Origin of the sequence: Streptomyces sp. NPDC058086, from assembly GCF_042885015.1 — a bacterium.
In the GTDB taxonomy this organism is placed as follows: domain Bacteria; phylum Actinomycetota; class Actinomycetes; order Streptomycetales; family Streptomycetaceae; genus Streptomyces.
In genome coordinates this window covers 1-53,950 of record NZ_JBHVST010000020.1, presented here as the reverse complement: position 1 = coordinate 53,950, position 53,950 = coordinate 1, and the positions used below count along the sequence as shown (strand labels likewise).

The 53,950-nt window shown below is 69.2% G+C and carries 46 protein-coding genes and 1 pseudogene; 22 read left to right on the top strand and 25 right to left on the bottom strand.

Annotated features, from left to right (window positions below; genetic code table 11):
- The first annotated feature begins 115 nt into the window (after window positions 1–115).
- The 9 genes from ACFVWD_RS18140 (at window position 116) to ACFVWD_RS18100 (ending at window position 7,919) form a co-directional block, all read left to right on the top strand.
- Window positions 116–1,966, top strand: a complete 1,851-nt coding sequence (locus ACFVWD_RS18140) for a lasso peptide isopeptide bond-forming cyclase (protein ID WP_389597200.1) — start codon at window positions 116–118, stop codon at window positions 1,964–1,966.
- A complete protein-coding gene (locus tag ACFVWD_RS18135; RefSeq protein WP_389597198.1) occupies window positions 1,963–2,226 on the top strand; it encodes a lasso peptide biosynthesis PqqD family chaperone in 264 nt (87 codons plus the stop codon). The genes ACFVWD_RS18140 and ACFVWD_RS18135 overlap by 4 nt, the downstream gene beginning before the upstream one ends.
- A complete protein-coding gene (locus ACFVWD_RS18130; RefSeq protein WP_389597196.1) occupies window positions 2,223–2,714 on the top strand; it encodes a lasso peptide biosynthesis B2 protein in 492 nt (163 codons plus the stop codon). The genes ACFVWD_RS18135 and ACFVWD_RS18130 overlap by 4 nt, the downstream gene beginning before the upstream one ends.
- The gene (locus tag ACFVWD_RS18125) at window positions 2,711–3,676 is read left to right on the top strand and encodes an ATP-binding cassette domain-containing protein (RefSeq protein ID WP_389597195.1); all 966 of its coding nucleotides are present in this window, start codon (window positions 2,711–2,713) and stop codon (window positions 3,674–3,676) included. Before ACFVWD_RS18130 ends, ACFVWD_RS18125 begins: the two co-directional genes overlap by 4 nt.
- Window positions 3,673–4,542, top strand: coding sequence for an ABC transporter permease (locus ACFVWD_RS18120; RefSeq protein WP_389597193.1), 870 nt, complete (start codon window positions 3,673–3,675; stop codon window positions 4,540–4,542). The genes ACFVWD_RS18125 and ACFVWD_RS18120 overlap by 4 nt, the downstream gene beginning before the upstream one ends.
- The gene (locus ACFVWD_RS18115; protein ID WP_389597192.1) at window positions 4,539–5,099 is read left to right on the top strand and encodes a MauE/DoxX family redox-associated membrane protein; all 561 of its coding nucleotides are present in this window, start codon (window positions 4,539–4,541) and stop codon (window positions 5,097–5,099) included. The genes ACFVWD_RS18120 and ACFVWD_RS18115 overlap by 4 nt, the downstream gene beginning before the upstream one ends.
- 5 nt (window positions 5,100–5,104) lie before the next feature.
- Window positions 5,105–5,836, top strand: a complete 732-nt coding sequence (locus tag ACFVWD_RS18110; protein WP_389597190.1) for a DsbA family protein — start codon at window positions 5,105–5,107, stop codon at window positions 5,834–5,836.
- A complete protein-coding gene (gene mslH, locus ACFVWD_RS18105) occupies window positions 5,833–7,155 on the top strand; it encodes a lasso peptide C-terminal Trp epimerase (RefSeq protein WP_389597188.1) in 1,323 nt (440 codons plus the stop codon). The genes ACFVWD_RS18110 and mslH overlap by 4 nt, the downstream gene beginning before the upstream one ends.
- 89 nt (window positions 7,156–7,244) lie before the next feature.
- Window positions 7,245–7,919, top strand: coding sequence for a response regulator (locus tag ACFVWD_RS18100; protein WP_389597186.1), 675 nt, complete (start codon window positions 7,245–7,247; stop codon window positions 7,917–7,919).
- 362 nt (window positions 7,920–8,281) lie between these two features.
- Here ACFVWD_RS18100 and ACFVWD_RS18095 read toward each other — a convergent pair whose 3' ends face one another.
- The 4 genes and pseudogenes from ACFVWD_RS18095 to ACFVWD_RS18080 form a co-directional block, all read right to left on the bottom strand.
- Window positions 8,282–8,473, bottom strand: coding sequence for a hypothetical protein (locus ACFVWD_RS18095; RefSeq protein ID WP_389597303.1), 192 nt, complete (start codon window positions 8,471–8,473; stop codon window positions 8,282–8,284).
- 67 nt (window positions 8,474–8,540) lie between these two features.
- Window positions 8,541–8,894: pseudogene (locus ACFVWD_RS18090) on the bottom strand (ABC transporter permease); the annotation flags it as partial.
- A 141-nt stretch (window positions 8,895–9,035) separates the two neighbouring features.
- A complete protein-coding gene (locus tag ACFVWD_RS18085) occupies window positions 9,036–11,222 on the bottom strand; it encodes a SpoIIE family protein phosphatase (protein ID WP_389597184.1) in 2,187 nt (728 codons plus the stop codon).
- Window positions 11,223–11,310: 88 nt separating this feature from the next.
- On the bottom strand, window positions 11,311–13,635 hold the full coding sequence (locus ACFVWD_RS18080; protein ID WP_389597299.1) for a SpoIIE family protein phosphatase: 2,325 nt from the start codon (window positions 13,633–13,635) through the stop codon (window positions 11,311–11,313).
- Window positions 13,636–14,577: 942 nt separating this feature from the next.
- Between ACFVWD_RS18080 and ACFVWD_RS18075 the strand changes: the two genes are divergently transcribed.
- Together ACFVWD_RS18075 and ACFVWD_RS18070 are read left to right on the top strand one after the other, a co-directional pair.
- Window positions 14,578–14,979, top strand: a complete 402-nt coding sequence (locus tag ACFVWD_RS18075; RefSeq protein WP_389597182.1) for a hypothetical protein — start codon at window positions 14,578–14,580, stop codon at window positions 14,977–14,979.
- A 429-nt stretch (window positions 14,980–15,408) separates the two neighbouring features.
- Complete coding sequence (locus ACFVWD_RS18070; protein WP_389597180.1) at window positions 15,409–16,755, top strand: chaplin family protein; 1,347 nt, start codon at window positions 15,409–15,411, stop codon at window positions 16,753–16,755.
- Between the two features lie 182 nt (window positions 16,756–16,937).
- Here the strand turns inward: ACFVWD_RS18070 and ACFVWD_RS18065 are convergent, their stop codons facing one another.
- The 6 genes from ACFVWD_RS18065 to ACFVWD_RS18040 all read right to left on the bottom strand — a co-directional run bounded on the left by ACFVWD_RS18065 (window position 16,938) and on the right by ACFVWD_RS18040 (window position 23,863).
- Window positions 16,938–19,250 carry a hypothetical protein gene (locus tag ACFVWD_RS18065; protein WP_389597178.1) on the bottom strand — a complete coding sequence of 771 codons (2,313 nt, stop codon included), beginning with the start codon at window positions 19,248–19,250 and terminating at the stop codon, window positions 16,938–16,940.
- A 61-nt stretch (window positions 19,251–19,311) separates the two neighbouring features.
- Entirely contained in the window at window positions 19,312–20,091 is a 780-nt protein-coding gene (locus ACFVWD_RS18060; RefSeq protein WP_389597176.1) for a polysaccharide deacetylase family protein, read from the bottom strand.
- A gap of 105 nt (window positions 20,092–20,196) precedes the next feature.
- Window positions 20,197–21,315, bottom strand: a complete 1,119-nt coding sequence (locus tag ACFVWD_RS18055; protein ID WP_389597174.1) for an acyltransferase family protein — start codon at window positions 21,313–21,315, stop codon at window positions 20,197–20,199.
- Window positions 21,316–21,525: 210 nt separating this feature from the next.
- On the bottom strand, window positions 21,526–22,512 hold the full coding sequence (locus tag ACFVWD_RS18050) for a transporter (RefSeq protein WP_389597172.1): 987 nt from the start codon (window positions 22,510–22,512) through the stop codon (window positions 21,526–21,528).
- Window positions 22,509–23,420 carry an ATP-binding cassette domain-containing protein gene (locus ACFVWD_RS18045; RefSeq protein ID WP_389597170.1) on the bottom strand — a complete coding sequence of 304 codons (912 nt, stop codon included), beginning with the start codon at window positions 23,418–23,420 and terminating at the stop codon, window positions 22,509–22,511. Before ACFVWD_RS18045 ends, ACFVWD_RS18050 begins: the two co-directional genes overlap by 4 nt.
- Window positions 23,417–23,863 carry a GntR family transcriptional regulator gene (locus ACFVWD_RS18040; RefSeq protein ID WP_389597168.1) on the bottom strand — a complete coding sequence of 149 codons (447 nt, stop codon included), beginning with the start codon at window positions 23,861–23,863 and terminating at the stop codon, window positions 23,417–23,419. Before ACFVWD_RS18040 ends, ACFVWD_RS18045 begins: the two co-directional genes overlap by 4 nt.
- Before the next feature lie 1,208 nt (window positions 23,864–25,071).
- Here ACFVWD_RS18040 and ACFVWD_RS18035 point away from each other — a divergent pair.
- Both ACFVWD_RS18035 and ACFVWD_RS18030 read left to right on the top strand, forming a co-directional pair.
- Window positions 25,072–26,727 carry a trypsin-like serine peptidase gene (locus tag ACFVWD_RS18035; protein WP_389597167.1) on the top strand — a complete coding sequence of 552 codons (1,656 nt, stop codon included), beginning with the start codon at window positions 25,072–25,074 and terminating at the stop codon, window positions 26,725–26,727.
- A gap of 187 nt (window positions 26,728–26,914) precedes the next feature.
- Window positions 26,915–27,526 (top strand): DUF4232 domain-containing protein, encoded by a 612-nt coding sequence (locus ACFVWD_RS18030; protein ID WP_389597165.1) that lies wholly within the window; start codon window positions 26,915–26,917, stop codon window positions 27,524–27,526.
- Window positions 27,527–27,588: 62 nt separating this feature from the next.
- On the opposite strand, the gene ACFVWD_RS18025 is transcribed toward ACFVWD_RS18030, so the two are convergent.
- The 4 genes from ACFVWD_RS18025 to ACFVWD_RS18010 all read right to left on the bottom strand — a co-directional run bounded on the left by ACFVWD_RS18025 (window position 27,589) and on the right by ACFVWD_RS18010 (window position 30,268).
- Window positions 27,589–28,305: a hypothetical protein gene (locus ACFVWD_RS18025; RefSeq protein WP_389597163.1), complete on the bottom strand. Its 717-nt coding sequence runs from the start codon at window positions 28,303–28,305 to the stop codon at window positions 27,589–27,591.
- Complete coding sequence (locus tag ACFVWD_RS18020) at window positions 28,295–28,651, bottom strand: DUF6114 domain-containing protein (RefSeq protein ID WP_389597162.1); 357 nt, start codon at window positions 28,649–28,651, stop codon at window positions 28,295–28,297. Before ACFVWD_RS18020 ends, ACFVWD_RS18025 begins: the two co-directional genes overlap by 11 nt.
- A gap of 203 nt (window positions 28,652–28,854) precedes the next feature.
- On the bottom strand, window positions 28,855–29,478 hold the full coding sequence (locus tag ACFVWD_RS18015; RefSeq protein ID WP_389597160.1) for a DUF6230 family protein: 624 nt from the start codon (window positions 29,476–29,478) through the stop codon (window positions 28,855–28,857).
- Window positions 29,479–29,821: 343 nt separating this feature from the next.
- Window positions 29,822–30,268, bottom strand: coding sequence for a hypothetical protein (locus tag ACFVWD_RS18010; protein ID WP_389597158.1), 447 nt, complete (start codon window positions 30,266–30,268; stop codon window positions 29,822–29,824).
- A 53-nt stretch (window positions 30,269–30,321) separates the two neighbouring features.
- Between ACFVWD_RS18010 and ACFVWD_RS18005 the strand changes: the two genes are divergently transcribed.
- Complete coding sequence (locus ACFVWD_RS18005; protein ID WP_389597156.1) at window positions 30,322–30,669, top strand: hypothetical protein; 348 nt, start codon at window positions 30,322–30,324, stop codon at window positions 30,667–30,669.
- A 179-nt stretch (window positions 30,670–30,848) separates the two neighbouring features.
- On the opposite strand, the gene ACFVWD_RS18000 is transcribed toward ACFVWD_RS18005, so the two are convergent.
- From ACFVWD_RS18000 to ACFVWD_RS17980, 5 genes are all read right to left on the bottom strand, one after another.
- The gene (locus tag ACFVWD_RS18000; protein WP_389597155.1) at window positions 30,849–32,345 is read right to left on the bottom strand and encodes an FAD-binding oxidoreductase; all 1,497 of its coding nucleotides are present in this window, start codon (window positions 32,343–32,345) and stop codon (window positions 30,849–30,851) included.
- Between the two features lie 262 nt (window positions 32,346–32,607).
- On the bottom strand, window positions 32,608–33,996 hold the full coding sequence (locus ACFVWD_RS17995; protein WP_389597153.1) for a S8 family serine peptidase: 1,389 nt from the start codon (window positions 33,994–33,996) through the stop codon (window positions 32,608–32,610).
- A gap of 199 nt (window positions 33,997–34,195) precedes the next feature.
- Window positions 34,196–34,993: a hypothetical protein gene (locus ACFVWD_RS17990; protein WP_389597152.1), complete on the bottom strand. Its 798-nt coding sequence runs from the start codon at window positions 34,991–34,993 to the stop codon at window positions 34,196–34,198.
- Window positions 34,994–35,054: 61 nt separating this feature from the next.
- Window positions 35,055–36,230, bottom strand: a complete 1,176-nt coding sequence (locus ACFVWD_RS17985) for an acyltransferase family protein (RefSeq protein ID WP_389597151.1) — start codon at window positions 36,228–36,230, stop codon at window positions 35,055–35,057.
- A 512-nt stretch (window positions 36,231–36,742) separates the two neighbouring features.
- On the bottom strand, window positions 36,743–37,477 hold the full coding sequence (locus ACFVWD_RS17980) for a rhomboid family intramembrane serine protease (RefSeq protein WP_389597149.1): 735 nt from the start codon (window positions 37,475–37,477) through the stop codon (window positions 36,743–36,745).
- 210 nt (window positions 37,478–37,687) lie between these two features.
- Between ACFVWD_RS17980 and ACFVWD_RS17975 the strand changes: the two genes are divergently transcribed.
- The gene (locus tag ACFVWD_RS17975) at window positions 37,688–38,371 is read left to right on the top strand and encodes a GntR family transcriptional regulator (RefSeq protein WP_389597147.1); all 684 of its coding nucleotides are present in this window, start codon (window positions 37,688–37,690) and stop codon (window positions 38,369–38,371) included.
- A gap of 94 nt (window positions 38,372–38,465) precedes the next feature.
- On the opposite strand, the gene ACFVWD_RS17970 is transcribed toward ACFVWD_RS17975, so the two are convergent.
- The 3 genes from ACFVWD_RS17970 to ACFVWD_RS17960 form a co-directional block, all read right to left on the bottom strand.
- Window positions 38,466–39,308 (bottom strand): calcium-binding protein, encoded by an 843-nt coding sequence (locus ACFVWD_RS17970; protein WP_389597145.1) that lies wholly within the window; start codon window positions 39,306–39,308, stop codon window positions 38,466–38,468.
- Between the two features lie 161 nt (window positions 39,309–39,469).
- Entirely contained in the window at window positions 39,470–39,694 is a 225-nt protein-coding gene (locus ACFVWD_RS17965; RefSeq protein WP_389597143.1) for a hypothetical protein, read from the bottom strand.
- Window positions 39,695–39,775: 81 nt separating this feature from the next.
- On the bottom strand, window positions 39,776–40,708 hold the full coding sequence (locus ACFVWD_RS17960; protein WP_389597141.1) for an SMP-30/gluconolactonase/LRE family protein: 933 nt from the start codon (window positions 40,706–40,708) through the stop codon (window positions 39,776–39,778).
- A 111-nt stretch (window positions 40,709–40,819) separates the two neighbouring features.
- On the opposite strand from ACFVWD_RS17960, the gene ACFVWD_RS17955 reads away from it, so the two are divergent.
- Complete coding sequence (locus ACFVWD_RS17955) at window positions 40,820–41,326, top strand: glutathione peroxidase (protein ID WP_389597139.1); 507 nt, start codon at window positions 40,820–40,822, stop codon at window positions 41,324–41,326.
- 87 nt (window positions 41,327–41,413) lie between these two features.
- Window positions 41,414–42,280: a MerR family transcriptional regulator gene (locus ACFVWD_RS17950; protein WP_389597137.1), complete on the top strand. Its 867-nt coding sequence runs from the start codon at window positions 41,414–41,416 to the stop codon at window positions 42,278–42,280.
- Window positions 42,281–42,454: 174 nt separating this feature from the next.
- Here the strand turns inward: ACFVWD_RS17950 and ACFVWD_RS17945 are convergent, their stop codons facing one another.
- Window positions 42,455–44,392, bottom strand: a complete 1,938-nt coding sequence (locus tag ACFVWD_RS17945; protein ID WP_389597135.1) for an MFS transporter — start codon at window positions 44,390–44,392, stop codon at window positions 42,455–42,457.
- Window positions 44,393–44,700: 308 nt separating this feature from the next.
- A complete protein-coding gene (locus ACFVWD_RS17940; protein WP_389597134.1) occupies window positions 44,701–47,376 on the bottom strand; it encodes a D-alanyl-D-alanine carboxypeptidase in 2,676 nt (891 codons plus the stop codon).
- 230 nt (window positions 47,377–47,606) lie between these two features.
- Here ACFVWD_RS17940 and ACFVWD_RS17935 point away from each other — a divergent pair, with 230 nt between their 5' ends.
- From ACFVWD_RS17935 to ACFVWD_RS17925, 3 genes are all read left to right on the top strand, one after another.
- Window positions 47,607–48,362, top strand: coding sequence for a GPP34 family phosphoprotein (locus tag ACFVWD_RS17935; RefSeq protein WP_101404483.1), 756 nt, complete (start codon window positions 47,607–47,609; stop codon window positions 48,360–48,362).
- Window positions 48,363–48,778: 416 nt separating this feature from the next.
- Complete coding sequence (locus ACFVWD_RS17930) at window positions 48,779–49,636, top strand: Scr1 family TA system antitoxin-like transcriptional regulator (RefSeq protein WP_099941944.1); 858 nt, start codon at window positions 48,779–48,781, stop codon at window positions 49,634–49,636.
- Window positions 49,637–49,884: 248 nt separating this feature from the next.
- Window positions 49,885–50,094, top strand: a complete 210-nt coding sequence (locus tag ACFVWD_RS17925; RefSeq protein ID WP_190170721.1) for a DUF397 domain-containing protein — start codon at window positions 49,885–49,887, stop codon at window positions 50,092–50,094.
- A 144-nt stretch (window positions 50,095–50,238) separates the two neighbouring features.
- On the opposite strand, the gene ACFVWD_RS17920 is transcribed toward ACFVWD_RS17925, so the two are convergent.
- Window positions 50,239–51,078, bottom strand: coding sequence for a hypothetical protein (locus ACFVWD_RS17920; RefSeq protein ID WP_389597132.1), 840 nt, complete (start codon window positions 51,076–51,078; stop codon window positions 50,239–50,241).
- A gap of 119 nt (window positions 51,079–51,197) precedes the next feature.
- Here ACFVWD_RS17920 and ACFVWD_RS17915 point away from each other — a divergent pair, with 119 nt between their 5' ends.
- Both ACFVWD_RS17915 and ACFVWD_RS17910 read left to right on the top strand, forming a co-directional pair.
- Window positions 51,198–51,983 carry an SDR family oxidoreductase gene (locus ACFVWD_RS17915; RefSeq protein WP_168509250.1) on the top strand — a complete coding sequence of 262 codons (786 nt, stop codon included), beginning with the start codon at window positions 51,198–51,200 and terminating at the stop codon, window positions 51,981–51,983.
- 358 nt (window positions 51,984–52,341) lie between these two features.
- Window positions 52,342–53,922, top strand: coding sequence for a sodium:solute symporter family protein (locus tag ACFVWD_RS17910; RefSeq protein WP_389597130.1), 1,581 nt, complete (start codon window positions 52,342–52,344; stop codon window positions 53,920–53,922).
- The last annotated feature ends 28 nt before the right edge of the window (window positions 53,923–53,950 follow it).

Below are 53,950 nucleotides of genomic sequence, written 5' to 3'. Positions count from 1 at the left end.
CACTGCGCGGGCTGCGTTCACGCCATGTTCTTATTCGGGTCCCCCCGCCGGGGGGGGGTGCCACCCCCCCCCCCCCCACCACCCGGGGTTACGAGGAGACGGGGAACGAGGCGACATGGAATTCGTGGTTCTTCCGGACTGTCCGGCCGGTGCCGCGTCGGCCGGCCGGCTGCGGGCGGCACGGCGCATCGACCATGCGTCGGGGCGGCCCTGGATCGTCGGCGACTGGCCCGCGGCCGAGGCCGTCGTCGTCGAGGCGGGCCCACGGCGGATGGCCGTGCTGGGACACACCCGGCTCGACGAGACCCCCGCGAGGGCCGCGCTCGGCCGGCTGCGCTCGCTGCACGACGTGGACGCGCTCGCGTCCCGGCTGCAGGGAGCCTTCCACCTGGCGGTATCACTGGACGGCAGGACCAGGGTCCAGGGTTCGGTCGTCGGCGTACGACAGATCTTCACGGCCGTCGTCGACGGGGTGACCGTCGCCGCGAGCGGGGTGGATCCCCTGCTCCGGCTGACCGGCGCCGACCTCGACGAGACCGTGCTCGCCGCCCGCCTGCTGGCGCCGGGCGGACCACCCTGGCCGCTCGCCCAGCGCCCCGTCCGCCGGGGCATCGAGGCGCTCACCACCGGCCACTGGCTGGAACTGGACACGGACGGCCGGGCCCGGCAGACCCGCTGGTGGGAACTCCCGGAGCCGTCCCTCACCCTCGCGGAGGGAGCGACCGCCGTCCGCTCTGCGCTGGACGACGCGATCACCACCCGGGTCGCCGCGGGCGGCACCCTCAGCGCCGACCTGTCCGGCGGCCTGGACTCCACCTCACTGTGCTTCCTCGCCCACGCGGCGGGGGCCGACCTGGTCACCTACCACGTGATGCCGATCGACAGCGCCAACGCGGACACGAGGTGGGCCCACCGGGCCGCGGAGTGCCTGCCTGCGGCCCGGCACCACACGCTGTCCGCCGACCGCGCCGAGAACCTGTTCGACGTCGGCTACACCGCCGACCTCGTGGGTGCGGCCCCGGAAGGTCCCTCGACCTGGGCCTCCGGACTCGCCCACATCCAGGACCTGGCCAAGCGGGCCACGGCGGAGGGCGCCACGCTGCATCTGACCGGCTTCGGCGGTGACGAGCTGTTCGGCCGGATGCCCGCCTGCGCCTGGTCCCTGGCCCGGGCCACACCGGTCGGCGGGCTACGGCTGGTCAACCGCTACCGGCTGGCCAATCGCTGGCCGTGGCGGGCGACCGTACGCTCGCTCCTCGACCGGTCGACGTTCGCGCAGAACCTCGGTCGGGTCGCCGCCCGCATCGACGCCCCGCCCCCGCCCGTCGACGAGCCCGACTTCGGCTGGGTGTTCGCGCCCCGCATGCCGGCCTGGGCGACCGCCGACGCCGTGGCCGCGGTCCGCGCCCTGCTCACCGACGCCGCCGAGGGGTCCGGGCCCCTGGACGCCGACCGGGCCCGGCACCAGGCACTCGCCTCACTGGTCTTCGAGGGAACCACCGTCCGCCAGGTCAACACCGTCCTCGGGGACACCGGCATCACCTGGGACGCGCCCTTCCTCGACGACCGGGTGGTGGAGGCGGCCCTGGCCACCCGGATCGACCAGCGCCTGCTCGGCGGGCGGTTCAAGCCGCTGCTCACCTCGGCCGCACGGGGTCTCGTCCCCGCGGACATCCTGGGCCGCCGTGACAAGGGCGAGTTCAGCGCGGAGGCGTTCCGGGGCCTGGCCCGCAACCGGGCCCGGATCCTGGAGCTGTGCGAGGACTCCCAGCTCGCCCGGCTCGGCCTCATCGACCCGGCGGCCTTCCGGTCCGCGGTACTGAACCCGGGGCCGATGTCCCATCATCTCCAGCCGATCGACACCACGGTGGCGTGCGAGAGCTGGCTGCGGACGCATCCAGGGACGCGTCCTGAGATGTGCCCCCCGCCACCCACCCAGGACACGCACACGGGAGAACTCCGATGAAGCTGACCCTCGCCCGCGACGTCACCCTCACCGTCGTCGACACCGGGGCCGTGCTGCTCGACGGGCGTCGCGGCCGCTACTGGCAGCTGAACCACTCCGGCGCGGGTGTCCTGCGCCAACTGCTCGACGGAGAGGCGCCCGACTCGGCCGCCGCCGGCCTGTGCGCCGCGGCCCCGGTCAGCGACGACCAGGCGCGGCAGGACGTCCAGGCCCTCATCGACGCGCTCAGCGCGGCCAAACTGGTGGAGGTGGCCTCGTGACCACCCCCGCCGTGGCCGAACAGTCCCCGCGGCTGCCCTGGTACCGGCAGCTCGCCCCCCGGTGCGCCGCCGGGGCGGCACGTCTCCTGGTCCGGTTGCCCCCGGCCCGGCTGCACCGCGTGCTGGGCGTGGTCAGCAAGGGGTCCAGCCCCGCCGGATACGCCGAGGTGGCGTACGCCCGCCGGTCTGTCGTCTCGGTCAGCACCCGCTGCGCGGGCCTCGGTTGCCTCCAGCGTTCCGTGGCCACCGTCCTGCTGTGCCGGGCACACGGCAGGTGGGCCGACTGGTGCACGGGATTCAGAACCGAACCGTTCGGCGCGCACGCCTGGGTGGAGGCCGACGGGCGGCCGGTGGACGAGCCCGGCGAACTCAGCGTGTTCCGCACGGTCCTGGCGGTCCGTCGCCCGGACGAGCGCACGCGCCCTTCCGGCAAGGACCCGCACCCCACTGACGGCAACCTCCGCCCCTCCGAAGGGAGCCACCCATGACGGCGATCCGGGCCGAGGGCCTCTACGCGTATTACGGCACCGCACCGGCCGTGAACGGGCTCGACCTGACCGTGCCCACGGGCAGCATGTACGGCTTTCTCGGACCGAACGGGGCGGGCAAGACCACCACCATCAACATGCTGACCACCCTGCTGCGACCCACCGCGGGCCGTGCGGAGGTGGCAGGCTTCGACGTCGCCGCCCGGCCCGCCGAGGTCCGCCGCCGTATCGGCATCGTGTTCCAGGAGTCGACCCTCGACCTGGACCTCACCGCCGCCGAGAACCTCCGCTTCCAGGCCGACCTGTGCGGCCTGTCCCGCCGCGCGTCCCGCGACGCGATCGCCTCGATGCTCGACCTGATGGACCTCTCCGAGCGCCGCAGGGTGCCCGTACGGCAGTTCTCCACCGGACTGCGCCGCCGCCTGGAGATCGCCCGTGGCCTGCTCGCCGAGCCCAGCGTGCTGTTCCTCGACGAGCCGACGACCGGCCTGGACGCCCAGACCCGCGCCGCCGTCTGGGACCACCTGGAGCGGCTGCGGCGGGAGCGGGGCATCACGGTCTTCGTCACCACCCATCAACTGGACGAGGCCGAGCACTGCGACCGGATCGCAATCATCGACCGGGGCAAGGTGATCACGGAGGGCACACCCGCGGACCTCAAGTCCGTCATCGGGGCCGACCTCGTCGTCCTGCGTACCGACGACGACCGGCGCGCCGCCGACGCCCTCAGCGACCGGTTCGGCCTCCCGGCGGAGCCTACTCCGGACGGTCTGCTGCTCCGGGTCGAGCGCGCGGCAGCCCTGGTGCCCCGCCTGTGCACCGACCTCGGCGTGACCGTACGCGAGGTCGCCATCGCCCCGCCCACGCTCGACGACGTCTTCCTGCACCACACCGGTCTCGCCATCCGGGAGAGCACGACCGGCCCGCGCACGCTCGGCAACCTCGGGGAAGGACTGCGATGAGCCGGACCGACACCGCACCTGCCGCACTCGGCGACATCACCGCCGCACCGCCACCGACCGACCGGTCCCGCCACCCGGCACGCCCTGTCCTGCTGCTCTGGCGGCGGGAGATGACCCGGCTGCGGCACAACCCCGTGCGCCTGGCCATGGGACTCGTGACACCCCTGCTGTTCCTCGTCGTCCTCGGCACCGGCCTCGACGCGGCGTCGTCCAGCCTCGGCAAGGCCCAACTGAACGACTACCGGGCCTATCTGTTCCCCGGCACGCTGGTCATGTCCGTGCAGGCGCCGGCGATCGCGGTGGGCATCTCACTGGTGTGGGACCGCAGGCTGGGGGTGCTGCGCCAGATGCTCGTGGCGCCGTTCCCGCGCGCGTCCATCGTGTTCGGGCTGGCCCTCGGCGGCGCCACCACGGGCGCGGTCTACGGCCTCATGGTGCTGTCCGTCGGCGGGATCGCGAGCATCCGCTACACGCCGATGCTGCTGGTCGTCCTCCTCGAACTCCTGCTGGTCTCCCTCATGTTCACCGCGCTCGGGCTGCTCGCCGCCGTCACCATCCGGCAGGTCGACACCTTCCAGGTCGTGGTGAACCTGAGCCTGATGCCGCTGATGTTCTTCTCCGGCGCGATGTTTCCGCCGGGCGGCCTGCCCGGCTGGCTCGACACCGCCGTCAAGCTCAACCCGCTGACGTACGGCGTCGACGCGGTCCGCCGAACCCTGCCAGGACCGAGCGTGCTCACCTCGGAGCAGACCCGGCTGATGCTCGGCGACTGGCACCCACCCGTGGCCGCCGAACTGGGTGTGCTGGCCGCCCTCACCGCGGTCGCGCTGGGCCTCGCGGGCTATCGGTTCTCCCGTACGTCATGAGCCGGGGAGGACAGGGCACGGTGGACGCGGGCACGACGGACGCGGGCACGGCGGATGTCACGACGACGGCCAACACCCGGGCCACGGACGGTAACTGGGCGGGTGCGGCGCGGCTCGCGGCCCGGCTGCTCCTGGCGGCGGTCCTGGCCTACGCCGGTCTGGTGAAGATCGGGGACCTCACGGAGGCCGGACGGACGGTCGCGCTCTACCGGATCGTGCCCGACGACTCCGCCCAACTCGTCGGTGGTGTCCTGCCGTTCGTCGAGGTGGCGCTCGCGCTGCTGCTCGCGGCCGGGCTGGCCACCAGGGCGGCGGCGGTGGGCGCGGCCGTACTGCTGGTCGCGTATGCGGCGGCCATCGCCTCGGTGTGGGCACGGGGCATGTCCATCGACTGCGGCTGTTTCGGCGGCGGAGGCACGCTCAATGGTGGCGCCGCACGCGGCTACGCGCTCGACATCGCGCGCGATCTGTTGCTGCTCGGCGCGGCCATCCTTCTGATCCGGAACCCGCGCACCCGATACGCGCTCGACAGCTGGGTCCTGGACCCGAAGGAGTGAGCAGCATGACGGACACACGCACAACGGACGCCATGGTGCACGAGATGGTGCGCCAACGGCACCGGCGGCGGCGCGCGTTGGTGGTGTCGCTGGTGGCCGTCCTGGTGGTCGTCGCCGCCGCGCTGGTCGGCGCGGGCCTGGTCCGGGCGACCACCACGGCCCCCGACAAGGCACCGAGCCGCGTACCGGCCGAAGTCGCCGCCGACAAGTCGGGCGTGGCCGCCTCCACCGGCGCCGTACGCGTCGACGTGTACCTCGACTACCTCTGCCCCGAGTGCCGTCGTACCGAACGGGCTCTGACCTCAGCCCTGGACGATCTGAGGTCGCACGGCGGGGTGAGCGTCGTCTACCACCCGGTCGCCTTCCTCGACGACCGCAGCAAACCCGCGGGGTACTCGACACAGGCGGCCTCGGCGGCGGCCTGCGCGGCGGACGCGGGGAGGTTCGAGCAGTACTCCACGGTCCTGTTCGCGAAGCAGCCCGCCGAACAGGGCCCCGGGCTCAGCGAGGCCCAGCTGATCGCGGCGGGCCGGGACGCGGGCATCACCGGGGCGTCCTTCGAACGCTGCGTCGAGGACGCCCCGTACCTGCCCTGGGTGCGGTACGTCTCCGATGTCGCCGCCTCCCGCAAGGTGGCGCTGACACCGACCGTCACCGTGGAGGGCAGCCGCGTCGACGTCACCGGCTCCGATCCGGGCGGCGCGCTGACCCGCGCGGTCACGGCGGCCCGGCGGTGACCCGACTGACCGTGGCCCTCTCCGGCGACTGCATGGCGACACGGGGAGCGCTGATCGCCTCCGACCCGGCCGCCGGACGGCTCCAGGAACTCCTCCACGGCGCCGACTTCGCCGTCACCAACCTGGAGGTGGTCCCCAGCGACGGACGCGGACACCCGGTGCACAACGCGGCCGGCGGCGGCTGTCTGATCGCGGACTCCGGCGTGCTGGACGAGATCACGGCGGCCGGGTTCACCGTGCTGGGCTGCGCCAACAACCACGCCATGGACCTGGGCACGGAGGGCGTGCTCGGCACCGTGGACCTGCTGCGGTCGAGGCGGATCCCGTACGCCGGGATCGGCGCCGACCTCACCACGGCGCGCCGGCCCGTCTACGTCGACCGGCCGGGCGGCAGCCTGGCGCTGCTCTCCTGCACCACGACGTTCCTGCCCGGCCAGGAAGCGGCCGATCCGTCGCCGGAACTGCCCGGGCGGCCGGGCCTCAGCCCGCTGCGCCACTCCGCGACCCTGCGGGTGACGGCCTCTCAGATGAACGTGCTGCGGACGATCGACGCCGAGACGGGCCTGCGCGCCCGCCGGGCCGAGGCCCGCGCCCTGCTCGGGATCGACCCAGCCCTCCTCGGGCCGGACCGGCTCACCCTGTTCGGCACCCGCTTCCTGACGGCGGACGAACCGGGCTTCACGACCGAGTGCGATCCGCGCGACCTCGACGAGATCTCCCGCTGGGTCGGTGAGGCCCGTCTCCGTGCGGACCTCGTCGTGGTGAGCGTGCACTCCCACGAGCCCGGCCCGACGCCCGAGACACCGGGCGAGTTCCTGCGTGCCTTCGCCCACCGGATGATCGATGAGGGCGCGGACGTCGTGGTCGGGCACGGCCCGCATTTCCTTCGCGGTGTCGAGCTGTATCGGAACAGGCCGATCTTCTACAGCCTCGGCAATATCGTCAGCCAGATCGAACTGACCGACCGCGTCTCCACCGAGGACTACGCCAAGGTCACCGCCGACCGGCCGCCCACCCCGGGCCGCTACTACGACCGACTGAGCGGCCACGGCACCCGGTTGTTCGCCCCGCACCGCCGCTACTGGCAGTCGCTCCTGCCGGTCCTCACCTTCGACGACGGCACCCTCGTGACGGCCCGCCTGCACCCGGTCGGCCTCGGCTTCGGCCTGCCGGTGCACCGCAGGGGCCGCCCCCACCTGGCCGACGAGGCCGAGGCCAAAGAGATCCTCACCGATGTCGCCCGGCTGTCGGAGTCGTACGGTACGACGGTCGGGGCGGGGGCCGACGGCACAGCGGAGCTGCTTCTGGACGTGGCATGAAGGGCCGTACGTGGCGGGAGAGTTGACGACAGAGCCTTGCTAAAATGTCATATGTCACCTACGAGCGGACGAGGAACCGGGGAACACGCATGGCCGAGGCGGTCCGGGTACTGATCGCGGACGACCAGGCCCTGCTGCGCGGGAGCTTCCGGGTCCTCGTCGACTCCACACCCGGCATGGAGGTCGTCGGTGAGGCGGGCGACGGCGCCGCGGCGGTCCGGCTCGCCCGGGAACTCGCCCCGGACGTCGTCCTGATGGACCTCCGGATGCCGGTTCTCGACGGCATCGCGGCCACCCGGGAGATCTGCTCCGACGAGACGCTGACCGGTGTCCGGGTGCTGGCCCTGACCATGTTCGACATGGACGAGTACGTCTACCCGGCCCTCCAGGCGGGCGCCAGCGGCTTCATGCTGAAGGACGCCTCGCCGTCCGACCTGGTCGACGGCATCCGGGTCATCGCCACGGGCGAGGGCGTACTGGCCCCGACGGTCACCCGGCGCGTCATCGCCAACTTCTCCCGGCGCGGCGAGACGCCTCGCTCCGCTCCACGACTCGTCGGTCTCACCAAGCGGGAACACGAAGTCCTCGTCCAGATCGCCAACGGCCTGTCCAACGCGGAGATCTCCGAACGCCTGGTCATCAGCATGCCGACCGTGAAGACCCATGTCGGCAGCCTCCTGGCCAAGCTGCACGCCCGGGACCGCGCACAGCTGGTCATCATCGCGTACGAGAGTGGCCTGGCCGAGCGGGGAATGCCGACGTGACCGCGGCGACCAGGACTCACGGCGCGTCGCCCCACTGCGCGGCTGCGCAGAAGTGGCCGTCGCCGCCGACGGCGGTGGCGATCAGTTCGTCGCCGTGGAAGCGCGGTGCCGCATGAGGGCCTGAACCGTGTCGGAGTTCCGCGCGATGGTCCGCGCGCCGGTGTCGGTCCTGTGGTCGTCCTCGTACACCTTCCGGCCGTCCACCACGAGTTGCTTGGCGACGGTGATGAGACCGGCGGCCTCGTTGCAGACCTCGGAACGCGATCAGCGACGTGGTGCTAGTCGTCCGGTCCCGGCCGCAGGGTCGGGGCAACCAGCCACTACGGGGCCGCAGACGACAGACGGCACATCGTGGCAGTTGCTCATTCCGGCCCTCCCGGCGGAGCGCTTCGCACCGCCCGTCCCACCTCCGTGCACAGCGCCACGAAACCAGGAGAGCTGCGCGTGCCGACGGCGACGGACTCCTGCAGACCCAGCACATAGGTGAAGTCGTCCGGCCAGTCGCGGAACATCCGCAGTTCCGTGGAGCCCGGATTGCCGAAGACCGTGGTCATGCCGGTGTCGCGCAGAAACCGTATGACCGCCTCGCAGCGCCGACCACACCGTGAGCAGGTCGGAGCGCGTCTGGGCGTCGGTGGGCGTGAACCCGATGTCGTCGTCACTGCCCGGCAGCAGCTCCGGGAACACCATCAGGATCAGGCACAGCGACAGGCTGAGCCGGAGCCCCGCGAAGATCCGGGGCAGCGCCGAGGGGAGGATCAGGAACCACAGCCGCTCGGGTGCCGTCAGCCGCAGCACGGCCGCCACCTGGAGCCGCAGCGGATCGGTGGCACGGGCGCCCTCGGCCGAGTTGATCAGCACCGGCCACACGGCGCCGAACACGATCGACGCCACCTGCATGGGCGTACCGACATCGAAGACGACGACGAACACCGGCACCAGCGCGGGCGGAGGCGTTCGGTTCGCGAACGTGATCGACGTAATCGACGTAAAGGCATGTCGGCGTGGGGGCGCGTTGACGTCGCCGCGTGGGTCGGCGAGACTCCCGCACGCCCAGCGCGCCGCAGTGCACGATCCCCACGTGCGGCGTCCGAGAGTGCCCTGCCTGAGATCGGGTCAGAGCTGCGGGTTGCGGTGCCGGCCTTCGTCGGATCCTCGGCCGGACCGAGCGGGGTCAGGCGGGCGGACCGGCGATGCGCGGGGCCGCCGAGGAGGGGGTGAGGCGGAATCGGTGGCACCGGTGGGGACGCCGATGCGGGCGGCGAGGATGGTGATGTCGTCTTCGGCGGGGCTGGGGGCGAAGCGGTCCATGAGGGTGTCGCACAACTGGTTGAGGTCGTTGTGCGCGCCGGCGAGAAGGCGGATGAGTTCGTCCAGACGCTCGTCCAGGTCGACCCCGCGGGTTTCGATGAGGCCGTCGGTGTAGAAGACGACGATGCTGCCCGGGTCCAGGACGACCTCGGTGGTGGTGAAGCGGATACCGCCGATGCCCAGGGGAGCGCCGGCGGGCAGGTCGAGCAGGCGGGCGCTGCCGTCGGGCGTCACGAGGGCGGGCGGGGGATGGCCGGCGCGGCCGAGCCAGCAGCGGTAGGCCGTGCAGTCACAGATCCCGTACAGGCAGGTGGCCAGGAGGGGGCTGTCGAGTTCCTGGAGCGCGTCGTCGAGATGGTGCAGGAGCTGATCGGGGGGCAGGTCGAGGTGAGTGAAGGCCCGCACGGTGGTGCGCATCTGCCCCATGATCGCGGCAGCTTGGATGCCGTGGCCCATCACGTCGCCGATGACCAGGGCGCCCTTACCGGGGGCGAGGGTGGCGACATCGAACCAGTCCCCTCCGACCTCGTGGACGTCGGAGGCAGGCCGGTAACAGTGAGCGATCTCGATGCCCGCCGGGGGTTTCGGGAGGCTGGGAAGCATGCTGCGCTTCAAGGTGAGCGCGACGTCGTGCTCGCGGTGATACAGGCGGGCGTTGTCGATGCAGACGGCGGCGTGGGCGGCCAGATCGCCGGCGAGCGCAAGGTCGGCGGCGTCGAAGGCAGGCCGGTCGCCACCCCGCAGGAAGGTGGCGACGCCGAGGACCAGACCGCGGGCCGTGAGGGGCACCATCATCATCGACGTCACGCCCAGGGACCGGAGCCGTTCGGGAATCGAGGAGTAGCGTGCGGCCTGGGCGACGGCACGGGCGTCGATGCGACGCAGGAGGAAGGGCCGACGGTCGATGACAGCCTGCGCGTAGGGCGCGCCGGCGGGAAAATGCAAGGTCCGGCCGACGGGGGTGAGGATGTCGGCGGCCGCGTGATCTCGGGCGGGAGCCTTGCCGAGGCGGCGCAGGACGGCGCCGCCCCACAGGCTGGTCATCGGCTCGGTGGCTTCGGTGAGGTCGGCCAGGGCGTCGACGGTGGCGATGTCGGCGAGGCGGGGCACGGCGATGTCGGCCAGCTCCTGTCCCGTTCGGGCCGCATCGAGGGTGGTGCCGATCCGCAGTGTAGCCCCGTTGAGCAGCGCCAGGCGTTGACGGCCGGCGGCGGCCTCCCGCTCGCTCTTCTCCTGGGTGGTGACATCGATGATCGAGGCGTTGATCCCCAGCGGTTCGCCTTCCGCGTCCTCCAAGCGGAAGTAGGAGCAGGACCACACGCGCTCGTGGTCGGGGCTGGCGGGCGTGCGGCCGATACGGCGGAAGTTCACCACGGGGTCACCGGTGACCAGCACCCGTCGCATCGCCGCTTCCATCTGCTCGCTGTTGACCCCGGGTAGCACCTCCGACGGTCGGTGCCCTATGTGCGCCGCGGCGGGCAGCCCGTCCATCGCCTCCAGGGCGCGATTGACCTGCTGGAACCGCAGCTCGGTGTCGAAGATCGCCAGCCCCACCGGCGAGCGGGCGAACAGCGCGTCCAACGGGCCACCCACTTCGCGGGCCTGACGCGCTTCACGGGCGTCGGCGGCCAGGAGCAGTACGTCCCACCCCTCCCCGCCCTGTGCGGCCACGGGGCACGCCCACACCTCCATCCCGATGGTGGAGCCGTTCTTGTGCCGCATCGGAAACTGCCCGGTCACGCTGCGCCCAGCGGCAACCGCGTCGTGCACGGCGCGAGCCTCCCGGCGATGGTCGGGGAGGACGAGATCGGTGAGATCACGGCCGATGACCTCACCGGTGGCGTAGCCGAGCAGCTCGGGGGCGGCCTTCGCCCACTGCCTGATCCGTCCGGAGCCGTCGGAGACGATCAAGGCGACGGGCAACAGATTCCACCATGCCGCGGCCTGTCCGACCGCAGCCGTCCGCTCCCCGGCCTGCCTGGGATCCGGCATCACGAGTGCTCCAAGCTGCTGCTTTTCCATTATGAACAAGCGAGCGGTCGGCAACGGTCATTCGCGCATTGCCGTGGGATTGCCGTACCTACGGCATGTGCAGCACCTGCTCACCCCAGATGGTCTTGCCGGTACGGGTGTAGCGGGTGCCCCAGCGCTGAGTGAACTGGGCGACCATGAACAGGCCGCGGCCGCCCTCGTCGAATACTCGGGCCCGGCGCAGATGAGGACTGACGGTGCTTCCGTCGCTGACCTCGCAAATCAGCGTCTCACCCTTGATGAGCCGCAGCCGGATCGGCCCTCCAGCGTGCCGGATCGCGTTGGTGACCAGCTCGCTCACCACCAGTTGCGTGACGAACGCGGCCTCCGCCAGTCCCCACAGGGCGAGCTGCTCCGCCGCGAGCCGGCGGGCGTCGGCGACGACCGCGGGATTGCTGGGCAGGTCCCAGCTGGCGAGGCGGTCCTCGTCGAACACGCAGGGGCGGGCCAGGAGCAGGGTGACGTCGTCGGCGTGCGGTTCGGGGCACAGGGTGTCCAGGACGGTGTCGCACAGAGCATCGAGCGAGGTGGCCGGGAGGGCGAGGGCGCCACGCAGGTCGGAGAACCCTTCGTCGACGTCGCGATCCCGGGTGGTGAGGAGACCGTCGGTGAACAGTGCCAGCAGGCCCCCTTCAGGCACGATGATGTCCGCCGCCTCGAACGGCAGACTGCCGAGTCCCAGCGGAGGGCCACAGGGCATGTCGATGACACTGCTGGTGCCGTCCGGGTGGATCAGCACGGGGGCGGGGTGGCCGGCGCGGGCCAGGGAGCAGGTGCCGGAGACCGGGTCGTAAACGGCGTACAGACAGGTGGCACCGATGTCGCCGGGGATCTCGCCGTTGGGCTCGCCACCTTGCTCACCCGCGGTGTGGGTGATGATGTCGTCGAGGTGGGTGAGGAGTTCCTCGGGTGGCAGGTCGATGTCGGCGAGGGTGCGCACGGCGGTACGCAGGCGGCCCATGGTCGCGGAGGCGTTGATGCCGTGTCCGACGACGTCGCCGACCACCAGGCCGACTCGTGCTCCGGGCAGGGGAACCACGTCGAACCAGTCGCCGCCTGCCTGGGCGCCGCCGCCCGCAGGCAGGTAACGGGCGGCCGTCTCCACAGCGGGGTGCACGGTCGACTCCCGGGGAAGCAGGGCCCGCTGTAGTGCGAGCGCGATGCCGCGCTCCCGCGTGAACCGGCGAGCGTTGTCCAGACAGATCGCGAGCCGGTCGACGAGGTCCTCGCTGATCGCCGTGCAGTCCGGGCCGAAGGCTTCTTCATGCGAGGCCGCGTACCTGACGAACAGGGCTACCCCGAGGGAAACGCCCTGCGCACGGATCGGCACAGCGATGAGCGAGTGGGGGCCGAACGTCTCCGCGAGCGACGCCTGAACGGGATCCTCGGCCAGCCAACGGATGATCTCGGGATCCTTGGTGCTGTGACGAACGGCCCGGCTCTCGGCCAGACACCGCGCGACCGGCGACGACCATGGGTGGGTGTGCACTTCCGTAGCGCTGATCACCGCGTCGAGCGCGTGCCCGGCGGCCCACTGGTATGCCGCCATGCACAAGGCAGTGCCACCCCGAGGAAGGACGGGCGCGGGCAGCTCACCCTGGAAGACAGGCTCCAGAAGGTCCACGCTGACGAAGTCGGCGAAGCGAGGGACAGCGAGTTCCGCGAATTCTCGTGCGGTTCCCACGATGTCCAGGCTCGTACCCACGCGGGTCCTGGCCTCGCTGATCAAGGCGATGCGCTCCCTGGAGTCGTACTGCTGGGAGTAGTCGGACGCCGTAACGCCCACCGCACGCACCGAGCCGTGCGCGTCCTTGAGCGGGAAGACATCCATGGCCCAGGCGTGCGCCTTGGATTCCCCGGGGAGCCTGACGATGGGCTCCGCCGCTTCCGCTTTCCCGGTCCGGGCCACCCGAAGGACCCGTCGCTCCACATCCTCGATCGCGTTGCCCTGGAGAATCTCGGTCAGGCGCCGACCGCGGGCCTCCTCCTCCGAAAAGCCCCCCACTCCGAGCATCGGCTGGTTCCCGCGCAGCAGGCGCGCGTCGAGGTCGCAGATGGCAACGGCAAGCGGCTGCTGCTCGAACATCCACTGCGGGAGCAAGGCATCACGTGGTGTGCCTGTCGCGGCCTCGGGCACGGCCGTCAGCAGGAGCAGGAAGCCGCAATCCCGATCGGTGTCCTGGAGCGGGCACAAGTGCATCTGCGCGTGCAGCGGGAGGCCGTCGCGGTGCCGCAGCGTTCCCTCGGCCGTCAGCAGGTCGTCCACCGGCCTGCCGATGATTTCAACAGGGGCGTATCCGAGCAGCTCCTGCGCACCACTGCTCCAGTGGGTGACGCAGCCGTCCCGGTCCAGCACGCCTGCCGCAGCGGACACGTCCAAGCGAGCACTGGTGAATTGGCGAGTGTTCCGCCTGCCCCAGGTGTGCATAGTGGTCTCTGATCTCTTGTCGCAGGCAGTATCCACAGTGCTCCTGGGACCATGGGATGGCAAACTTCAGGCGGCCTGCCTCGACCCACCTGCGCACCCGTCGGGCCTGCACGCGGTCCAGTAACCCCACTCCGTCCGACCCGGAACAGACCACCGCTCGCATGCCGGAGAACACCGTGGGAAAGCGGCGACGTGACCCGTGACGGGACGACTGAACCGAGATCACTCACAGTTGACGCAGGCTCGCTGACGATGACGCGTGGCGGGGCTTCGAAAGACGCGCAGGACGAAGAGATCACCAGCGGCGCTGCTACACAGACGCTCCGCGAACGGATTCAGCACACATGAGGCCGGGAAGCCCCGTGAACACGCGGAGGAACGTTTTCCCGAGCCAGACGGGTGCCCTTTTGCATACAGGTCTGACGACCGGCTCACCCGGTGGATACGACACGGGACGCCAGGGGCCTGGCGGATGTCGACCCGGGTCCGACTGTCTCGCCAACGCCGTGGAGGTACTGGCGACCCTCGCCGCGGACCGCAACGTCCCCCGAACAGAGGCCTCCCGTCGTTACTGAAGCCATTGGGCCGTTCGAAGGAGTTGAGGCAGCGAGACAGCCAAGAGTGTCACGGACTGTCAGCTGCCTTTCTTCCTGCTCTCAGCGTGATTCCAAGCCAGGACAGGACCGACACCCAGGTCCCTTCCCAGCATCAATGACCCATACAAGGGAGAGTTACGGATATATCTGCACTTTGTAACGCGAATCGTTTCCTTGGTCCGGTGTCGCAGTGGAGGGCCACAGTGTGGGCCTCGGCACCGAGCCGGGAATTACGGATTGCACGCCCGGCCCAGACCAGGGTCGGTGTGCACGAACGTGAGGTGACAGATTCATGTCTGTTTCTCGTACGACGGTCCGCCTGATCGCCACCTGTGTGGCTTCGGGTGCACTCGTCGCCGCGGCCGCCATGCCGGCCCTGGCCGCCGGAGCCGGCCACGACCGCGACAACGGGAGGGGTTACTCGCACAGTCACAGGAGCGACCACGACCACGACGGCCACTTCGGCGACCGGGACCGGGACCGGGGCTGGGGCTGGGACCGGGGCCACGACCGGGGCTGGGACCGGGGCCACGACCGCGACCGGGGCTGGGACCGAGGCCACGACCGGGACCGCGACCGGGGCCGGGGCTGGGGCTGGGACCGAGGCCACGACCGGGACCAGGACCGGGACGGGCGCCACGGCTGGTACGGCGACCGGCACCGGGATCAGGACCGCTACCTCGGCCACCGCTAGCCCGCCTTGGAGGCCGTGCTTGTGACGCGGAGGCCCACACCCTCCGCCACCCGTCGTCGTCATAGCCGGCACGGCCGCCACATCCAGCCGGAGGGCCGAAGACTGTTCCTTGCAGTCTTCGGCCCTCCGGCCACGTGTCGCACCGTGCGGTCGTTGCCGACTCAGAGAAAGCGGGCGCGGGCAGCCATCCAAGGCACCGACACCCATAAGATTCACCGGATCAAATTCTGATATACGTCCACAGGATTTGATCCGAGTGCGACCAATGCGGTGAAAAATGCAGTCTCCGCGCCCGCCGTTTGTCTTCTTTTGAGGGCGCGTGCTGGAATGTCGGCGACCCGCCTATCGGGGTGCATGGTTAATGGTCTGGGCTGCGCCATTTCTTCCCATGTCCGCTGTCGCTTGTACGTCGTGGTGATTGGAAAAGAGATGGTGGAAATTTCCGCGGTTAAGCTTTCCTGGCGCACGCGCACTGCCCCGGTGTCCCTGGTAGCACTTGCGATCGCGGGTGCTCCGCTGACCTCTCAAGCCCAGGCCCTGGTGATGCCGCTGGGTGTGAACGCCCGGCATGCACCTGGCACTCCGGGGGCCCCGCAGGCCCCGGTTACGGTGTTCGCCGAAGGCTTCGAAAACGCAGGCGAGACTCCGATCTTCCTGGAGGACTACGTCGGCGCTCCGCCGCTCAACGAGACATACACGGCCGACCCCCCGTGGCTTGACCACGGACAGTGCAACGGCATCATCCTCGATCAGACCGGTGCTGATCAGCCTGACTGCCCGGCAGTATTGAAGAACATGGCCAATGCGCTGGGACAGACAGGCGGAACGAATCCGCCGACCAACCACGTGGTCGCGGCCTACACCAACTGGTTGCCACCTGGCACCGACCGGGTGGAGTTCCGGACCGAGCGGCCGATCCCGATCGCGAAGCCGAACCGCTACATCACCTTCGCAGTGGATGCAGCCGCCGTGAATTGCGACCAAGCCGCTCCTCCGCTGCTGAAGTTCTATCTGACCGGCAACGGGGCAGACATCCCAACCTTCACCACCCCCATCAATCCCTGCGCCGATCCCAACTCCAAGCCCTATCCCGGAGGAAGCGGGTTGAGGGCCGGGACGTTCGCCGGCAACAGAGCCGTACTGTTCAACGGTGGCCAGTTGGGCATCAAGATGGTCAATGGACAAGGCGAATGGTTCGGTAATGACCATGCATTCGACAACATCCGGATCCTGGATGCGACTCCGCAACTGGACAAGGCGTTCAGTCCTGCCACCGTGGACAAAGGTGGCACGTCGGCGCTCACCATGACGGTGACGAACACCAGTGAACTGGCCGCGAAGAACGACTTCGGCTTCGCCGACAACCTGCCCGCCGGGGTGAAGGTGGCCTCGAACGCGAACGCGTCGACGACCTGCGGCAACGGCACGGTGTCCGCGACGGCGGGGGGCGCGTCCGTTGCTCTGAACGGTGGCGACCTGGCCGCCGGCGAGAAGTCCTGCACGGTCACGGTGAACGTCACAGCCGACAAGGCGGGAACCTACGTGAACCGCCCCGAAGCGATCACCACGGTTGGCCTGAATCCCCCGGACCCCGCGACCCTGACCGTCAAGAAGACGGGAGCAACAGCGGTGGGCACCGCGACGGGCTCGGGCGGCCTGCTGTCCGGCAATGTGGTGCAGGTACCAGTGGACATGCCGGTCAACGCCTGCGGCAACTCCGTGAACGTCATCGGACTGCTCAACCCGGCGACGGGCAACGTCTGCGTCAACGGCTAGCCGACCAGGTCACTCGCCGCGCCGGGACCGGGCAGGTCCCGGCGGGCACAGACCGTCCGGCCGACATCACCGGTTGACACCAACGCCGCTGAACGAGGGCAGACAACGTCGACTCTGCCCGCAGTGGCAGACAGCCATAGTTCAGCTGCGGGTGCTGGACGGCCCCGAGGGCTTCGACCTCATCAGGGGCTGCCGGGGCGGACCGTGAGGTAGGTCCACTGGCTCCACACGCCGGCGGTCTGTGCGCCCTTGGCCGGTGGCGTGTAGTGGCCGCGGATCCGGTAGTGGTCGTTGCTCGCGAAGAGCTTCAGAGCCCGGGCGTAGCCGTACCAGCCGTCGGAGTACAGGGGCACGCAACCCTGCGAGGTGACCTGATGCCAGGCCCCCGAGTAGTAGTGCTCGAGGTACACCGTTGCGCAGCCGCCGGACTGATGGGGAGTGACCTGGAGGTTGTAGCCCAGGTTGACTTCGGACTTGTAGAAGATCTGGTACGTGGTGGATCCGACGCGGGTGGTCGTCAGCGGCCACTGCATCTCCGTCCGGACCGTCGGCGTGAGGGTCGCACTGGTGGTCACCGTGCGCGGCGCGTAGTGGTAGTCACCCGCGAAGGCCGCGCTGAAGACGGTGTTGCGAGTGACCTCGTAGTACGCGACGAGGTTCCCGTGCGCGTCGACCTTGCCGCTCTTGAGCTGCGTCCGCGGCTTGCCCGCAGGCTGGTCGTACAGCGTCACGAGACGGGAATTGTTAGTGGGCCCCAGGTGCGCCGTGACCTTGACGGTCGCGCCGGAGTGGTACGACTTCGCGTCGGTCGTCAGACTTACGCTCGGAGTGGCTCGGGACAGCTGCACCTTCGCCGACGCCGTGACCGGAAGGTACGACGTGCCACCGTCGTACGTGAACGCGTAGGTGTTCGCGCCGCCGACCTGCGGGGTGTCGTGGAAGGCGAAGCTGCCGTCGGCGGCGACGGGCACGGTGCCCACCGAGTGGCCCGAGGGGTGCGCCAGGTCGGTCTTGACGACGCGCACCGCGCCCGTCGTCACATGCGCGTGCGGCCAGGTGAGTTGCCCGGTGACGGTCATCGGCGCGGCACGGTCGCCGGTGGAGGGAGCTGTCAGCGTCATGGTGGGCGCGTACTTCGCGACGGGGATGTCGAAGGTCTGACCGGCCGGGCCGTAGTGGCCGCTTCCGGAGTAGTCGACGCGGAAGCTCAGTGGGCCGGTGAGGGGAGCGGTGCCGGACACGTAGTAGGAGCCGAAGAAGTCGACCGATCCGTGTGCCGGGGTGGTTGTCGGGTCCGGTATGAGCACGCCGTCCGGATCGGCGTCGTCGTAGCGCGTGACCCGTACGGTGCCCGGAATCATGGATTCTCCGGCACCGAGGCCGAGGGGCGAATCGAAGCCCGCCTGGAACGAATAGGCCTCGCCGGGGGCGAGCGGAGTGGTGGTCGATCGTCCGTTGAGATGGACCCACGCGGTTTCCGGGTTACGAGCCGTCCGGAGCGTCGGTGTTCCCCCGGAGCCGTCCACGCCCACGGCGTAGAGCCGGCTCCCGTCCGGTGCCCAGGCAAGGCCGTGTGCGGGCAGGCGCAGTGGATACCCGTAGTCGTACTCGTGGTAGTAGCCCTCGCCCGTTTCCGGAAATGCCGCGAACCCGTAGTCGTCCTCGCCGCCGGCCACGGTGCCGTCCGGAGCTACGGCGACAGCACCGGGGCCCACCGGCATGCCGAATCGCCCGTCCGCCGCCAGATCCGAGGTGCGGTAGCGATCGTCCCTCGGGTACGACCGGGAGGAGACCGCCAGGTGCAGCCCGTCCGCCGTGACCGCGAAGTCGCTCAGGTCGGGAACGGGCAGCGCCTTCACGGCCTGCCGGGTCAGCGCGCCACCCTCGGCCCGGTACGTGACGAAGGCGGAGGTGTCGCCCGTCTGCACGGCGGCCGCGAGTACACCGGAGGGCGTCGGGGTCGTCGCCAGCGTCGGCGGTGCTGCCCAAGTGCCGGAATCCTGCCGCAAAGCGACCGTGCCGGACCCGTCGACGGATCCGATGCCGCCGGCGCCGGCGCCCACCGTGCCGTACCCGAACCAGAGAGTGCCCCCGGCGACGGCCAGCGAGTCCGGATGGGTGCCCGCGCCCGTGCCGTAACGAGTCGACTCGGTCAGCCTCTCCGTACTGATCGCCGCGATCGCGTCCTGGTCCGGGAGAGCCGCGTACAGCGCGGATCCGTCGGCGGAGAGGGCGAGACCGGTGGCACCCGGCTCGCCACTGATCATCGTCGGATTCCCGCCGTCGAGGTCGGTGACGAGAATGCCGTCGGTGCCGGCGCCGCCGCTGATGAACAGGTGTCCGTGCGGAGCGTCCACGACCATGTGCGCGAAGTGCGCGATCGGCAACGGTACGTCCGACGTCGCGTACGAGTCGACCGCGCCGGGACCGATGACGGTCGTCAGTCCCAGGAGCAGCGCTGCGGCGGTCGGCGGCGAGAAGCGCGCCAGCTTCATGAAAGGCCCCCACATAACCTTCACGATCAAGGAGCGCAACTTAGCACGGGGAAGCGGTTGTTCAAGGCCGGTAGACCATCCCCGGCTGGGGCTTGGCAGGGGCGAGCAGCTGCGACACCGTGACGATGGTGTAGCCGCGCTGCTTGAGCGCCTTGATGATTCCCGGGACGGCGGGCACGGTCCCTTTGTGCAGGTCGTGCAGCAGGATGATGCCGTCGCGGTGGGTCTGGTCGAGCACCCGCTTGGTGATCAGGGCCGAGTCGGTCGTCTCGTAGTCCTTGGCCGTGACACTCCACAGCACCTGCGCCAGTCCCAAGTCCCGGCAGATCTTGGCCACCTCGCGGTTGGTGCGGCCCTCCGGCGGACGCATCAGGATGGGCCTGGTGCCAGTGATCTTCTCGATGGCGCTCTGTGTCCGGGTCAGCTCCTGACGGGCGTCGTTCACGTCGATATCCGTCAAAACCTCGTGATACCACGTGTGATTGCCGATTTCGTGCCCCTCGTGCGAGATGCGGCGCAGGATCTCGGGGTACTTCTCGATGTGGCCCTTGCCCTGCACGAAGAACGTCGCGTGCAGATCCTCCTGCTTCAGGATGTCCAGCAGCTTGGGGGTCGTCAGGCTGGGGCCGCCGTCGAAGGTGAGGGCCACGCACTTCGCCTTGCGGCAGTCGACGTTCCCGGCCACCGATCCCGATGCCTTGCCGCGGGCGGCTCGTGGCGAGGTGTGATCGTAGGTCGTGACCGTCAGGGCCAGAATCAGCGCGACGGCCAGGGCGGCGGCCACGGCTGTTGCGACGGCGATGAGTATGCGAGACCGTCGTATTCGCACGTTCAGGGGCATGCGAGACCTTTCGCTGGAGCGAGTTGTTGCTGCAATGGGTTATTGACGACCTTCATGGCGCCCAGGTTGCTCTGAGCGCGGCGACCGCGGGACCACTCGAACCCGCTACCGCGTGCTGGTGAAGCCCGGCTTCGTAGCGAAGTCTTGCAGGTGCACGTCAAGTGTCAGGCGTTGCCTCAGGAGGCGTCCGAGCCGACGCTCCACCCACGTGTGGACAAGCGCGGCCAGACCCAGCATGCAGATGACGGACACCGCCATCGAAGGCAACGGCCCCAGCCCCGGAACTGCCTTGATCAAGCCCTTGGCCAAGGGAATTCCGATGCTTTGGTGGACTAGGTAGAAGGGGTAGGTGAGCCCCCCGGCGGTGACCAGCCAACGCCATTGCAGTCCCGCCAGCCGTCCGACACCGGCCAGTGCCAGCAGCCCGAGACAGAGTGTGACTATGGCCGCGCACACGGCCCAGGAGGGCCGGCCCTCGCCGGGGGACGTGGTGGCATGGTCGGCCACCCGGAGTTCGAGCACGGTGAGTTCGTAGCACCAGGCGAAACCCAGCAGAAGCCACAGCAGGAGGTTCCGTCCGAACCTGCGCATGAGGTAGAGCACGATCCCGGCGACGAAGAGGCCGATGTACCGGGTCAGTACGAATTCGTTGAGCAGTGGCGAGTGAAGTTCAAGGGTGATGACACCGGCCAGGAGCCAGGCTCCGCAGAAGGCCACCATCCGCCGATAGGACAGACCGGAGACGAGCAGCACGGCCATCAGTAGGTAGAAGCGAGCCTCCACCCAGAGTGTCCAGCTGACTCCGCTGACCAGTTTGACCCCCAGTGGCCCCGGAACCATCGTCAGGTTTCCCAGAACTGTACGAGTGTCGATGTGCGTGGCGGCAGGCCAATGGCCCATCCGTGCGACCAGGACAAATACGACGACCAGGAGCACCGCGCACCAGTAGGCCGGGAAGAGCCGTGCTATGCGGGAGACGGTGAACTGTGCGGGAGTCCGTCCCCAGCAGCTCATGCAGATGACGAATCCGCTGATGACGAAGAAGAACTCGACGCCGAGCCAGCCGTAGCGGCTGACCTCATGCAGGAACGGGGCGAAATCCCTGAGCTCGGTCTTTCCCCAGAAGTGCGGGGTGGGCGTTCCTAAAAAGTGATACGCAGCCACCATCACCGCTGCTACCAGGCGGAGCCCGTCTATTGCGGCCAGGCGCGTCTGAGTGTCCACATTCCGGGGGCACCTCACTTCTTGGCGGCCATCAGAATGTCGTAGCCGATCCTGTGGGTGGCGGCGGCACGGTTGTTGCGCGGTTTCTTCGGTGACTTGGCGTCGGCGGGCATGGTGAAGTGACCTCCGTACTGAGGGAATCGTTGAGGAGGGGCCCGGATCGAGGGGGACCCCTGATGAGGGAATGGCAGACGCGATGCTGCGGCGCGGTCAGACGCGGCGGCGCAGAAGCAGCACGGTGGCGGCCGTGAGCAGGAGGGCGAGGCCGCCGAGGACGGCGGTGTCGGTCCACTGGAAGGTCCAGTAGTCGCCGGCCGGGTTGGCTTCGTAGAAACGGGCGACGTACCCGTGCTGCGCCATGCACTCCCTGAGCTCGGCGCCCGAGGGGAAGGGGCAGTTCAGTACGTCGTCGTGGCGGCCGGAGGCGGTGATCAGGCCGTAGTGGCCGGTCGACCACTTCTCGCCCATCGGCGGCTTGGGAACGCTGCCGGCGCTTACGTACGTATGCGGCGAGACCAGCAGGCGCGTCCTGTGCGTCCACTCCAGCAGCAGGGTCGTCGCCCCGGTCACCAGGAAGGTCAGGCCCATCGCGGCCAGGACCCGGCGAGCCAGCAGACCCAGCAGCGTGCCGGCCGCCAGACCGAAGAGAGCGGCGGCCACGACGCGCGGGCCCGAGCCGCTCAGGGCCGTGTTGTCGTACCAGAACAGGCCGTAGCTGCGGTCGGCGGCGGGTCGCCACCACCATGCGAACACTCCCGCGAGCAGGCCGGAGACGGCCACCGTGGTCGCCGCGGCGAGGGCGATCCGGGAAGCGAACCACTGACCGCGGCCTATGCCCTGGGCAAGGACCATGCGGTGCGTGCCCAGTTCCCGGTCCCGGCCCAGCAGCGGGGCGCCCCAGAAGACGCCGATCAGGACGGGCAGGGCGATGTTCAACATCCCCAGGTACTTCAGCGGGTCGGTGTCCAGCAGCACGGGCAGGCCGGTGTCGGGGCGCGTGCAGTACAGCGGCCCGGTGCCGCAGTGGTCGAACAGCCCGCTGTGCAGGGCGTCCAGCATGCCCGAGCGGGAGTACACGGCGATCGCCGCGGCGGCGGCCAGAAGGGCCGCGCCGACGCCGACCAGCACTCGCTGCTGACGCCACGCGAGCCAGAGGGAACCGTTCCAGAGGGAACCGTTCCGGAGTGAGTCCTTCACGCCGCGGCCTCCGTCCGCTCGGCGTCGGCCGGGCGCACCGTGTCGTCGGCGTGGAGGTAGCCGATCAGGATGTCCTCCAGCCTGGGCCGCTCGACGTGCCAGTCGCCGCGCAGTGGCCCTTGCTGCCGTACCAGGGCGGTCAGCTGTCGGCCACCGGCCCGGCGGTGTATGACGGTGTGTCGTGCGGCCAGGGTGTCGGCCCGGTCGGCGTGCCCGGTCAGTACGGCGTGGTTCTCGCGCAGTGCCTCGGCGTCCTCGCTCAGCTCGATGCGCCCGTCCCGCAGCACCAGTACCCAGTCGCAGGTCTGCTCCAGTTCGGGCAGGACGTGCGAGGACAGCACGATGCTCGTGCCGCGCTCGGCGGCCTCGGCCATCAGCGCCGCCATGATCTCAGCGCGCGCCACGGGGTCGAGGTCGGCCATCGGCTCGTCGAGCAGCAGCAGTTCGGGCCGTTTGCCGAGCGCCAGGGCGAGCGCGACGCGGGTGCGCTGCCCGGGGGACAGTTCGCCGACACGGGCCGCGAGTGCGATGCCGCCCTCGCGGACGGTCCGCTCGGCGGCAGCCTGGTCCCACGAGAAGTTCAGCTTCCGCCCCATCCGCAGGGTGTCCGCCACGGTGAAGCGGGGGTAGAGCGGCTTGTCCTGGGTGAGCAGAGCGACCCGGGCACGGGCCTCGGGAGTCCCCGGGACGGCGTCCAGTACCTGTATCTCCCCGGTGCGGGGGCGCAGCAGGCCGCCGGCCAGGTGCAGCAGGGTGCTCTTGCCGGAGCCGTTGCGTCCGACGAGGGCGGCGACACGGCCCCTGGGCACGGTGAATTCGCAGTCCCTCAGGGGCCAGCCGCCTCGCGCCCGGTACCGGAATCCGAGTCCCGTGGCGCGCAGCGCGGCGGGCGCGTCAGGCCCGGTCATGCGTCCTCCTCTTCCGCTCCCGGTCGCCCGGGGTGTTGCTGTCTGTTCTGCTCGTTGTCGTAGGCGTCCAGGGTGGCGGTGACCAGGGCGAGGATGTCGGCCCGTTCGAGTCCTGCCGCCCGTGCGCGTGCCGTCCAGGCGGCGAGGTCCGCGCGCAGGGGCGAGTCGTCCTCCGCACCGGGCCGCGCGAGCGACCGGGTCACGAAGGTCCCCAGCCCGCGACGCAGTTCGACCAGACCGGCCTGCTCCATGTCGCGGTAGGCCCGCAGCACGGTGTTGGGGTTGATGGCGGTCGCCGCCACCACCTCCCTGGCCGTGGGCAGCTTGTCCCCGACCCTCAACGTGCCCATCCGAAGCGCCCGTTCGGTCTGCTCCACGATCTGCACGTAGGCCGGTACGCCGCTGCCGCGGTCGATCCGGTACTCGATCACATCGCCTTCCATGACCACAGTGTGCTCAGTACGCTTGTGTTAATGAATTAATACAAGCATGGTGGAGCCGTGGCAGGAATGTCAACCATGAGCACTGCCCGAGCGGCCCTCGTCGCCCCTGTTCCGCCGACCCTCACCGCGGCGGCCCGGCAACTCTGCCGGGCCGGCAGCCCTGACCCTTCGGCTGTGACGCGTGCGGCGGACAAGGGCCGGACCTTCCATACTCGGGTCGCGCCGCTGTAGGTGAGGGGTCTCGCGTTCCCACGTCTCAGGACACAGCCTCCAGCCCTCAAGTTATGCTCAATTCACTGGTCTTGATTCGAGAACTCATGCGAACATCGCGTGGTCTGCTGCCATCCGACCAGGTGGCGGGCATGATTCAGGGGGAATCTCCATGCTCTTTTCGCCGAAGTCGCCGGCGTACCGCCATGACCACCGCGCACTGGCAGCTGTCGGCGCGGCGCCCGTCTCATCGAACCGGGCTTTTCCGTGCGAGGCTGTGCAACGTCCGGCCCAGCTGGGACACCACTGCCAAGTCTGAGCGCACCTAACCATGTTCCTAGGTGCTACTCACCAGCGAGACCGCTGAAGACCCCGCGAAATAGGGCCCAACTCCGCGGTGGCCGGTTTCGGCACGTGCGATAAACCAGACAGCGAAATTCCCAGTTCGGTAGCGCGGCAGAGCCGCCACCAGCACCACCTCGTGACATCAAGGGAATGGCGGCCGTAGTGCTGCTCCGTGCCGTTGCGTGCGACTGACCACCTTATCCATCACGCCACCGCCGGCTTTCCGCTGAACCACTCGGGACAGTAAGCAAATTCTGGCACCCCGTGAGTCGGCGGAGAGTCGATTCTTCGTGCTCAGATTCCGTGAAACCCACAGGAGTGGAACGTTGTCGTATCGAAGACACCTGCCAGTCGTCGCCGTGCTGTGCGCGGCCGTGCTCGGTGCTGCGGCCCCGACCACATGGGCCGTGTCACCGTCACCGTCACTGCGTCCGTCCTCCGTCGCGGACCCTGCCACGCCGACCACCACGAACAAGCCTCGACCAGCCGCGTCAGCGTCCGCGGCTACGCGGAGCCCCTCTGCGGTCGTCTCTCCGCCCGCAGTCTCATCCCCGTCTGCGACCCCATCCCCGTCTGCGACCTCGTCCCCGTCTCCGGGTGCGGCTGCGGGCCAGGAGGCTCAAGAGGCTGCCAAGTACTGGACCGCACAGCGCATGGCCGACGCCCAGCCGCTGGACACCCTGCGGTCAACACCGTCCGCCCACAAACACGCAACGTCAGCGGCGGGGAACGCCTCTCAGAACGGCACCCTGTTCGGCGGAACCCGTCTCGTAGGAACGTTCTTCGGCTCCAGCAGCACAACCGGTACGAACTGGTCGTGCACCGGCAGCGTGATCGATACCCCGGCCAGGAACGTGATCCTCACCGCAGCACACTGCGGACTTGGTTACAGCAACAACTACATCTTCGTACCGAAATTCATCAAGGGCGCGGGACCCGACCAGCAGCCCTACGGCATCTTCCACATCCAGCACATCTTCATCGACCCCCGCTACATACCTGACAAGGGCCATTCGTCGACCAAGAAGCCCTGGTCCGATCTGGACACCGCGTTCGCGCGCGTCTCGGCCAATCAGCGCGGCCGACAGCTCCAGGACGCCGTGGACGGAGGGCTGACCTTCACCCAGCCGACCGGCTACAGCCACAAGGACATCACGGTCGTGGGCTATCCGGGCAAGGACCACAACGGGGCCGGACAGGCCATCAAGTGCACCGTACCGACGACGCAACTGCCTGGGTTCCGTCAGATGTCGATGACCTGTGGCGGCTACTACGGCGGCGTTTCCGGCAGCCCGTGGATCACCGACTACCAGGACGACGCACGCTCCGGCCATGTCATCGGCAACCTCGGTGGCTACAACGGCGGCGGCAACGACGCGAACGTCGACTACATCAGCTATGCCCCGGCGTTCGGTTCCGACGCCGCCAACCTCCTCGCCGACGCCATAGCCGACCGGGAGCCTCCGTCCAACCTGCCCCCGTACCAGGGCATCCAGGCGAAGCTCCCTGGAGGAGCGGCGCTGTGGCAGCACGCGAAGCTGCTGGCCTCGGGCGACTACACGGGGACCCGCCGCAGCGACATGATCGTCGTCTGGTCCGACGGCGAAGTCACCCTGTACCCCGGTGACGGCAAGGGCGGGTTCCTCCCGGAGAAACGGCTTCAGGCGCCCAACTCCACCTGGACACACGCGGAAACCATCACAGGCGGAGACTTCACCGGCTCCGATCTTTCCGATCTCATGGTGCGCTGGTCCGACGGTGAGGTCACCCTCTACCCGGACGTCAGCGCTTCGGGCATGAACAGAGAAGTCCAGATGGCGCCCTCCGGCTCCATCTGGAAGAACGCAATTCAGATCTCGGCCGGGCAGTTCCACAACGGCAAGTACGCCACGGACCTGATGGTGCGCTGGGTCGACGGCGAACTGACCCTCTACACCTATGTCGGTGCCGGCACCTTCGGGACCGAGAACCGCCTTCTGGCTCCGAACGACACCTGGAAGAACGCCACCTTGCTGACCAGTGGGAACTTCAGCGGCAAGGCCAACTGGGACGTCCTCGTACGCTGGGTGGACGGCGAGCTCGACACCTACGTGGCCACCTCGACCGCGGGACTCGGCGCCGAGGCCCGCATGCGCGACCCCAACGACCTGTGGAAGCACGACCTGGTCATGACGGCAGGCAACTACACGCCCAATTCCTTCAACGACGACCTGATCGTTCGTTGGTCCGACGGCGAGACCACCCTGTACGCCGATACTGCGTACACGTCCCTGGGTACCGAGAACACGCTGGTCTACCCGGGCACTTGACACTCACAGCAGTTCCGCAGGACCCAGCGGCCGCCTCGCGTGGCACCGGTTGCGTGCGCCGACCGGGTAAGCACTGTCGGGCGAGGCGGCCCGCGCGCACTGATACACAGAATTTTCCGGCCGCTGCCTGCGACCGCGGCGCCCAACCGTTCGTCAAACGGATAGACCATGCATTCAGGGGGGAACCATGCGAGCGACCACACGTCTCACCGCCGGGTTGGGAGTGCTCATGGTGGGCTTGGCTGTGACGGCCTGTGGCCACGAAGCCGGAGAGGGCAGGACCACCACTCACGCAAGTGGCTCGGCGAGTCCGTCCGTTCCGTCCGCCACTTCCTCCGAGGCTCCGCAGTCGACCGAGTGCCGAACCGGTTCTTTGACGTGGACGCTGGTCCTGCTCCCCGCGAAAAGCAGTAGTCGGCGCAACGCGCTATTGACCGCCGCCAACAATGGGCCCAAGGCATGCGTGTTCGCCGGATACCCGGGTTTCAGCGTCCACAACGGGAAGGCGAACAGCCTTGAGGGCGTCGGCCACGGACACCCCAAGCCAATCACTCTGCACAAGGGGGCAGGAGTAACGGTCGACCTTCAATACACCCCCCGCGGTGCGAAAGGCGCCGGCGACTATTGCGTCAATGAGGGCGAAGCGCTGGTCTCGGCGCCACACAACCCCGACCGTGAGCGCACGAACGTCCCAGTCATGGACACACATCATGCAGCGGCACAGATCGACGCCTGCGGCGACTCCATCTCCCTGTCACTACCGCATTACACGGCGACACCCACAGCCACTACGAGGTGAGTCCGTGGCCCACGTGGGGAGGGCGGACCACGAGTTCTGGGACCCTTCCGCCACGCCGCAGGTCACCGGGCCACGACGCTGAGGGTCGGCCCGGTGATGGACATGTCGCCGCTGAGCTGGGCGACCTGTGAAACGGTCACGTTCTCGAAGGTGATCGTGCGGGTGGGAACAGCGGGGTGGGAGAGCCACGGGGGCAGCGTGTCGGGCGTGACGGTGACGCGGCGGTCCGCCGGGAGCGGATCGCCGCCCAGTCCGACGAGCGTGCCGGACAGCTTCTGGGTGTACAGAGTCACCACGTCCTTGCCCTTGACCGTGGACGTGGTCGCGGGCTTGGCCCGCAGACGCACCGCCGCGCGGCCGCGGCCCGACGTCAGGTCGAGGTCGCCCAAGTCCAGCGACCGTGCGGTGAACTTCAACACCCGCTGGGACCCGGCCGCGGTCCGGACGGTGACCACGCCGCGGAAGGCACTGCCGTGGAGCACGAGTCTGTCCGCACGCAGCACCCAGGGGACGTTCGCCGGACGGTCCGGCAGTCGGGCGACCGGCGTGCCGACGCCCGCTGGTGCCTTGGACGTGTGGGTGCCGCCAGGGGCGAGCAACGCCTTTGAGGCCGCCGGTGTGGCGAGCTGCAGGACCAGGGACAGGGCGGCCACCGCCAGCGCGCAGGCGAGGGGCCGCAGCACTTGGCCGGCCGAGTGGCTCTTCACCGCACTGTTCAGATGACAGGAACCGGACTCCGGCCCGCTTGCCGCACAGCCGGTCAGGGCGTCACTTGCCACCGTGGTCCTCACCCGCGGGGCTGGGGGTTGGCGCACGGTTCGCTGCGGGTTGCGACTCGGCGGCGCCCGTCGGAGGAATCCAGGCACAGGCCAGGGATCCGCCGATCAGGCCGGAAACCAACCCGATGAGGAGGCCCCCGAAATTGGCGACGGGAAACGAGATGAGGGCAAGCAGAATGACCGTGATCCCTGCGAAGACGCGCACCTGCTGGTGGAACCAGAGGGAGATGGCCAGGGCCACGAGCAGAACCCCGATGATCAGCGACCCCGCGCCTGCCGAGGTCGACAGTGCCAGTGGGATGGCGCCGAAGTTCAGGTGCGCGTACGGAAAGTAGAGGATGGGCAAGCCCGCTGCGAGGGTGAACAGTCCTGCCCAGAAGGGACGTGCGTCCCTCCAGGTCCTGAATCCTCGTCGGGCGTCGGTGGCGGCGACGCGCAAGTTCCGGCGTCTGCCGAATCGTTCGAAGAACACGTGGGCTTTCCATGATGTTCGGCGGGCGGGAGTGTGCGACGAGCGGGCGCGAAAGGCGCGTGTTTCGTACAGCTGAGTCAGAAGCACTCGTGGTGGCCTTGCCTGAGGCGCACATCGAGGTCCGGAACGTTGAACGTGGCGGCCGAGACCGCGACCGTGGTGAAGTGCACGTCGGTCAGGAAGGCCGAATCCGCCTGCTGAGCGAAGCCGTTGGGATCGAAGAACCGGGACTTCCTGTCCTCCCGGCTGATCGGGCCCTTGCTGACCGCTCCCGCCGCCACACCGATGTCGAGGTCGTCGAAATTCGCCTGGCTGCTCGACAGGGATGTCGCGTCGAGGAACAAGTTCTTCGCCTCGACCCGCCTGCGTTCGCCGCCGGTGACCCTCAGCGTGTACGGGCCCAGGACCGGGATCGGGACCACCACGGACTGGCACAGCCCGCTGATCTCCGCACGGCTGGCCCCGGTGACCACGACCGGCACCAGGGCGCCCTTCCTGCTCACGTCCACCATGCCGTAGATGCTCAGACCACGGACGTCCAGAGTACCCAGGGCCACCTGGAACTTCTGGCCGGAGATGAGGAACGACGCGGCCAGTGCTCCTTGCGCCATGCCGATACCGAGGGCCGCGGCGGCCACGGCACTCGGGACGAGAATGCCGGCAAAGCGCTTCCAGGAGGTCCTGCCGGCGCGGTGCAGCATCCCGTCTCCTCCAGTCATGAGATGGACCCGCCGTTGCCGGACAGGGGTAGGCGACGTCCCTTTCTCTAGTGGCGGATCCTAGGCTTCCCGGCGCGGCAGGCGACGGCACGTCGGGTCGGCCGGACGGGTGATGCGGTTTCCGTTGCGGCATCCGGATGACACGCGGTGCGGTGACGCCGTCGATGTCTGCGATCTCCCGGGTCTACGGCGGTAGGCGCCAATGACGACTTGTCGCAGGCGCCACTACTTCATGACCGGGGAGTCCGCCATTCCTGGAGATCTCGCCAGGCCGTGGCTCACGGTCTCCCCGCACCCCCGGGGCGGGCGGCCCCAGGGGACCCGCTCAGGCCTTCCGTCCGTCGTCGGCCTCTCTGTGCATACCCGTGCACAGAGCCCAGACGATGAAGACGTTGACGGCGACCAACGTCAGGGCCCACAGGGGGTAATACGGCACCCACAGGAAGTTGGCGATCGCGCCGAGCCCTGCCACGGATACACCGAAGAAGCGCGCCCACAGCGCTCCGCTGAGCACGGCGCAGCCCGCGAGGACGATGACGATGCCCAGAATGAGGTGCACCCAGCCCCAGCCCGCCAGACTGAACTCGAACGCGTAGTGACGCGTCGCGATGAACAGGCTGTCCTTGGAGATGGCCGCGATTCCTTCGAAGATCGCCATCGCACCACCGAAGATCATCAGTGCCGCCGCGAAGACGGTGGTGTTCGATGTGGGCGCATGCCACGGGCGCGGGTTGGCATTGGCCGTTCCCGATCGGACGGCGTCACCGGCCATGTCGGCCTCCTTGGGTGGCGGGGCCATCCGGTCAGCCGAGCTCCCGGAGCGGCGTGATCCCTCTCAGCCTGGCACGACGACACTCCGTCGGCATTTTGGAGCTGTGGCGCGTCGGCTCCGTCCATCTGGCCGTCGCCGTCGAGGAGCCGCCGGCCGACGAGACTCCGCCTGCCCTCGTCGCCGCCACCGAGGCGTTCGACCGCTGGGAGCGGTTGCTCGCCGAGGCGCTGCGCGAGCACGGCGCCGCCCCCGGCCAGGCTCCCGGGCTCGCGACCCTCATCGTGGCATCTGTCGAGGGCGCCATCGCCATGTGCCGCGCCAAGCGCAGCATGGAGCCCCTGGACCAGGTCGCACAGCAACTCGAAGCCCTGATCCTCGGCGCGTTCGACGGGCCGGCGTGACAGGCGTCCCGGTCCGAGGATTCGGGACGCCTGCCAGGGCAGTCCCCAGGCGCTGGAACCCGACCCGCGCGGCCGGCGCGAACCGGCCGGCCTCGGGCACGAGCACCGCGTCCGTCGACAGCGAGAAGGGCCGGCTCAGGAGGGGTTTCCTCCGGGGCCGGCCCTTTCCGTCGTTCCGGTCAGCAGAACGCGGGCGGGATGCTCTGCTCGTACTGGAAGACGTTGCGGGGGTCGTACTTCGCCTTGGTCTTGCGCAGCCGGTCGAAGTTGGATCCCCAGTAGGCGGTCTCCCAGTCCTGCATTCCGACGTTCGGCACGTTGACGTAGGCGCCGTCCACGTAGGGCCGTAGTGCCTGGCTGAACTCGGCGATCCAGGCCTGGGCCTGCGGGGTGAGAGGGTCGCAGACACCTGGTTGTCCTGTCCGAGTCCCCCAGCCGGCGCCGGGTTCGGAGTAGAAGAGCGCGTCGCGATGCGGGAACGCGGTGCCGCCGCGGGGGCTCTTCCTGACCGCCCCGCCGAAGGCCTGGGTGAAGAAGTTGCTGTCGTCCGTGGGGGCGTCCTGCATGAATGAGGCGATCAGGCTGATCGCTTTCTTCGGGAACGGCTTTCTGGTGAACTGAGAGAAGAACTTCCAGTTCGCGGGCTCGTCCGCGGTCGGAATCTGGAATCCCGCGTACACGTCGCCCCAGTTACCCACCTGCACCGAGACCTGGGGGTCGCCGACCGACAGAATCGGGGCCAGCAACTCGTTCGCCTCTTCCGGCGATCCTTCAGCGAGGACCGCGAACAGCAGGATCTGGTTTCTGTGGATCTCGACCTGGGTTCCGAGGCGGTTGTCGGCGGTCGGTGCCGTGCGCTGCCATGCGTCGAAGACCCCGTGCAGGTCCCCGATTCCCTTCCAAGTCGCCTGCACATAAGTGACGCTCTTCAGCGGAGCCGCTTGGTAGGTGAGTGACGTGACGATCCCGAAGTTGCCGTTCCCCGCCCCGCGCAGCGCCCAGAGCAGGTCCGAGTGGTTGTTCAGGTCCGCCTTGACCACCTTGGCGCACTCGGCACCCGACGCGACGACGACCTCGGCCCCCACAAGACTGTCGCAGGCCATGCCGAGGTAGCGGGTGAGGAAGCCGAGACCACCGCCGAGCGTCGCACCGGACAGGCCCACGCTGCCCTCTGTCCCGGTCGTCACCGCGAGGTCCTTCTTCGCGAGCGCGGTGACGGCCTCCAACTGGTTGAGCCCGGCCCCCACTGTCGCGATACGGGAGGCGGTGTCGATGTGGACCGACTTCAACTCGCTGACGTCGATCACGATGCCGTTGTCCACGTTCGACCAGCCCTCGAGGCTGTGGCGGCCGCTCCGCACCCGCAGCGCGACGTCGTTCTGCCGCGCCCACGTCAGGGCGTTGACCACGTCCTGGGTGTTCTGGGCGAAGACGATGACCAGCGGATAGTGAGCGAAGTACTCGTCCCAACCCAGGCTCGCACTCGCGTACCCGGGGTTCTCGGGACGGACGATGCGACCGGTCAGCTTCGCCGGCTTGCAATTCGCGCCTTCGGCCTCTTCGGTCGCGGCGCTCGCGCCCGGGGCTTCTGCGGCCGCGATGCCCGGGAGAACCACCGCGCCGGCGCCGGCGGCCGCCGTCGCTTTGAGCAGGCCGCGACGAGAATAATCGTGCATGGTCTGTATCCCTTGTATGGAAAGCCCTTGGGGTCCGCACAGTAACAAGGGCGACCATGGCCATTTGTCCGACACGCTAATCGAGGAAGATGGCGGCATTCCGAAGGCGGATATGTGCAAGCGGGCATGAATCAGCCTGCCGCCGATTTCGAGTATTTCGATCCTCTCAGCCTGAATCCACCGACTTGATTTCTGCAGATGAACAGACGGACGGCCCGGGTGTGGAACCCGGGCCGTCTCAGGGGCAACTCTCAGGGGCAACTCAGCCGCGGTGGCTCGCCCGGGCGAGGGCGGGCACGAAGCGGAGGGCGTCGACGGTGCCGACGCCGGTGGCCATGTCGTAGCCGTTGACGGCCTTGTAGCCGGTGACGCCTTCGTAGCTGTTGTTCGTGCCGTCGTTCACGTCGACGATGCCGGTGCTCTTGTCGTGGTGGGCGGCGCGCTTGGAGAGGGCGTACAGCGCCTCGTTGATGTTGCCCACCCGGTGGCCGGCCGCCTGGTCGGCGAGGGCGATGATGCCCGAGAAGAGCGGGCTGGCCTCACTGGTGCCGCCGGTGACGTCCCAGCCGATGGCGGTCGGGTCGTAGCTGGAGTAGATCCAGGCGCCGCCGTTGACCGCGGCGGCCAGCGACACGTCCGGGGTGCCGCGGCGGGCACCGACGACGTTGTTCACACCGTTCTGGAAGGCCGGGCGGGTGAAGACATGGGACTGGCCGCCGCCGCCCGAGCCGTAGTCGTTGTAGACGCTGTCGGGCTTGACGCGCCGGCCCTTGTCGTCCAGGTGGAGCTGGGTGCCGCCGATGGAGGTGACCAACGGGTCCGACGAGGGCCAGGAGTTGACGCGCTTGTTGTAGTAGGTCTTGCCGTCCGCCTTCAGGTCGGTGGCGCCGCCGTCGCCGGAGGAGGCGAGGACGGTCACGTGCTTGCGGTTCGCGTCCTGGAAGGCGTAGCGCAGCTTCTTGATGCTGGAGAAGTCGCCCTTGTCGAAACCGGGGAAGGTGTCCTCGGTGGCGCCGAAGCTCTGGCTGATGACATCGCCGACGCCGTGGTCGATCATGTGCTTCTCGGCGTCCATCATCTCCGGCAGACCGGTGACGCCCTCGGTCTCGGCGACCGCCGTCTCCACCAGGACTATCTTGGCGTCGGGCGCCACGGCGTGGGCCATCTCGACGTCGAGGGTGGTCTCGCCGGCCCAGCCGGTCATGTCCGAGTTCTTGGGGTCGAACACGGGGACCTTGCCCCACTTGACCACGTTGACCTTGGTGCTGCGCAGACCGAACTGCTTGCTGTAGACGTCGAGGTCGTGCTGGATCGTCGGGGAGCCGAACGAGTCGACGATGACGATGGTGCGCCCCTTGCCCGTGATGCCCTTCCGGTACAGCGCGTTGAGGTCGTACGCGGTGCGGTACTGGAGCGGGTTGTAACAGGCGATGTGCCACTTGGCCTGGCACTGCTCACTGGAGAGCGGGCTCGCCACGTCGCGGACCAGGGTGTGCCCGGCGATGGCCGGGACAGCCTTGGTGTGCGGTACGGCGGCGGGTGCGGCGGTGGTGACGCCGGCCAGCGGAGCGGTCGCCAGCGCGGCGACGGCGAGGGCGGCGGTGGCGGCCGTGGAAGCCGCGACACCGCGCCCGGCACGGGATATGTGCATGAATCCCCCTGGGTGGTCCTGAGTTGCACGGAGTGGTCTCCGTGCATCTCATCGAGTGAGACATGCACAGGACAAGACCATTGAACTGTCGATGCCGAACCCTTTACCCAAACAGCACCTTCGGTGCGAACGGCCTGCCTGGCCAGCACATTCGTGGCGCGCGGAGGAAGCCGACGCCCGTACGGCCCTCACAGGCTGCTCATGGGGCCTGCCTGAGGAGCTCCTTCATGCCGTACGGGTACAGCCACGGGCTGTGGTCACCGGCTTCGAGTCGGTCGAGCGCGACCAACGCGTCCGCCGCGGTCTTGCAGCGCGGATGCCGTGTGGCGAAGGCGGCGATGCGGGCTCGCTGGGTGGGCAGCCAGGCGGCGATCACCTGAGGGTCGCCGTCGTACCACCACGTGAACCGGAAGTCCTCCCACAGGAGTTCGGTCGCCCAGTCGAGGCCGAGGCGGACGAGCCCGGCGTCCGCCTCGGAGCCGGAGAGCCCGGCCATGTGCTCCAGCCACGGCTCCAGTTCACCCGTCGCCTGCGCGATTCCCGCCAAGAGGTCGGAGATGTCCGAGGGAGACCGACCGTCGACCAGAGCCATGGCCAACAGCGCGCGGAAGGCCTCCTCCACCACGGCACGTTCGGGCGCCGGCCAGTCGACGAACCTGGCCCCGTCCCGGCCGAGATGGCCGATTTCCGCGGACGGATCGGTGCCGTGGCCCTCCGGCCCCCAATAGCGCAGCGCACGCGGCATGAGACGACGCCACAGGACGACGTACTGGTCCGCGTCCCAGTGGCTGGCGACCTCACGCATGAAGTGTCCGAGGAGATCGTCCGATACGTCGGCGGGATCGCCACCGAGAATGCGCAGCTCCGACTCCGGAGTGCAGTAAGTGCAGCCGTCCACCGGGCTGTCGAGTCCGGGAGGTGACGCGAAGACCCGGTCGGCCTCGGCGAGCGCGTGCCGCCACCGTGCGTACGGATCGAGGTCAGGAGAAACGGCCATGGCACGACCTACCGCGGGGACTCCACCAGGGGGGACCCGGCGAAGAGATGAACTCTACCCGTCAAGAGCGCGGCGTCGGCGGCTGCGGGCCGAACGCGGCGGTGTTCAGCGAGCGCCGCATGGCCAGCGCGATCGGGCGCTCGACGAAGCGGTGCACGAGGTACGACAGGACGATCAAAGCGGTCACCGTGGCCACGACCAGCGCCGAGGGGTCGATGCGGTGGCCGTAGTGGTGGGCGACGGTCATTCCGATGGTGTCGTGCAACAGGTACAGCGGGAAGGTCATCGCGCCCGCGACGGTCAGCCCGCGCCAGCGGATCCGGCGGGTCCCGCCGAGCGCGATGGCGCCCATCAGCAGGAAGAACACCGTGGTCACGAGGATCAGCCAGCCGCGCCACGGCGACCAGGTGGCCCAGTTGACGCGGCCGCCGTGGGGCGCCAGCAGGAAGTGCAGCGCAAGCAGCCACGACATGGCGACGATCCCCCACAGCAGCGGCGTCGGCCGGTAGCGGTGCATGAGGTAGAAGGCCATGCCCGCGATGAAGTACGGGGCGGACGTCGGGTTCACGATCAGCGTAAGCAGCGGGATGTGAGCGCTGGGCGCCAGCACCGCGGCGACCGTCCACAACCCGCAGAAGATCACCACCCGCTGGTGGGTGAGGCCCTTCCACACCACGACCGCGAACGTGAGGTAGAAGCAGAGTTCCGGCCAGAGCGTCCAGTAGACCGGATCCAGGTTGGCCACACCGAGGGGAGTCTGCAACATCGTGAAGTTCGCGAACAGCACCCGCGGGTTGGGGTGCCCGAACGGGGTGTCGGCGAAGTAGATGACGCACGCCGACACCACGATCGCGATCCAGTACATCGGGTACAGACGGGTGACGCGTGAGATGAAGAAGTCACGCGGGGTGCGCCCCCATGCGCTCATGCAGATGACAAAGCCGCTGATCAGGAAGAACAGGTCGACGCCGAGCCGTCCGAAGGCGAAGTAATCGTGCGCCTCCGGGAAGGTGCTCCGGTACGGGCGACCCCAGACGACGACCATCGCCCCGGGGGTCTGGCCGACGAAGTGGAAGAGGACCACCGACAGCGCGGCCAGGAATCGCAGCCCGTCCAACGCGGCGAGCCGGTCCTTGCGGGCGCCCGGTCCGACCGGGATCACCCGGGGCGCGAGGGCCGCCTGCGGCAACGGCGCCTCCTCCACGACCGCCGCCTCGAGCCCCTGTCTCGTGGCCACGCCGGCCAGTCCCCTGCGATCATCCGCCTGGGTCATACGTCCCCCGTTCCAGGGTCGTCCTTCTTTTGCGGACAGGCCGCAGAAGCCCCCGATCACGTGCCCGACGGCCAAATGACAAGGTTGCCGGATTTGTGCCCTTCAGGAGGGATGACGGCGCCGCCGAGGCCCACGGAATGGCGCGTACCCACTGTCCACCGCGCAATACGGGCCTATCCGTGTGAGCCAGGCCGCATACGGCGGGGTCCGGGGCAGCGGTGTGCGGTGTCTCGCGGATCAGCGGGCAGACAGGCGAGGACGGGGCCCTGCGGGCCGGGAGGTAGGCCGAAGGGCGGGGTCTAGGTCCTGTCGTCAAATTCCCGTCGTCCGCCCGAAGGGCGGGCCCTGCGGCGTCAGGTGCGTGCTCTCGGCGTGCCGGGCACAGGCCCTCGTACTGGATGTACTTGGGTCTGTGCCCGGTGCGGTGAGAGTGCGTGCATGGCGTCGCGGGGCAGACGGGAATTTGACGACAGGGCCTAGAGCAGGCCCAGGTCGCCGAGTTCCTTGTGGAGGTCGGCGCGCGGGTTGTCGGCGCGGGGCTGAAGGGCGCCGCGGGTGGTCGGGCCGGTGCCGCCGCCGGAGCGGGTGTCCTTGGCGGGCCGGGGGCGTCGGTCCCGGAAGAGCCAGGCCCCGACCAGGCCGCCGATCAGGCCGCCGAGGTGTCCCAGCCAGCTCACCCCCGGCGTCCCGGGCACCGCCACGGTGAGCATGTAGGCGAAGGAGGCCGCCATGACGACACCGATCAGCGTGTCGATCAGGTGCCGGTCGAAGAGCCCGCGTACCACGACATAGCCGAAGTACCCGAAGATCAGGCCGCTGGCGCCGACCGTGTCCACGTTGCCCTGCTCGAGGAACCAGACCGTGAGACCGCTGGTCACCACGATGAGCAGGCTCAGCCCGAGGAAGCGGACCACCCCTCGGTAGGCGGCCAGGAATCCGAAGACGAACAGCGGTCCCGAGTTGCTCTCGATGTGTGCCCAGTTCCAGTGCAGGAAGGGTGCGGTGAGGATGTTGGGCAGCGTGCCGATGTCGCCGGACACCACTCCGTGGTCCCGCGAGAGTGCGTAGTGGTCGGCGAAGTTCGCGAGCTGCGCCAGCCAGACCAGCGCGAGGAACCCGAACATCACGAAGAACGCCTTCCGCGCCTCCTCGATCATCTGCTCGGGACCCATCGGCTCCGTACCGACCCGATCCCGCTCCGCCCCGCCCATGGCACGCTCCCCTCCCCGGCGGATCCGCATCCGCTCCACGACCACACCCCCAGAATGCCAGCAGCCACCGGGCCCGGACCCCAACTGTCGGGGCCAGATTGTTGACGATTTTGTGTACCCATCCTACGGTCGGTAACCATCTCCAAGGAGAGCGGAGGGCTCAAGGAAGCCCGAGACGCTCCAGGAGTTCGAGACCGAAGGAGTACGTACGTGTCCCCAGCTACCGGCAGTGCCAAAGGCAGCGGCGCCGCGGCCAAGGAGCAGGCCCTCGTCGCGCTGCGCAGGGCCATCCTCGCCGGTGACATGGTGCCAGGACAGCGCCTGGTCGAGGCCGAGTTGGCCGAGCAGTTCGATGTCACGCGGGCCAGTGTGCGGGCCGCGCTGGTCGATCTCGCCGCCGACGGTCTTGTGGAGCGGATCCGCAACCGCGGTGCCCGGGTCCGTACCGTGTCCGTGAGCGAGGCGGTGGAGATCTACGAGTGCCGCATGGTGCTCGAGGGGCTGTGCGCGGCCAAGGCCGCCGAACGGATCACCGATGCGCAGAGCACGCAACTCCTCGCGCTCGGCGAGCAGTTGCGCGCCGCCGTCCAGGCCGCCGAGCCCCTGAAGTACTCCGACCTCAACCGCCAACTGCACGACTTCGTCAGGGACATCTCCGGCCAGGACACCGCCGCCGAACTCCTCACCCGCCTGAACGCGCAGATCGTCCGCCACCAGTTCCGGCTGGCCCTGCAGTCCGGGCGCCCCCAGGTCTCCCTGGGCGAGCACCTCGCCCTCGTCGAGGCCATCGCCGCGCGTGATCCGCAGCGCGCCGAGGCGGCCGCCCGCGCTCATGTGGCCAGCGTCATCGAGGCCCTGCGCGCCGTCGAGGGGTCCGGGACGGGCAAGGCCTGACGTCAGGGGGACGATCAGGCTCTCGGCCCCGAGGGAGACCGAGAGCCTGTCGGGCCGGCGTTCCTCACGCCCGCCCGACCACCCCGCGAACGGGTCAGTTCTGGTACGTCTTGTCGCGGCCGGGACCTCCGGACAGCAAGTCCTTGCCTGCGCCTCCGTGCAGGACGTCATTGCCGCTGTTGCCGTACAGCTTGTCGTCGCCCGCGCCGCCGTACAGGGTGTCGTCGCCGCGGCCGCCCTGGAGGAGGTCGCGGCCCGCGTTGCCGTACAGCTTGTCGTTGCCGTCGTCGCCGAACAGGGAGTTGTCGCCGCTCGTCCCCGACAGGCTGTCGTTGCCCGCGCCGCCATGGCACTCGGCGCTGCAGTTGACGAGGGTGTCGTTGCCCGCGCCGCCGTTCGCGCCCTCGTCGTAGACCCCGCCGCCGCCGGAGAGACGGTCGTTGCCGCCCTGGCCGTAGAGGACATCGACGCCGTGGCCGGTCAGAGTGTCGTTGCCCGGCCCGCCGTAGATCCTCGTGTACCCGCCGCTGGTGTTGCTGGTCGTCGCGGTGTCGTTGCCGTCGCCGAGGTCGACGATCAGGGAGTCGAGATCGGACGCCGAGGTGTTGGGCTCGGTCACCGTGCAGACCGCCTTGGTGTCGTCGCCGCCGGCCGGGCGGACGCAGCCCGCGCCCAGGGAGATCTTGACGGTGTCGTCGAAGGTGTAGATGAAGTCGCTCAGCTGGGAATCCGGGTCGAACGCGCCGAGCGCCCAGGAGATGGACAGGTGGTTGGTCTGACCGGCGGCCGCCGTGTAGAACAGCTTCTGGCCGACGACGACCGCGGTCGCGCTCTTGGCGGGCGCGGCGTGTGCCGCGGGGGCGGCGACGGTTACGGCCACGGCGGCGGTGGCGAGCGCCAGCGCCCTCGGCAGAGCGGTGATACGGCGACTGAACATGGTCGGTTCTCCTCCACGGGGCCCGATGGGCCCAACGGGGCCCTGGGGGCCGATGAGGTCCGCGCGCAAGTCTGTGTGTATGTCTGTGCGCGTGTGGTCATCCCGTTCGACGACGTCCTCCGAGAAGGAGTTGTGGCTGCCGTCGCACAACCTTTCGGGGTTCAGAGGGAGTTCACTTCTGGTTGCTTCTGTTGTGGTGTGGATACTTCCGGACGTTGGCGGGAGCCCGAAATCAGCAGAGTCGCCGCGACCGATGTGATCGCCATCCCCGGCCCCAGCGCGAACGGCAGATACGGCGCCGCCAGGAGCAGCAGGAACGGAATGCCCAGGCGGCCGCGGACCGCGGGCGGGATGAACCGGCCCGTCGTCACATCGCCGACGAACATGAGGTACTCGTGAAGGCCCAGCGGGAGTAGGACGGGTGGAGGACGGAAGGAGCGGGTGCCGCGGGGCGGCGGTGTGCCGATCTACCGGTGCCGCTGGATGCGGGGGGCGCCGGTCACCGACATCATCAGCGAGTACAAGGACGTGGACGCCGTGATGAAGAGACGGTTGTTCTTGGGGCCGCCGAAGGTGATGTTGGAGACCCTCTCGGGGACCAGGAGCCGGCCGATGAGGGTGCCGTCGGGGTCGTAGCAGTGCACCCCGTCGTCCAGGGCGGCCGCCCACAGCCTGCCCTCGTCGTCGAAGCGGATGTTGTCGAAGTGGACGCCACTCTTTGCTTCCGCGAACGTTCTCCCGTCCGCGAGGGTGCCGTCGTCGCGGACGTCGAAGACACGGATGCGGGCGGCGCGGGAGTCGGAGACGTACAGCTGCCGTTCGTCGGGCGAGAAGACGACGCCGTTCGGCCCGTCGAAGCCGTCCGCGGCGAGCCGTACCTCACCGGTCCCCGGGTCCAGGCGGTAGACGTGGCACGCGCCGGTCTCCGACTCGGCCCGGTGGCCCTCGTAGTCGCTCAGGATCCCGAAGTCCGGGTCGGAGAACCAGACCGAACCGTCCGACCGTACGACCGCGTCGTTCGGGCTGTTGAGCCGCTTGCCGTCGTAACGGTCGGCGAGGACCGTGACCGATCCGTCGTGCTCCGTCCGGGTCACCCGGCGGTTGCCCTGCTCGCAGCTGATCAGGCGGCCCTCGCGGTCCAGGGTGTTGCCGTTGCTGTTGCCCGCGGGGGTGCGCAGGACGCCGACCGTGCCGGTGGGCTCGTCCCAGCGCAGGATGCGGTCGTTGGGGATGTCGCTCCAGATCAGCTGGCGCCAGGCGGGCACGTACAGCGGGCCCTCGGCCCAGCGGGAGCCGTCGTGGAGGACCTCCAGCCTGCCGTCGCCGTTCGTGCAGCGGCCGGTGACGAAGCGGTCGTCGAGTACCTCGTAGATGCCCTTGATCGTGTTCGCTGTGGTCACGTTCGCGACCTTACCGAGCGGACGGGGACCCGGCCGGGCGGACGCTGAGCGGATGCGGGGCGGACGACGGGCGGCGGCCGGGGCGACATCAAGCGGAGTTAGCATCCGTTTATGACTACTGACAGTTCAAGCAGTTCCGTGCTCGACGTCCAGATCGATTCCCTCCAGGGCGGCTCCGCGGACCTCGGGCAGTACCGCGGCAAGACCGTGCTCGTCGTGAACGTGGCCTCCAAGTGCGGGCTGACCCCGCAGTACGCGGGGCTGGAGCGGCTGCACGCGCAGTACGCGGGGCAGGGCTTCACCGTGCTCGGAGTGCCCTGCAACCAGTTCATGGGGCAGGAGCCCGGCACCTCCGAGGAGATCGCCGAGTTCTGCTCCGCGACCTACGGCGTCACCTTCCCGATGACCGAGAAGGTCGACGTCAACGGTGACGCGCGGCACGAGCTGTACCAGCGTCTTGTGGACACCGCCGACGGCGAGGGCCACACCGGGGACATCCGCTGGAACTTCGAGAAGTTCCTGATCGGGCCGGGTGGAGACGTCGTGGCGCGGTTCTCGCCGCAGACCGAGCCGGAGTCGGCGGAGGTCGTGGCGGCGGTGGAGAAGGCGCTCGCGTAACTCCGGGGTCCGCTCTTGAGTGCCGTTGGTTGACCTTGCCCCTGGGGCAGGGAGCAGCGTCCTTTGTCACCGGGCCGAAGGCTCCCGGTGACGGAGGATGGGCTCGTGCAAGAGGAACTGCTCACGATCGGCGCGTTCGCCGCCCGCGCGCGGCTCTCGCCGAAGGCGCTTCGGCTGTACGACCGGCTCGGACTGCTCGCTCCGGCCCACGTCGACGAGGTCAGCGGATACCGCTACTACCGCGCCGACCAGGTCGAGCGTGCCCGCCTGGTCGCGCTGCTGCGGCAGCTCGACATGCCGCTCGCGCGGATCGCCGAGGTGGTGGAGGCCGGGGCGGCGCAGGGCGCGGTGCTCCTCGCCATGTACTGGGCGGATGCCGAGGCCCGGTTCGCTTCGCAGCGGACGCTCGCCGAGTACCTCCGTGGACGGCTGTCAGGGAGGAGTACCGACATGTACGGGAAGTTCGTGGTCGAGACGGTGGATGTGCCGGAGCGGGTGGTGCTGACGGAGAAGCGGCACACGCTGGCGGATGAGCTGCCGGTCTGGATTCCGGCCTCGCTGGGGCGACTGGAGGACGGGGCGCGGGAGTGCGGCGGGACGACCGGCTCGCCCTTCGTCGTCTATTACGCCGAGGTCAGCATGGAGAGCGACGGGCCGGCCGAGTCGTGCGTGCCGGTCGCCGACGAGGAGGCTGCGCGGGCGTGGGCCGAGAAGCGGGGGCGGGCGTCGGGGATCGGGGTGCGGGTGGAGCCGGCGCAACGGCTCGCGTACGCGCGGATCACCAAGGCGCAGGTGGCTCATCCGCAGATCATCGCCGCGTTCGAGGCGGTCGAGGCGTGGATCGGGGAGCGGGGGCTGTCGTACGACGGTCCCTGCCGGGAGGTGTACTTCGCGGACTGGGATGCGGCGGGGCCGGAGGACGCGGTGTGTGACGTGGCGTTTCCGGTGAAGTGAGCCGTGGGCGGGGCGCCCCCCAAACCCCCGATCGGCCTGAACGGCCTCGTCCTCAAACGCCGGACGGGCTGAAGGATGCGGGCCAGCGCTCTTGAGGGGCGCGGGGAACTGCGCGACCAGCCCCCACCGGCCCGCAGCCGAAGCACTCCACGTGGAAGGTGGCCGCAGGGCGGGTCAGCGCAGTTCCTCGGGGCACGGGGTTCCCCGGGGGAGTTGGTACGGGGCCGCCAGGCGGTAGGTGCCGGGGGCGGGGGCCAGGAGCTCCGTCCACTTGTCGCCGGAGGCGTTCTCCGGGGTTTCCATGAGGCAGCCGTTGAGGTTGTCGTACGTCTTCGGCTTACCTTCCGCACGGTGCTTGGACTTCTGCGTCTCCTGCGGCGGCTTCACGCTCTTGCCCTTGGCGTCGACGAGCCCGAGCCACGGGGAGTACGGAATGCGAATGAGAACGCGGCCCGCCTTCTTCACCTCGATGGTCAGCTCGCCCTGCTCCGCCCGGTCGACGACGGCCGGCGGATCGGCCAGCGGCATGGGATCCGTGACCGAGAAGAGCTGCCAGTTCGCGTCGCCCCAGATCTGGCGGAGGTAGGGCATACCGCGCTGGACCAGCCGCCGCTCGCGTTCGCCGCCGTCCCCGTCCGGTTCGCCCTTGGGCAGCACCACGTAGTGAACGGCCCAGCGCTGAAGCCACTCGTGGTAGTTCGCGGAGTTGAGGGTGTCGTCGTAGAAGAGCGGGTTGCGCTCCATGTCGGCCTGGCGGTTCCAGCCGCGGGCGAGGTTCACGTACGGCGCGAGCGCGGACGCCTCGCGGTGGGAGCGGGCGGGTACCACCTCGACGCGGCCCTTCTCGGCACCGACCACCTGGAGCTGGTTCACCAGCGGAGCGAGCTCGCGGGCCCAGGACGCCGCCGGTGTCGTGTGCAAGATGTCGTCGACCGACTTGAAGCCGATCCACCCGACGAATCCGGCGAAGGCGAGGACAGTCACGTACCACTTGCGTGACTTCGGCACCGTGAAGGGGAGCGCGGCGAGCAGCACGACGCCCGCGAACAGCATCGCCAGGCGGGAGATGTTCGAGCCGATCTGGGAACTGATCAGCCACACGAGGAGCACGGCGAGGCCGTACACCGCCGCCGTGATCCGTACCGTCTTCCACTCCTTGGGGACGAGTGCGAAGACCAGCCCGGCGTAGAGCAGCGGCAGCGAGGCCGAGCCGAAGGACATCGGCTGGGTGCCGGAGAAGGGGAACAGCCACGCCGAGACCGCGACGACGACGGTCGGCGCGATGCCGAGCGCGTACGCGCCGGGCCGGCGCTTCTGGAGGAACAGGGCGGCCGCGACCAGGCCCACGAACAGTCCCGCCACCGGCGACGCGGCGGTCGCCAGCGCGGCGAGCGGCGCCGCGCACAGGGCCTTCGCCCAGCGCTTGTAGCGCCAGCGGTACGGCCAGCAGAAGACCACGGCCGCCGCGGCGAGCCCGAAGACCATGCCGAGTCCGTACGTGACTCGCCCCGATATCGCGTTGCAGACGAGCGCGAAGACACCCGCGAGGGCGGGCGCGAGTGGCTTCCGTATCGCCCGGCTGCGGATGAGGATCATCGTCAGCAGGCCCGCCGAGATCGTCCCGGCGATCATCAGCGTCGTACGGACGCCGAGGACCGACATCAGATACGGCGACACCACGCTGTACGACACCGGGTGCATACCGCCGTACCAGGCGAGGTTGTACGCCGAGTCCGGGTGCCGTCCGACGAACTCCGCCCACGCGTCCTGCGCGGCGAGGTCTCCGCCACTGTTCGCGAAAGTGAAGAACCAGGCGACGTGCAGGAGGCCGGCCAGAACGGTGACGGAGGCGACGGGGTGGCGCAGGACGAAGGCCTTGAGGCGGGTACGTCGGCCCTGGACCGCGGGCTCCCGCGTCAGGGACTCCCGCCTCGGGGACTCCGGCGTCACGGGCTCCCGCGGCTCGTCGTCCGTGAGGCTGTCGTCGGCGGGGCCCCCGTCGGTGGCGTGTGCGGGCAGCCGTATTCGCGAGCCCGGTCCGCGACCCGGTTCAGGACCTGGTCCAGGGCCAGGATCGGCGTCGTCGGCGTGTGTCGGCTCCGCTGTCGCCACTGCAAGGCTCCCGTGTCCCGTTTTCTCGTGTTCGGCCCGGGACCCGCGGCCCGCGACCTGCCCCGATCTCGCGACGCTAGCACGCACCCCGCCGGGGAGCTCCCGGGTGGGGCGCCCCGACGGGGTGCGGTGCGTTCGTGCCGCGCTCACGGCGGGCTCACGGCGCGTTCACACGGCGTTCGGGGCGCTTCCGGCGTACGGGGGATACGCCCCCTGCCGGAAGCGCGCCCCACTCGTACGCCCGTACCCGTACCCGTACGCCCGTACCCTCCTGCGTACGTCCACTCGGGCTCGCCGTGTACGGCCGCTCAGCTCACCCGGGTCAGCTTGGCGCCGAAGCCCGGCTCGACGAGGTCCTTCTGGAGCTCGACGGGAACCTGCACGGCGCTGCTGCTGCCGCCGTCGCCCACGGTGAGCGAGCCCACCTTGGTGCCGGCCTTCGCGGAGTGCGGCAGCTCCGAGGAGACGAAGGACAGCTTGACCTTGAGCCCCGCCCAGCCGACCGCCGTGACGTCCTTGGTGATCACGACCGGCGTACGGCCACCGAGCCCGTCGTCGACGTAACCGACGACATCGCCCTTCTTCAGGATCGTCGCGGACTTCAGCGAGGCCTGCGCGGCGCGGATCAGCTTGTCGCCCGCGGCCAGTGCGCCGCCGAGGATGGTGTTGTCGTTGCCGCCGGGGCCCTGGCTGATCACCGCTCCGACGATGGTCCGCACCTCGCCGCCGATCTCCTTGGTCGCCGCGAAGACGAGGTTGCCGCCGGCCGCGGTGGTGGTGCCCGTCTTGATGCCGATGACGTTGTTGGAGCCGACGAGGTGGTTCCAGTTGCTGTGCCTGGTGCCCTTGTAGTCGGTGTACTCCATCATCCGGGCGACCTCGCGGAAGGAAGCGTCCTTCATCGCGGCCTTGGCCAGCCTCACCTGGTCCGCGGCCGTGCTCACGGTCGTCTTCGTCAGGCCGGACGGGTCGGTGTACGTCGTGTTCGTCATCCCGAGTTCCTTGGCGGCGGCGTTCATCTTGGCGACGAAGGCCGTCTCGGAACCGGCGTCCCAGCGGGCCAGCAGCCGGGCCACGTTGTTCGCCGAGGCGATCAGGACGCCCTCCAGGGCCTCCTTCTGCGTGATGGTGTCGCCCGCGTGCACGTTGACGGTCGACTCGTCGCCGGCGTCCGACTGGTCCTCGGCCTTCTGGTCCACCTTGATCTTCGCGCCGTCGCCGGACTTGATCGGGTGGTCGCGCAGGATCAGGTACGCCGTCATCACCTTGGCGACGCTCGCGATCGGCGCCGCCTTCTGTTCGCCGGACGTGCCGAACGAACCGATGCCCTGGACGTCGAGCGCGCCCTGACCGGAGGACGGCCACGGGATGGAGGCGCCGCCGCCGCCGAAGGTGTAGCTGGATTCGGCGGTGAGGTCGAGCGTGGGGGTCGGCACCGGCCGGAGCGACTGTGCGACCGCAAAGACGACCGCGAGCAGCAGGACCAGCGGCGTCCAGATCTTCACCCGGCGCGCGAGCGTCCGCACGGGGGTCTGCGGGGGCGGCGGCGTGTTCGTCAGCTCGGCCAGCAGGTCCAGCGGCGGCTTCGGCGGCAGCGGCTGCTGCGTGGTCCGCTCGGGGCCGACCTGCGGGAGGGCGGCGGTGGCGTCGGCGGGGGCCACCCTGGTGGGCGAGGAGGAGGCGGCGGGAACGGGCGGGGTCGCGGTGGTCTTCGGCTTCACCCTCGACACGGGTTCGTCGAGGGGCTTGAGGGCCACGAATTTGCTGGTGCGCTCGGACGGGGTCTCGGGCTTCGGCCGGTCCGCCTTGGGCTGGTCGGCCTTCGACTGGTCCGCGGGCTTGTCGGTGGCCGGCTTGGCGCCGCCCAACTTGAGCATGGTGGTGGGCTGGTCCACCGCCGGGCGCTTCGGCGCCTTGAAGATGGCGGTGGGCTGGTCGACGGGGGGCTGGGGCGAGTCGTCGGTGTCCGGGACGTCCTTCGCGGACGGCGAGTCGTCGGCGGACGTCGAATCGTCGGCGGACGGCGTGTCCTTGGAGCCCTCGACGTCCGAGGGGGCCTCGGGGGTCGCGGAATCCTCGGGACCTTCGGAGCCCTCGGAGGACTCGGAGCCCTCGGAGGACTCGGAGGACTCGGAGGACTCGGAGGTCTTCTTCGAGGTCCCAGACGTCTCGGACGCGTCCTTCGGAGAGTCCTTCGCCTCCGGCTTCGAGTCCTCGGTCTCGGACTCGGACTCCGTCTCGGACTCGGCGTCCGCCGTGGACTTCGCGTCCGTCTTCGGTTCGGCGTCGGCGTCATCCGGCGCCGTGGCCTCGGCCTCGACCTCGGCACCAACTTCGGCCTCGACCTCGGACTTGGCGTCAGAGTCCGCGTCGGAGTCGGAGTCGGAGTCGGAGTCGGCATCAGCGTCGGCATCGATGTCGGCACTGGCGTCGGACCCCGAAGCCGACTCTCCGTCAGCCTCGCCCTCAGCCCCAGCCTCAACCTCGGCCTCAACCTCGGCCCCAACCTCGGTCTCAGCCTCCGCCTCCGCCCCGGTCCCGGCCTCGATCTCGGTCCCGGCGTCGTCCCCTTCCGCCACCGCAACGGCCTTCTCCGCGCCCCTGGAGGCCTTGGAGGCCTTGTCGGAGTCCTCCGGGCCCGTGGAGGCTTCCGGAACCTCGGACTCCCCCTCAGGGGCCTCCTCGTCCGCCCCTGCGACCCAGGCGGCCACGGCCTCGCGCAGTCGCGCGTCCTCCACGGGGCCCTTCCCCCCGGACCCGGCGGAACCTTCCACCAACGCCCGCGTCGAGAACACCGCCGTCGCCTGATCCACCCGTACGGTGGCGGCCCGTTCGCGGGCCACCGCCAGACGGGGATCGGCCGACGCCGCCGCCGCGGCGGCCCGGCTCGGGCCCGGAACCGCGGCCGGGGTCCCCGGCGTCGCTTCTGCCGACGAAGCCGACGACTCGTGCTGCTTCGACCTGTCGGGGGACTCGCCCGCCACCGATGCCTCCTCCGTGCGCCACCCACCGGGCGCCCAACGAACCGTGAACCCTTGTCCCGCCGCCCGGACATCGCTGTCCGAACCATGTACCAGTGTCCTGTGTGCGGGCTTAACCCCTGCGGTAGACGAGAACGACATACCTACTGGTTCCATCACGAACCGGTCAGGCACTCTCGACAGACCAATGTGAGAGGGGTCACCCTGTCATTCATCCACGCGGGGAGGCATGGATGGGCAGGAGCCGCAGAACTCTTCCGGAAGAGCTTCTGCTGCTGGCGTTGGACCCGACCACGGGTACCACCGCACAGCCGCAGTCGCTCGACCTCGGTCTGGCCGGAGCACAGCTAGTAGAGCTGGCGCTGGCCGGACGGATAGCCCCAGACGGGGATCGTATCGCCGTGGTGCAGCCACGGCCGACTGGAGATCCAACACTGGACTGTGCGTTGGAACTGCTTCGCCGACGCGGAGCACCCGTACGTGCGGTCAACTGGATTGGCGGACCCCGACTGGGGTTGCGCCAGACCTACCTCTCGCATCTGGAGAGGTGCGGCATGGTCCATGCCGTGGCCGGTCAGATGTGCGGGGTGCTTCCGACGACTCGCTACCAAGCGACGGACACGGAGATCAGCCGGGAGATCAAGTCCCGGCTGGACAGCGCGATCCGCACCGGCGTACCGCCGGACCCGCGGACCGCGGCGCTCGCCGCGCTGGCCCATGCGGTCGGTCTCGGCAAGCACCTGTATCCGGGCAATGAGGGACGCTCGTCCCGCTCCCGGCTACGGGACCTGATCAGGCATGACCCCATGGGCGGCCTCGTGGCCCACGCGGTCATGGACGTTCAGAACGGTGTGGGTGCACAGCCACGCCGTAACCCGGCACCGGCAGGCCGCCCGGCCACCGCCGGAGTCAGGTCCGCACCGGAACCCGCCCACGGCGTTCCGATGCAACCGCGCCACGGTTCCATGGCGCGCGCCGTGGTCCACTGAGCCGCAGTCCCACGGCGCCACCAGGCACCGCACGCACCACCACGCACAACAGCACCGCCACGCACCACAAAGAGCACCGCCACGCACCGCCAGCACGACCCCAGCGCCGCACCGCAGTCCCCAAGACCCGGTTCGGGAGCCGCTGGCTCGCGCGGGACGGTGGGGCCGTACGTCCGGACGACGACACGGCTCCACCGCCCCGCGCGGCCGCATTTCGCGGGCGTCGCGCATATGAGGGCGATACGAGTGAAGGCGACGTACGCGTACGCGATCTGCGCGATATGTACGCCAGATCTCCGAACTGGCGCGTACCCAGCGCATATCCGGTGTTTTCCAGCGGTAGAACGCACCTTGGTGGCAGTCTGCTCAACAGCAGATACGCAAAGTAGAGGCCCGCAGCCGGAGGTGCACGTCCCGTGGCGTCAAGTGTCAATCCCACCGTCCGGCGGCGCCGGCTGGGCCAGGAGCTGCGCCGGCTCCGCGAGCTCAAGGGCATGACGGCCGAAGAGGTCGCCGAGCGGCTGCTGGTCTCGCAGTCGAAGATCAGCCGGCTGGAGAACGGACGGCGCAGTATCAGCCAGCGTGACGTCCGCGATCTGTGTGGGGTCTACGAGGTCGAGGACCACCGGATCGTCGACTCCCTGATGCAGATGGCCAAGGACTCGCGCCAGCAGGGCTGGTGGCACTCCTTCGGCGACATCCCGTACAGCGTCTACATCGGGCTGGAAACCGACGCCGCGTCACTTCGCGTCTACGATCCCCAGGTCGTCCCCGGTCTCCTGCAGACCCGGCCGTACGCCGAGGCGCTGATCGCGGGCGCGCTGCCCGAGACCGCTTCCGGTGACATCGACAAGCGCGTCCAGGTGCGCCTGCGTCGACAGGAACGTATCTCCGCCCCGGAGAACCCGCTCCGGCTGTGGACCGTTCTCGACGAGTCCGCCCTGCGTCGCGTCGTCGGCAACCGCTCCCTCATGCGCGACCAGCTGGAACACCTCGTCGAACAGTCCCAGCTCCCGCACGTCACCGTGCAGGTGATCCCCTTCGACATGGGCGCGCACCCGGGACTCAACGGGCAGTACGCGATCCTGGAGTTCCCCGACGCGGCCGACTCCAGCGTGGTCTACATCGAGGGCGTCACCAGCGACCTGTATCTGGAGAAGGCGAACGACGTCCAGAAATACAGCGTGATGTACGAGCATCTGCGGGCGCAGGCCCTGAACGTGGAGCAGTCTCGGCAGTTCATCGCGGACATCGCCAAGGAGTACGCGCGCTGACGCGCACCCCCTGAGAACGGGCCCCGGTGGGAAAGTGCCGGACACTACACCCTCACCACGCCGGGGCGGAAGACTCCAATGGAATATGCCACCCGGACGAGTGAACGGTCACTTCGCCCGCCGATGTTGGCGAGTAGCGTCGATCACGCCATCGAGCAACAACGTTGGCGCAAACCGCACGGCGAGTTCCGTAGCGAACCCGCAGTGCGGTGACAGCAACTCTCAACAACTGGCTATCCGGAGCGAAAATGGCAATCCAGCAAGGCGCCACGGACACGTGGACCAAGTCCTCCTACTCCACCGGCAACGGCGCATGTGTCGAGGTCAAGTCCCCGGTTCTCGCGGCGATGGCCGTACGGGACTCCAAGGTGCCCGCGGGCCCCACGCTGGCGTTCCCCGCGGACTCGTGGAACGCCTTCGTGGCCGAGGTCAGCCGGGGGGCTTCCGACCTCGCCTGATGCGTCGACCTCTGCATCCACCACCACAACTGCACCGACCAACCGCATACGCACCACCGAAATAGCCCTCTCGACTGGCCCGCCGTCCTGGCCGAGGGGGCTAACCCCCTTTTGGGGCTCGGTTCGCCTCCGGGGCGCCCCCGTTCACCTCAGGCGATCCACGTACCTGTCCGTCCCCGGCACCGTCGGGATGAAGGGGGCCACCAGCTCCACCTTCCCCAACCCCCCTTCCGCGACCTCTTCCTCCAGTCCGCCGAAGTGGTCCTCCCAGCACTCCCTCGGGTCCGTCTCCAGGAACCACAGGAGGGTCAGCCGGGTGTCGACGCCCTCGACCTGCTTCACGTACGTCATACGGTCGCCGGGGAGTGGGGTGGGGCGGAAGAGGGTCACCATCGCGGCCGGGGAGCCCGCCAGGCGCCTGGGGAGGTGGCGGGCGCGCAGCCACTCCAGCAGTTCGGCGCGCCGGTCGGCGGAGTCGGCGTCGACGACCTGGAGGACGAGGCCCGCGTAGGGGTGGTCCAGGGCGTGGAAGTCGCGGGGGCCGGCGGCGCCGTCGCGGTACACCGTGGCCTCGTGGTCCTGGAAGGCCGTGAAGACATGTGTCCGGTCCTGGTACACACGGCCGTCGCGATTCAGCCGTTTGTTGATGCCGACGGTCCACCTCATATGGTCGTCGTAGCGGCCCTCGGTGACCCAGTACGTCGAGAGGTAGCAGCCGGCGGTGACCGGCTGGGCGACCGCCGACTTCTCCGGGTACCGAAGGAGTTGGAGATCGCGGGTGGCGACCCAGCGGCGACCCGCGTACATCCAGGGCATGGCCATCGCGCCGGCGTAGTAGTGGTCGTCCTCGTACCAGCGGTTGTACGCGTACTCGTGGCCCGGGTGCGGCTCGACCATGGTGATCAGGGCGTGGCCCGGGTGGACGCCGTACGGGCCGAGGGCGGCCAGTTCCGCGTACACCTCGCTACGGGTCTCCTCCGACATGACGATCCCCTTCCTCGGTCTTCCTTCCTCCGCCGGACGCCCATACTCTGACGCCCCGTCAGACAATGCGCCAGAGCCACGTCAGGGCGAACCGAGCCACAAAGAAGGGGAGGCCTCGGATGTCACTGCTTGCGGGGAAGACGGTCGTCGTCTCGGGGGTCGGCGCCGGGCTCGGCCATCAGGTCGCGGCGGCGGTCGTACGGGACGGGGGCAACGCGGTACTGGGGGCGCGCACGGAGGCCAATCTCGCCTCGTCCGCGGCCGAGCTCGACCCGGACGGCGCGCACACGGCGTACCGGGCCACGGACATCACGGACGAGAAGCAGTGCGAGGCGCTCGCGGAGCTCGCGACGGAGCGGTTCGGGCGGATCGACGCGGTGGTGCACGTGGCGGCCTGGGACAGCTACTTCGGCGGCCTGGAGGATGCGGATTTCGCCACCTGGCAGTCGGTCATCGACGTGAATCTGCTGGGCACCCTGCGGATGACCCGGGCCTGTCTGCCCGCGCTGAAGGTGTGCGGCGGCTCGGTCGTCATCATCGGGACGCAGTCGTCGGTGGCCGCGCCGAGCCAGGTGCGGCAGGCGGCGTACGCGGCGTCCAAGGGTGCGCTGACGAGCGCGATGTACTCGCTGGCGAGGGAGCTGGGGCCCCATCGCGTCCGCGTGAACACCGTACTGCCGGGGTGGATGTGGGGGCCGCCCGTCGAGGCGTACGTCCAGTTCACGGCACACACCGAGGGCGTACCGGAGGCGGACGTCCTGAAGCGGCTCACCGAGCGGATGGCGCTGCCCGAGCTGGCCACGGACGGGGATGTGGCGGACGCCGCGGTGTTCCTGGCGTCCGACCGGGCACGGGCGATCACGGGACAGTCGCTGCTCGTGAACGCCGGCGAACTCATGCGCTAGCGGAACCGATGGCGGATTCCAGTTGGCCGTCCTCTCCCAGCCGTGCGGGACCCGCATCCCGTACGCCTGTCGACTTGTCGGTGTGAACCTGCCTGTGTGGTCTGACGAAGTGCCCGCTCATGGTGTGGTCCACGTCACGAGCACGACAACAGCCGTACGGGTAAAGTGGAGGCAAAATCGTTCTGCTTTCTGATCTGTGTTCATATCTGTGACCGGGAAAGGTCTTGACCGCCCCCTCCGAACGGCGGTTCAATCCCCCAAAGTCCCCGCTCCCGCACGGGGGCACCGCCTATGTGCGTACTGGCGAAGTGCCGTCCGGTATCTGCAGGTTCACAAGGCGGACCCCTGGAGGGGGCACATGAACGGCTTCGACTGGGCCGTCCTGGTCGCGTACTTCGGCGTCATGACCGCGATCGGTGTCTGGTCCCACAAGCGTGTGGACGACGTCAGCGACTTCTTCACCGCGGGCGGCAAGATGCCCTGGTGGCTGTCCGGCATCTCGCACCACATGTCGGGCTACAGCGCGGTGATGTTCACCGGGTACGCCGGTATCGCGTACACGTACGGCATCACCTCGTACGTCACCTGGGCGCTGCCCATCGCCATCGGCGTGCTGCTCGGCGCGAAGCTGTTCGCGCCCCGGCTCAACCGGCTGCGCTCCCGGCTGCACGTGGCCTCACCGCTCGAATACCTCAAGGACCGCTACAACGTGCCGACGCAGCAGGCGCTCGCCTGGTCGGGCATCCTGCTGAAGATCGTGGACGTCGGTGCCAAGTGGGCGGCGATCGCGACCCTGCTGAGCGTCTTCACCGGGGTCACGCTCACCCAGGGCATCCTCATCACCGGTGGCATCACGGCCGTGTACTGCACGATCGGCGGTCTGTGGGCGGACGCGCTGACGGAACTGGGTCAGTTCGTGATCCAGTTGCTGGCGGGGCTCTCGATGCTGATCATCGTGCTGAACAAGATCTCCGACCAGGGTGGTCTGTCCAAGGCTCTCGACTCGCCGAAGCTGCACGGTCACGCGAACGGATTCGCGGGCCCGTACCTCACCGTGTTCTTCATCGCGTACCTGTTCATCAAGCTGTTCGAGTACAACGGCGGGATGTGGAACCAGGCCCAGCGCTACATGGCGACGGGCAGCGCCAAGCAGGCCACGAAGTCGGCCTTCCTGTCCGCCGCGCTCTGGTTCGTGTGGCCGGTGATCCTGTTCATCCCGATGTGGCTGTCGCCGCTCCTCGTCACGGCGAAGAAGCCCGACGGCTCGGACGCGTACGGTCTGATGACCGAGCAGCTCCTCCCCCACGGGCTGCTGGGCCTGGTCGTGGTCGGCTTCTTCTCGCACACGATGGCCATGTGCTCGTCGGACGCGAACGCGATCGCCGCGGTCTTCACCCGGGACGTGGCCCCGGTGCTCTCCAAGGCCGCGCGTGCCTGGGACACCCGGACCGGGCTCATCGCGGGGCGGATCACGACCGTCGCCTTCCTCGGGTTCTCGATGGCGGTGGCGACGCAGGTCAACTCCGCCACCTTCAAGGACATCATCACGGTCGTCATCAAGTGGGTGGCGGGGCTCATGGGGCCGATCGCGATCCCGTTCATCCTGGGCCTGCTGCGACCGTTCCGTAAGTCCGGCCCGACGGCGGCGCTCATCAGTTGGGCCTGCGGTCTGCTCGCGTTCTTCTTCGTCAACTACAACCTGGACTTCTCCCAGCGCACCGATGTGAAGCTGGAGTACCAGGTCTCCGTCCCGATGGTCATCTCCCTCGTCCTGTACATCCTCATCGGCTTCCTGAAGCCCGAGGACACACCGGAGCGGGACGCGATCATCGAGAAGATCAACACGGATGACGACGGGGACGGGGCCGCGGCCGCGGCGATCCCGGCCCCGGCGGAGGCCGCGGACGGGGCCGGCACCGCCAGCCCGTCCGGCGTCTGAGAGCCCCGGCGGCCGGCAGTCGTACGAC

Coding starts and splice junctions, on each gene's coding strand:
- ACFVWD_RS17955 (WP_389597139.1), top strand. CDS start 40,820: ATGACTACTGACAGTTCAAGCAGTTCCGTGCTCGACGTCCAGATCGAT.
- ACFVWD_RS17980 (WP_389597149.1), bottom strand. CDS start 37,477: ATGGGCGGGGCGGAGCGGGATCGGGTCGGTACGGAGCCGATGGGTCCC.
- ACFVWD_RS18065 (WP_389597178.1), bottom strand. CDS start 19,250: ATGAAGCTGGCGCGCTTCTCGCCGCCGACCGCCGCAGCGCTGCTCCTG.
- ACFVWD_RS18040 (WP_389597168.1), bottom strand. CDS start 23,863: ATGGAAGGCGATGTGATCGAGTACCGGATCGACCGCGGCAGCGGCGTA.
- ACFVWD_RS18135 (WP_389597198.1), top strand. CDS start 1,963: ATGAAGCTGACCCTCGCCCGCGACGTCACCCTCACCGTCGTCGACACC.
- ACFVWD_RS18030 (WP_389597165.1), top strand. CDS start 26,915: ATGCGAGCGACCACACGTCTCACCGCCGGGTTGGGAGTGCTCATGGTG.
- ACFVWD_RS18015 (WP_389597160.1), bottom strand. CDS start 29,478: ATGCTGCACCGCGCCGGCAGGACCTCCTGGAAGCGCTTTGCCGGCATT.
- ACFVWD_RS17990 (WP_389597152.1), bottom strand. CDS start 34,993: ATGGCCGTTTCTCCTGACCTCGATCCGTACGCACGGTGGCGGCACGCG.
- ACFVWD_RS17925 (WP_190170721.1), top strand. CDS start 49,885: ATGGCAATCCAGCAAGGCGCCACGGACACGTGGACCAAGTCCTCCTAC.
- ACFVWD_RS18120 (WP_389597193.1), top strand. CDS start 3,673: ATGAGCCGGACCGACACCGCACCTGCCGCACTCGGCGACATCACCGCC.
- ACFVWD_RS18095 (WP_389597303.1), bottom strand. CDS start 8,473: ATGACCACGGTCTTCGGCAATCCGGGCTCCACGGAACTGCGGATGTTC.
- ACFVWD_RS18110 (WP_389597190.1), top strand. CDS start 5,105: ATGACGGACACACGCACAACGGACGCCATGGTGCACGAGATGGTGCGC.
- ACFVWD_RS18085 (WP_389597184.1), bottom strand. CDS start 11,222: ATGCCGGATCCCAGGCAGGCCGGGGAGCGGACGGCTGCGGTCGGACAG.
- ACFVWD_RS17935 (WP_101404483.1), top strand. CDS start 47,607: ATGGGCAGGAGCCGCAGAACTCTTCCGGAAGAGCTTCTGCTGCTGGCG.
- ACFVWD_RS18000 (WP_389597155.1), bottom strand. CDS start 32,345: ATGCACGATTATTCTCGTCGCGGCCTGCTCAAAGCGACGGCGGCCGCC.
- ACFVWD_RS18115 (WP_389597192.1), top strand. CDS start 4,539: ATGAGCCGGGGAGGACAGGGCACGGTGGACGCGGGCACGACGGACGCG.
- ACFVWD_RS18010 (WP_389597158.1), bottom strand. CDS start 30,268: ATGGCCGGTGACGCCGTCCGATCGGGAACGGCCAATGCCAACCCGCGC.
- ACFVWD_RS18075 (WP_389597182.1), top strand. CDS start 14,578: ATGTCTGTTTCTCGTACGACGGTCCGCCTGATCGCCACCTGTGTGGCT.
- ACFVWD_RS17995 (WP_389597153.1), bottom strand. CDS start 33,996: ATGCACATATCCCGTGCCGGGCGCGGTGTCGCGGCTTCCACGGCCGCC.
- ACFVWD_RS18070 (WP_389597180.1), top strand. CDS start 15,409: ATGGTGGAAATTTCCGCGGTTAAGCTTTCCTGGCGCACGCGCACTGCC.
- ACFVWD_RS18045 (WP_389597170.1), bottom strand. CDS start 23,420: ATGACCGGGCCTGACGCGCCCGCCGCGCTGCGCGCCACGGGACTCGGA.
- ACFVWD_RS17965 (WP_389597143.1), bottom strand. CDS start 39,694: ATGTTCGTCGGCGATGTGACGACGGGCCGGTTCATCCCGCCCGCGGTC.
- ACFVWD_RS17920 (WP_389597132.1), bottom strand. CDS start 51,078: ATGTCGGAGGAGACCCGTAGCGAGGTGTACGCGGAACTGGCCGCCCTC.
- ACFVWD_RS18035 (WP_389597167.1), top strand. CDS start 25,072: ATGGCCGACGCCCAGCCGCTGGACACCCTGCGGTCAACACCGTCCGCC.
- ACFVWD_RS18060 (WP_389597176.1), bottom strand. CDS start 20,091: ATGCCCCTGAACGTGCGAATACGACGGTCTCGCATACTCATCGCCGTC.
- ACFVWD_RS17970 (WP_389597145.1), bottom strand. CDS start 39,308: ATGTTCAGTCGCCGTATCACCGCTCTGCCGAGGGCGCTGGCGCTCGCC.
- ACFVWD_RS17915 (WP_168509250.1), top strand. CDS start 51,198: ATGTCACTGCTTGCGGGGAAGACGGTCGTCGTCTCGGGGGTCGGCGCC.
- ACFVWD_RS18100 (WP_389597186.1), top strand. CDS start 7,245: ATGGCCGAGGCGGTCCGGGTACTGATCGCGGACGACCAGGCCCTGCTG.
- ACFVWD_RS18140 (WP_389597200.1), top strand. CDS start 116: ATGGAATTCGTGGTTCTTCCGGACTGTCCGGCCGGTGCCGCGTCGGCC.
- ACFVWD_RS18125 (WP_389597195.1), top strand. CDS start 2,711: ATGACGGCGATCCGGGCCGAGGGCCTCTACGCGTATTACGGCACCGCA.
- ACFVWD_RS17910 (WP_389597130.1), top strand. CDS start 52,342: ATGAACGGCTTCGACTGGGCCGTCCTGGTCGCGTACTTCGGCGTCATG.